At 66.3% G+C, this 57,671-nt stretch carries 42 protein-coding genes, 1 tRNA gene and 1 pseudogene (1 of these 44 running past the window's edge); 20 read left to right on the forward strand and 24 right to left on the reverse strand.

Annotated elements, in window-relative coordinates; all coding sequences use genetic code 11:
* The 9 genes from ACK6AU_RS12595 to ACK6AU_RS12635 all read right to left on the reverse strand — a co-directional run.
* A partial coding sequence (locus tag ACK6AU_RS12595; protein WP_409299502.1) for an AAA family ATPase occupies positions 1-2,034 on the reverse strand: 2,034 nt, incomplete at its 3' end.
* Positions 2,031-3,275: an exonuclease SbcCD subunit D C-terminal domain-containing protein gene (locus ACK6AU_RS12600; protein ID WP_409299503.1), complete on the reverse strand. Its 1,245-nt coding sequence runs from the start codon at positions 3,273-3,275 to the stop codon at positions 2,031-2,033. The genes ACK6AU_RS12600 and ACK6AU_RS12595, both read right to left, overlap by 4 nt.
* Before the next feature lie 87 nt (positions 3,276-3,362).
* A complete protein-coding gene (locus ACK6AU_RS12605) occupies positions 3,363-4,997 on the reverse strand; it encodes a BatD family protein (protein WP_409299504.1) in 1,635 nt (544 codons plus the stop codon).
* Positions 4,994-6,736, reverse strand: a complete 1,743-nt coding sequence (locus ACK6AU_RS12610; RefSeq protein WP_409299505.1) for a VWA domain-containing protein — start codon at positions 6,734-6,736, stop codon at positions 4,994-4,996. The genes ACK6AU_RS12605 and ACK6AU_RS12610 overlap by 4 nt, the downstream gene beginning before the upstream one ends.
* Positions 6,733-7,809 carry a vWA domain-containing protein gene (locus ACK6AU_RS12615; protein WP_409299506.1) on the reverse strand — a complete coding sequence of 359 codons (1,077 nt, stop codon included), beginning with the start codon at positions 7,807-7,809 and terminating at the stop codon, positions 6,733-6,735. The genes ACK6AU_RS12610 and ACK6AU_RS12615 overlap by 4 nt, the downstream gene beginning before the upstream one ends.
* Positions 7,802-8,296 carry a DUF4381 domain-containing protein gene (locus ACK6AU_RS12620; RefSeq protein WP_409299507.1) on the reverse strand — a complete coding sequence of 165 codons (495 nt, stop codon included), beginning with the start codon at positions 8,294-8,296 and terminating at the stop codon, positions 7,802-7,804. Before ACK6AU_RS12620 ends, ACK6AU_RS12615 begins: the two co-directional genes overlap by 8 nt.
* Entirely contained in the window at positions 8,293-9,234 is a 942-nt protein-coding gene (locus ACK6AU_RS12625; RefSeq protein ID WP_022644091.1) for a DUF58 domain-containing protein, read from the reverse strand. The genes ACK6AU_RS12620 and ACK6AU_RS12625 overlap by 4 nt, the downstream gene beginning before the upstream one ends.
* Before the next feature lie 5 nt (positions 9,235-9,239).
* Positions 9,240-10,199, reverse strand: a complete 960-nt coding sequence (locus ACK6AU_RS12630; protein WP_022644092.1) for a MoxR family ATPase — start codon at positions 10,197-10,199, stop codon at positions 9,240-9,242.
* Positions 10,200-10,498: 299 nt separating this feature from the next.
* On the reverse strand, positions 10,499-10,852 hold the full coding sequence (locus tag ACK6AU_RS12635) for a hypothetical protein (protein WP_185698677.1): 354 nt from the start codon (positions 10,850-10,852) through the stop codon (positions 10,499-10,501).
* A gap of 519 nt (positions 10,853-11,371) precedes the next feature.
* On the opposite strand from ACK6AU_RS12635, the gene ACK6AU_RS12640 reads away from it, so the two are divergent.
* Together ACK6AU_RS12640 and ACK6AU_RS12645 are read left to right on the forward strand one after the other, a co-directional pair.
* Complete coding sequence (locus ACK6AU_RS12640) at positions 11,372-16,231, forward strand: NAD-glutamate dehydrogenase (RefSeq protein ID WP_185698678.1); 4,860 nt, start codon at positions 11,372-11,374, stop codon at positions 16,229-16,231.
* Between the two features lie 187 nt (positions 16,232-16,418).
* A pseudogene (locus tag ACK6AU_RS12645) lies at positions 16,419-16,622 on the forward strand (DUF3363 domain-containing protein); the annotation flags it as partial.
* Here the strand turns inward: ACK6AU_RS12645 and ACK6AU_RS12650 are convergent.
* A complete protein-coding gene (locus ACK6AU_RS12650) occupies positions 16,611-17,510 on the reverse strand; it encodes a LysR family transcriptional regulator (RefSeq protein ID WP_185698679.1) in 900 nt (299 codons plus the stop codon). The pseudogene ACK6AU_RS12645 and the gene ACK6AU_RS12650 overlap by 12 nt on opposite strands.
* Positions 17,511-17,683: 173 nt before the next feature.
* On the opposite strand from ACK6AU_RS12650, the gene ACK6AU_RS12655 reads away from it, so the two are divergent.
* Complete coding sequence (locus tag ACK6AU_RS12655) at positions 17,684-19,216, forward strand: MFS transporter (RefSeq protein WP_409299508.1); 1,533 nt, start codon at positions 17,684-17,686, stop codon at positions 19,214-19,216.
* 20 nt (positions 19,217-19,236) lie between these two features.
* Here ACK6AU_RS12655 and ACK6AU_RS12660 read toward each other — a convergent pair whose 3' ends face one another.
* The 4 genes from ACK6AU_RS12660 to ACK6AU_RS12675 all read right to left on the reverse strand — a co-directional run bounded on the left by ACK6AU_RS12660 (position 19,237) and on the right by ACK6AU_RS12675 (position 22,466).
* Positions 19,237-19,359: a hypothetical protein gene (locus ACK6AU_RS12660; RefSeq protein ID WP_409299525.1), complete on the reverse strand. Its 123-nt coding sequence runs from the start codon at positions 19,357-19,359 to the stop codon at positions 19,237-19,239.
* A 254-nt stretch (positions 19,360-19,613) separates the two neighbouring features.
* Positions 19,614-20,426, reverse strand: coding sequence for a DUF4377 domain-containing protein (locus ACK6AU_RS12665; protein ID WP_409299509.1), 813 nt, complete (start codon positions 20,424-20,426; stop codon positions 19,614-19,616).
* Positions 20,427-20,934: 508 nt separating this feature from the next.
* A complete protein-coding gene (locus ACK6AU_RS12670; RefSeq protein WP_409299510.1) occupies positions 20,935-21,075 on the reverse strand; it encodes a hypothetical protein in 141 nt (46 codons plus the stop codon).
* A 38-nt stretch (positions 21,076-21,113) separates the two neighbouring features.
* Positions 21,114-22,466 carry a glycosyltransferase family 39 protein gene (locus ACK6AU_RS12675; RefSeq protein WP_409299511.1) on the reverse strand — a complete coding sequence of 451 codons (1,353 nt, stop codon included), beginning with the start codon at positions 22,464-22,466 and terminating at the stop codon, positions 21,114-21,116.
* Between the two features lie 199 nt (positions 22,467-22,665).
* Between ACK6AU_RS12675 and ACK6AU_RS12680 the strand changes: the two genes are divergently transcribed.
* Positions 22,666-23,058 (forward strand): hypothetical protein, encoded by a 393-nt coding sequence (locus tag ACK6AU_RS12680; protein ID WP_409299512.1) that lies wholly within the window; start codon positions 22,666-22,668, stop codon positions 23,056-23,058.
* 60 nt (positions 23,059-23,118) lie between these two features.
* Here ACK6AU_RS12680 and ACK6AU_RS12685 read toward each other — a convergent pair whose 3' ends face one another.
* Entirely contained in the window at positions 23,119-23,433 is a 315-nt protein-coding gene (locus ACK6AU_RS12685; protein ID WP_185698686.1) for a hypothetical protein, read from the reverse strand.
* 205 nt (positions 23,434-23,638) lie between these two features.
* On the opposite strand from ACK6AU_RS12685, the gene ACK6AU_RS12690 reads away from it, so the two are divergent.
* Genes ACK6AU_RS12690 through ACK6AU_RS12700 form a run of 3 tightly spaced genes read left to right on the forward strand, consistent with a single transcriptional unit; the run spans position 23,639 to position 25,865 of the window.
* Positions 23,639-24,334 (forward strand): STN domain-containing protein, encoded by a 696-nt coding sequence (locus ACK6AU_RS12690; protein ID WP_409299523.1) that lies wholly within the window; start codon positions 23,639-23,641, stop codon positions 24,332-24,334.
* A complete protein-coding gene (locus ACK6AU_RS12695) occupies positions 24,331-24,876 on the forward strand; it encodes a sigma-70 family RNA polymerase sigma factor (protein ID WP_053129044.1) in 546 nt (181 codons plus the stop codon). The genes ACK6AU_RS12690 and ACK6AU_RS12695 overlap by 4 nt, the downstream gene beginning before the upstream one ends.
* A 38-nt stretch (positions 24,877-24,914) precedes the next feature.
* Entirely contained in the window at positions 24,915-25,865 is a 951-nt protein-coding gene (locus tag ACK6AU_RS12700) for a FecR domain-containing protein (protein WP_185698687.1), read from the forward strand.
* A gap of 204 nt (positions 25,866-26,069) precedes the next feature.
* On the opposite strand, the gene ACK6AU_RS12705 is transcribed toward ACK6AU_RS12700, so the two are convergent.
* Entirely contained in the window at positions 26,070-26,681 is a 612-nt protein-coding gene (locus tag ACK6AU_RS12705) for a type II secretion system protein J (protein ID WP_409299513.1), read from the reverse strand.
* A complete protein-coding gene (gene gspH, locus ACK6AU_RS12710) occupies positions 26,678-27,139 on the reverse strand; it encodes a type II secretion system minor pseudopilin GspH (protein ID WP_185698689.1) in 462 nt (153 codons plus the stop codon). Before gspH ends, ACK6AU_RS12705 begins: the two co-directional genes overlap by 4 nt.
* Before the next feature lie 118 nt (positions 27,140-27,257).
* Here gspH and ACK6AU_RS12715 point away from each other — a divergent pair, with 118 nt between their 5' ends.
* Entirely contained in the window at positions 27,258-27,692 is a 435-nt protein-coding gene (locus tag ACK6AU_RS12715) for a type II secretion system protein N (protein ID WP_185698690.1), read from the forward strand.
* Positions 27,693-27,695: 3 nt separating this feature from the next.
* Here the strand turns inward: ACK6AU_RS12715 and gspI are convergent, their stop codons facing one another.
* Entirely contained in the window at positions 27,696-28,082 is a 387-nt protein-coding gene (gspI, locus tag ACK6AU_RS12720) for a type II secretion system minor pseudopilin GspI (RefSeq protein ID WP_185698691.1), read from the reverse strand.
* 247 nt (positions 28,083-28,329) lie between these two features.
* Between gspI and gspG the strand changes: the two genes are divergently transcribed.
* The 9 genes from gspG to ACK6AU_RS12765 all read left to right on the forward strand — a co-directional run bounded on the left by gspG (position 28,330) and on the right by ACK6AU_RS12765 (position 51,165).
* Positions 28,330-28,806: a type II secretion system major pseudopilin GspG gene (gene gspG, locus ACK6AU_RS12725; protein WP_185698863.1), complete on the forward strand. Its 477-nt coding sequence runs from the start codon at positions 28,330-28,332 to the stop codon at positions 28,804-28,806.
* Between the two features lie 8 nt (positions 28,807-28,814).
* On the forward strand, positions 28,815-29,798 hold the full coding sequence (gspK, locus tag ACK6AU_RS12730) for a type II secretion system minor pseudopilin GspK (RefSeq protein WP_185698692.1): 984 nt from the start codon (positions 28,815-28,817) through the stop codon (positions 29,796-29,798).
* Positions 29,795-31,015: a type II secretion system protein GspL gene (gene gspL / locus ACK6AU_RS12735; protein ID WP_409299514.1), complete on the forward strand. Its 1,221-nt coding sequence runs from the start codon at positions 29,795-29,797 to the stop codon at positions 31,013-31,015. The genes gspK and gspL overlap by 4 nt, the downstream gene beginning before the upstream one ends.
* Complete coding sequence (gene gspM / locus ACK6AU_RS12740) at positions 31,008-31,574, forward strand: type II secretion system protein GspM (protein WP_409299524.1); 567 nt, start codon at positions 31,008-31,010, stop codon at positions 31,572-31,574. The genes gspL and gspM overlap by 8 nt, the downstream gene beginning before the upstream one ends.
* On the forward strand, positions 31,571-33,964 hold the full coding sequence (gene gspD, locus ACK6AU_RS12745; protein ID WP_409299515.1) for a type II secretion system secretin GspD: 2,394 nt from the start codon (positions 31,571-31,573) through the stop codon (positions 33,962-33,964). Before gspM ends, gspD begins: the two co-directional genes overlap by 4 nt.
* 67 nt (positions 33,965-34,031) lie before the next feature.
* Positions 34,032-35,453, forward strand: a complete 1,422-nt coding sequence (gspE, locus tag ACK6AU_RS12750) for a type II secretion system ATPase GspE (protein WP_409299516.1) — start codon at positions 34,032-34,034, stop codon at positions 35,451-35,453.
* On the forward strand, positions 35,453-36,664 hold the full coding sequence (gene gspF, locus ACK6AU_RS12755; RefSeq protein ID WP_185698696.1) for a type II secretion system inner membrane protein GspF: 1,212 nt from the start codon (positions 35,453-35,455) through the stop codon (positions 36,662-36,664). Before gspE ends, gspF begins: the two co-directional genes overlap by 1 nt.
* Before the next feature lie 517 nt (positions 36,665-37,181).
* Complete coding sequence (locus ACK6AU_RS12760) at positions 37,182-38,375, forward strand: substrate-binding domain-containing protein (RefSeq protein ID WP_185698697.1); 1,194 nt, start codon at positions 37,182-37,184, stop codon at positions 38,373-38,375.
* A gap of 265 nt (positions 38,376-38,640) precedes the next feature.
* Positions 38,641-51,165 (forward strand): filamentous haemagglutinin family protein, encoded by a 12,525-nt coding sequence (locus ACK6AU_RS12765; protein WP_409299517.1) that lies wholly within the window; start codon positions 38,641-38,643, stop codon positions 51,163-51,165.
* Positions 51,166-51,226: 61 nt separating this feature from the next.
* Here the strand turns inward: ACK6AU_RS12765 and ACK6AU_RS12770 are convergent, their stop codons facing one another.
* Both ACK6AU_RS12770 and ACK6AU_RS12775 read right to left on the reverse strand, forming a co-directional pair.
* Complete coding sequence (locus ACK6AU_RS12770) at positions 51,227-52,123, reverse strand: alpha/beta fold hydrolase (RefSeq protein WP_409299518.1); 897 nt, start codon at positions 52,121-52,123, stop codon at positions 51,227-51,229.
* 43 nt (positions 52,124-52,166) lie between these two features.
* Positions 52,167-52,964 (reverse strand): crotonase/enoyl-CoA hydratase family protein, encoded by a 798-nt coding sequence (locus ACK6AU_RS12775; protein WP_185698700.1) that lies wholly within the window; start codon positions 52,962-52,964, stop codon positions 52,167-52,169.
* Positions 52,965-53,132: 168 nt separating this feature from the next.
* Between ACK6AU_RS12775 and ACK6AU_RS12780 the strand changes: the two genes are divergently transcribed.
* A complete protein-coding gene (locus ACK6AU_RS12780; protein ID WP_409299519.1) occupies positions 53,133-53,699 on the forward strand; it encodes a TetR/AcrR family transcriptional regulator in 567 nt (188 codons plus the stop codon).
* Between the two features lie 44 nt (positions 53,700-53,743).
* On the opposite strand, the gene ACK6AU_RS12785 is transcribed toward ACK6AU_RS12780, so the two are convergent.
* Positions 53,744-54,199 carry a hypothetical protein gene (locus ACK6AU_RS12785; protein WP_022644122.1) on the reverse strand — a complete coding sequence of 152 codons (456 nt, stop codon included), beginning with the start codon at positions 54,197-54,199 and terminating at the stop codon, positions 53,744-53,746.
* Positions 54,200-54,345: 146 nt separating this feature from the next.
* On the opposite strand from ACK6AU_RS12785, the gene ACK6AU_RS12790 reads away from it, so the two are divergent.
* Entirely contained in the window at positions 54,346-54,645 is a 300-nt protein-coding gene (locus ACK6AU_RS12790; protein ID WP_409299520.1) for a MafI family immunity protein, read from the forward strand.
* Positions 54,646-54,655: 10 nt separating this feature from the next.
* Here the strand turns inward: ACK6AU_RS12790 and ACK6AU_RS12795 are convergent, their stop codons facing one another.
* The gene (locus ACK6AU_RS12795) at positions 54,656-55,861 is read right to left on the reverse strand and encodes an MFS transporter (protein WP_409299521.1); all 1,206 of its coding nucleotides are present in this window, start codon (positions 55,859-55,861) and stop codon (positions 54,656-54,658) included.
* Positions 55,862-55,981: 120 nt separating this feature from the next.
* On the opposite strand from ACK6AU_RS12795, the gene ACK6AU_RS12800 reads away from it, so the two are divergent.
* Entirely contained in the window at positions 55,982-56,890 is a 909-nt protein-coding gene (locus ACK6AU_RS12800; protein WP_185698703.1) for a LysR family transcriptional regulator, read from the forward strand.
* Between the two features lie 17 nt (positions 56,891-56,907).
* On the opposite strand, the gene ACK6AU_RS12805 is transcribed toward ACK6AU_RS12800, so the two are convergent.
* Positions 56,908-56,982, reverse strand: a tRNA-Gln gene (locus ACK6AU_RS12805).
* 169 nt (positions 56,983-57,151) lie between these two features.
* On the reverse strand, positions 57,152-57,671 hold part of the coding region annotated (locus ACK6AU_RS12810) for a hypothetical protein (protein WP_409299522.1) (this coding region is incomplete at its 5' end). 95 nt of the annotated region lie beyond the right edge of the window; 520 of 615 annotated nt are visible.

Raw genomic sequence — 57,671 nt, forward strand, 5'->3', positions numbered from 1 at the left:
GGCCTGTTGTTGGGTGGCCAGTTGTTCCTGTTGCTGTAGCAGGTCTTTCTGCTGGGCGATCAGGCCCTGAACCTGGGCGCGCAGTTCCGCCAGTTGCTCCCTGAGCCCATCCACGGCCTTGCGGGCGGCGGCCTCTTCGTTTTGGTCATGGCGCCCAAGGCTCTGCAACAGGGCCTCGGGTTGGTGATACGGGTGCTCGACGCTGCCGCACACTGGGCATGGCTGATCGTCCTGCAGCTGCGCGCGCAACTCTTCCACGCTGGCGCTGCGGGCCAGGCGCTGGCGCTCCAGCAGGGCCTGGGTCACGCTCAGGGTCTGCTCGGCTACCGCCAGGTCGGCCTTGGCCTGGATACCGGCCTTGGTCAGCGCGTCGCGCTCGATGGCCGCCGTTTGTTGCTTGTCCTGCAGGGCCTGGGTGCGTTGCTCCAGCTCCTGCTGCTGGGCCCAGAGCCGGGCCAGGTCCTCGAGCGAACGTTGCTGCTTGCGGTTGTCCTGGAGCAGGGTGCCCAGCAGTTGGATCTGTTCGGCCACGGCCTGGGGCTCGGCGCCGGCCTCGCGGTACAGCAGCTCCAGCTGCGCGCGCTGCTCGCCCAGCTGGCGGGCGGCGGTCTCGGCACGCTGTTCCAGGCCTGGCAGCTCCGCCTGGCCCTGGTTCAGGCGATTACCGATCTGCACCAGCTGCTGCAAGCGCCCGCGATGGGCATCCCAGGCCTCGCTCAGCGGCGCGAGGGTGGCGCTGTGCTGCAGTTGCCCGGCGATCCGCTCCAGGCGCTCGGCCACCAGGCGTTGCTGCTCCTGCAAGTGCTGGATGTCCTGCTGGCCCTGGGTGCTGGCCTGCTCGGCGCGCTCCCGGGCCTGGGTGGCCTGGGCCAGCTCCTGCTCCAGGCGTTGCAGGTTGCCTTGTTCGGCAAAGGCTTCGCGCAGCAGCGGCGCCTTGGCGCTGGATTGCTCCTGGGCCTGGGCCAGGCTGGCGCTACTGTCCTGGACCTGCTGCTGTCGTTGTTCTTGTTGCTGCTGCAACTGCGCTTGTTGCGCCTGTTGCTGCTCGATCTGCCGTTGCAGAGGTACGAGGGTCGCGGTCAGTTCGACCTGGCGCAGGAACTGATGGCGCTGCGGCGCCAACTGCTCCAGGCGCTCCAGGCGCAGGCGTTCGGGGGCCAGGACCTGCGCCTCTGCCTCGGCTTCCTGCAACTGCTCGGCGGCGCTGTGCCGGGCCTCCTGCCACTGGCGCAATTCCTTGAGCCAGCCGTGCTGGGCCTCCAGCTGCTTGAGTTGCAGTTGCCGGGCCTTGAGCTGGTCACGGGCGGCGCCCAGTTGCTGGTCCAGTTCGGCACGTTCCTCGGCTGGCAGCGGGGCGACGCCGCTGGCCTGGGCAGTGAGGGCCTTGTGCGCTTCGTCGGCTTCCTTGGCCTTGCTGAAGGCGCGCTTGCCCAGCTGGCTGTAGATCGCCGTGTTGGTGAGCTTTTCCAACAGCTCGCTGCGCTCCTTGTCGTCGGCCTTGAGGAAGGCGCTGAACTCGCTCTGGGCCAGCATCACCGCGCGGGTGAACTGTTCGAAGTTGAGCCCCAGGCGCGCTTCGATCAACTGCTTGTATTCGGCTTTGCTCTGGTTGCTCAGCAGTTGCCCGTCGTCCAGGTCGGTGAGGCTCTGGCGGCTGCCTTGCAGCTTGCCGTTGGCCTTGTCCCGGGCGCGGTTGGTTTCCCAGCGAGCGCGGTAGCGACGGCTGTCGATGCCGACGAAATCCACCTCGGCGTAGCCGCTGCCGGTGCCCCGGCGCAACAGCGTGCGCGGATCGCTGGTGGAAATGTCGCTGTCGACATCCGGGACCTTGTTTTCCTTGGCGATGTTGTTCAGCCGCGGCACGGCGCCGAACAGCGCCAGGCACAAGGCGTCGAGCAGGGTGCTCTTGCCGGCGCCGGTGGGGCCGGTGATGGCGAACAGGCCGGCGCTGGCCAGGGGTTCGGCGCTGAAGTCGATCTCGAACGGGCCGGCCAGGGAGGCCAGGTTCTTCAGGCGGATGGCCAGGATCTTCATGGCTGCTCACCTTCGTGCTGGACGTCCTGCAACAGCAGGGCGAAATCCTTGAGGGTCTGTTCGTCCGCCTCGCTGGCGTAGGCATCGCGCCAGGCCCGGCGGAACAGTTCTTCGGGGCTCAGTTGATCCAGTTCGATCAGCCCGGGCATGCCGTCCTCGCTGTCGCCACTGGCGCTACCGGCGTATTCGGCGGCGATCCGCACCAGGCGCACGGCCTTGCCTTGCAGGGCGTTCTCCACCTGTTGGCGCAGGTCCGGCTGCGGTTCGTCCAGGCGTATGCGCACTTCCAGCCAGGGCTGGCGCTGTTCCTCGGCCAGCAGGTCGATGTCTGGCAGGGCGCCGAGCTGGGCCAGGATCTCGCCCAGCGGTGCCGGGCCCAGGCGTTGCAGGTTGACGGCCCGGGGGATCAGCCGCGGTTCGACGCTGAGCAACTGCTCACCGTCCAGGCGAATGTCGAGGATCTGGTGCTTGTAGTCGATCTCGGAGAACGACAGCGGGATCGGCGAGCCGCTGTAGCGGATGCGTTCCTCGCCATTGACCTTCTGCGGCTTGTGCAGGTGCCCCAGGGCCACGTAGCTGATCTGCGGGCCGAACAGGCTGGCCGGCAGGGCCTCGGCGTTGCCGATCACCAGGCTGCGCTCGGAGTCCTCGGAGACCGCGCCGCCGGCCATGTGCGCGTGGCTCACGGCAATCAGGGCCTGGCCCGGTTGGCGGCGTTCCTCGGCGGCGGCAATCAACCACTCATGGACCTGGGCGATGCCCTGGAGGTAGTCCTCGCCCAGATGGCGGCCGGTGACTTCCGCCGGCCGCAGGAAGGGCAGGGCCAGGCACCAGGCCGCGACCTTGCCGCAGGCATCGGTCAGCGGCAACAGCAGGCGCCCGGCATCCAGCTGGCCGTCATCGAGCCACAGCACCCGGCCCAGGGCATGGGCGCGCAGGCGGCGCATCAATGGCGCAGGCAGTTCGATGCGCGAGCCGGAGTCGTGGTTGCCGGCGATCATCACGATGCTCAGGCCCGGTTGCTGCTCGTGGGCGCTGACGATGAAGTCGTACAGCCGCTCCTGGGCTTTGACCGGTGGGTTGACGGTGTCGAAGATATCGCCGGCGATCAGCAGCGCGTCCGGCTGCTCGTGCTTGAGCTGGCGCAACAGCCACTCGAGGAAGCAGGCGTGTTCGAAGTCGCGCTCCTGGCCATGGAGGTTCTGGCCCAGGTGCCAGTCGGAGGTGTGAAACAGACGCAAGGCAAACTCCAGGAAAAGCAGCTACCAGCTGCAAGTGGCAAGCTGCAGGCTCAAGCGGTTCTTGTCGCTTGGGCCATGCAGCTGCATTTATTTGGGATAGAGCGGCGGCAGGCTGATGGTATCGGCCTGGGGCGCCTGGACCCGCTCGGCGGTGGGAATGGCACGGATCGCCCGCCACAGTTCCTCGCCTTGCCAGTACTGGCCGCTCTCGCTGTAGAGGGCGCCGTTGAGGCCGTCCAGGGCATCGGACAGCGGGACGAAGCGTGCCGCCATCTCGGCCAGGGTCTCGGGCTGCTGGCGGGCCCAGGCGTCCAGGGCCTGGCGGGTGGCCTGGGGATCGTTGGCCTGGCAGGCGCGCTTGAGGTCGTCCAGCAGCGAACGCGGGCTGGGGCCGCTCTGCACCACCCGGGCCACCGCCGGCTGGGAGCGGGCACGCCACCACAAGCCGAAGCCCAAGAGGGTGGTGCAGGCCAGCAGCAGGGTGCTCAGTTGCCACAACCACAGGCTGTCGCTGGCCGGGCCGGCCTGGGCGGTACTGGCCGGGGCGTCCACCACCAGGTTCGGGTTGTCCGCCACCTGCAGGGTGCGGGCCGGCAGGCGGCTGGTTTCCAGGCGATCGGCCTGGGTGTTCCACCAGGTGACTTCCAGGGCTGGTAGCTCGACGTTGCCGGTGCGGGTCGGCACCAGGGCCTGGCGCTCTTCGCGGATGCCCAGCACGCCTTGCTCGACCTGCTGGTTGTTCAACTGCGGTTGGTCCGGATAGCTGCGCAGGCCGTTGATCTCGGCCACGGGCAGAGGCGGCAGCTGGGCGCTGGACAGGCCTTCGGCGCGCAGGGTCAGGCTGCGGGTCAGGGAGTCGCCGACCTGGGGATGTTCGGGCTCGGGGCTCCAGCTCTCGCCCAGGCTCAGGCTGCGCGCCGGCAGCCAGGGGACGTCGGCGGGGTAGGCCGCCGGCTTGGCCATCACGGGCAGGTCCATCTCGGCCGAGCTGACGTGGATCAGCTTGCCGGGCCGGGCAGCCGGGGGCGTGGTGTCCTGGCCGGTACCGGGGTTGGCCAGGGTGGCGCTGAAGGTCAGCGCGGGGATCTGCAGGACGCCGCTGTGCTGGGGATAGATCGCATAGCGCATCTCGATCACGCCGTGGCGCACGCCATTGATCAGCTTCTCGTAGGTGCGCGCTTCGCCCAGTTGTTCGACCCGGGCATCGCCGAGTTGCAATGGACTGAGGCTGCTGTCGTCGAACAGCGGCACCGAGTGATAGACGTGCAGGGTCAGCAGGGCCTGGGCCTGGACATAGACCTTGGGCTGGTCCAGCTCGGCGTCGATGAACACCGGCTCCAGGTGCGCCTGCTGGTCCTGCTCGGGGCTGGCATTGACCTGCAGGCTCAGGGCCTGGCTGTGCAGTTCGCCCAGTTGCAGCGGCTCGATGGCCAGGGTGCCGGTGTGGCGCGGCAGCAGGGTGACGATCCAGCGGGTGCTGGCGTGACTGTCGCCCAGGCTGTTGAGCTGGTTGACCTGGCGCGTGCCGCGGACTTCGAACTGCGCTTGCAGGGGCGCGAGGTCCGGCTTGCCGAATTGGGTGACGTCGGTGGATTCAAGGGTCAGCTCGACGGTCTCCCCGGCGTTCACCTGGCTACGGTCCAGGCTGGCGAGCAGCCCGGCAGCCTGGGACTGCGCGGTCCAGCAGGCGAGGGCAAGCAGAAGGGCGGTGCAGCGAGTCATCGAGTTTTTCCCTGATCCTGATGGGTTTGCTGTTCGTACCAGAATTTACGCCTGAGCAGTTCTCCCGGGTCGTCCGGGATCTTGCGCAACCATTGCTCCAGTGCCTGTTGGTGTTCAGCGTCCAGGCTGTCGTCCACCGGGCGCAAGGGAGTGGTGGTGTGGGCATCGTCCAGCTCGCTGCCGGGTACTTCGCTGTGGCCGGGCACTTGCGGGTCGGCCTGGGTCGCGTCTCCGGGACCTGGTGGGTTGCTGGCGGACGCCGGTGGCGTCTCGCTACCCGGTACTGGCGTGCTGGCGGTGCTGCCGGATTCGGGCCGGGCATTGTCCTCGGCCTCCGGGCTCTGCGGTTTCACCTCTGGCAGGGGCTCCGCTGCCCGCTGCTGTTGCAGCAGTTGCCGGACCAGGGCCAGGTTCTGCTGTGCCGGTAGCAGCTCGGGCTGCAGTTCCAGCGCTTGCTCATAGGCGTCGATGGCGGCTTCCAGCTCGCCGCCATGGGCCAGGGCGTTGCCACGATTGTAATGGGCGCGGGCGTCGTTGCCTTCGGCGAAGCGCTCGGCGGCGGCAGTGTAGTTGCCGGCCTCGTACAAGGCCACGCCCTGCCATTGGCGGTCCTGGAAGTGCCGCGCGGCCTCGGCCGGGCGCTGTTGCTGCAGCAGGCGCTCGCCTTGCTGGTCCGGACGCAGCCACAGGTCGTTGAAGTCCAGGGCGTAGCTGGGTTGGGGCAGGCCCAGGCACAACAGCGGCAGGCAGAACAACCAACCCCGGCGCCCGGCGCAGGCGGCCAGCAGCAACAGTGGCAACAGCAGCCAATAGCCCTGGTCGGCCCAGGTGTCCAGGCGCAGGGTCTGGCCGTCGTCGCGCACGCCCCGGGGACCGCCCAGCAAGCCCAGGCCGCGCAGGTCGTTGTCGTCCAGGCGGGCCTGGCGATAGCGCCCGCCGACTTCGCCGATGAATTGCTTGAGCCCGGGGCTGTCCAGGCGCGAGACCAGGATCGCGCCCTGGTCGTCCTTGAGGTAGCTGCCATCGTCCAGCGGCACCGGAGCCCCGTCGCGGCTGCCAATACCCAGCATCAGCAACTGCGGGCCATCGCCGTCCAGGGCCTGGCGAATGCCCTGGCGCTCCTGTTCGCTGAGGGACGAGGCCAGCAGCAGCACCCGCCCCTGGCCGAGGGCGCCCTGGTCCAGCAGCTTGAGGGCCTTGCGCAGGGCCAGGTCGGCGCGCTGGCCGGCCTCGGGCATGATCGACGGCTTGAGGGCATCGAGCAGGTTGCGGCTGGTGGCCAGGTCATCGGACAACGGCACCAGGGTGTGGGCGCTGCCGGCATAGACCACGATAGCGGTCTGGGCGTCGCTGCGCAGGGCCAACAGGTCCAGCAGCTTGTGCCGGGCCTGGTCCAGGCGGTTGGACGGTACGTCGCCGGCGAGCATCTGTGGCGTCAGTTCCAGCAGCACCACCAGCGGGTCGGCGGGTTTCTGGCTGGTTTGCTCGACCCGCTGCCAGCTGGGCCCCAGCAGCGCGAGTACCGCCAGCAGCCAGGCCAGGCCCAGGGCGATCCAGGGCAGCTTGCTCTCGCGGCCGTTGCCGCCGCTGAGCAGGGCGGCATGGAAGGCCGGTGGCAGGATCATCTGCCAGCGGCCGGCGCGTTTTTGCCGGTGCCAGAGCTTCCACAGCAGCAGGGCCAGCAGTGGCAATACCAGCAACCACCAGGGCCGGAACCAATGGGGCCAGAGTCCGATCATCGACGCCTCCGCAGACGCAGGCGCTTGAGGCGTTGCCGCCAGTGAGGCAAGGGTTGCAGGAAATGCTCCTGGGTAAGCAAGCGTTGCAGGGGGTTGTGCGGCCAGCGTTCGCGCAGCACCAGCAATACGCTGAGCAGCAGGGCCGCGGCCAGGGGCCAGTGGTACAGGGCCTGGGCCGGACGGGCCTGGGTCGGTTGCTGGGCCACCGGCTCCAGCTGGTCGAGGGTGTCCTTGATGGCCGCCAGCTCCTGGCCGTCGCGGGCGCGGAAGTAGCGCCCGCCGGTGACCTCGGCCAGCTCCTTGAGCGCCGGCTCGTCCAGGTCCAGGCTCGGGTTGATGCCGAGGATGCCCAGGGTGGCGCTCTGGTCCGGGTCGGCGCCGATGCCGATCGGGTAGATCTTCACGCCTTCCTCGGCGGCCAGGCGCGCCGCGGTGATGGGGGCGATCTGGCCGCCATTGTTGGCGCCATCGGTGACCAGGATCAGCACCCGGCTCTGGGCCGGGCGCTGGCGCAGGCGTTTGAGGGCCAGGCCAATGGCGTCGCCGATGGCGGTGTTCTTGCCGGCGATGCCGATCTTCGCCTCATCCAGCCAGACCCGCACGGTGTGCCGGTCGAAGGTCAGGGGCGCCTGCAGGTAGGCCTTGCTGCCGAACAGGATCAGGCCCACCCGGTCGCCCTCGCGGTGTTCGAGAAAATCGCCCAGGAGGTGCTTGACCAGGCCCAGGCGGCTGACGTCCTCGTCCTGCCACTGCATGTCGGGGAAGTCCATGGAGCCGGAGACGTCCACCGCCACCAGCAGGTCGCGACCGCTGGCCGCCACCGGCAGCGGTTCGCCCAGCCATTGCGGACGTGCCGCCGCCAGCAGGAGCAGGACCCACAGCAGGATGAAGCGCGCCTGCTGGCGCCAGGCCGGCAGGTTGGCCCGGGCGCGGCGCCGGGCCAGGCCCTCCAGGTCGCCGAGGAAGCTGACCTTGAGCGCCGGCTCGCCGCTGTCGGCCACCGGCAGCACCAGGCGCAGCAGCCAGGGCAGCGGCAACAGGGCGAAGATCCACGGCCAGGCGAACTCAAACATGCTTGCGAATCCAGGTGTCCACCGCCTGGGTCAGGCCGGCGATGGCTTTGTCGTCGAGCTTGCACTCGGGCTTGTAGGCGCCTTCGACCAGCACCATCCAGCGGGTCAGGCCGGCGGCCGGGCAGCGGTTGTCGAGGAACGCCAGCCACTTGCGGCCATTGAGGGTATGGCTCTGGCTGTTGGGGTAGTGGTTGCGGCACAGGCGCTTGAGCAGCCCGTTGAGCGCTTGCAGCCAGGCCCCGGCCGGGGCGCCGTCGTAGGGTTTGGGCAGCAGCGCCAGTTCCGCCAGGGCGGCCAGGCGCACCGGGTCCAGGGGCTGTTCGGCGCGGCTCGGGGCCTTCTTGCGTGGCCACAGGTGGCGCCAGTGCCAGAGGGCGAAGGCCAGGGCCGGCAGCAGCACGGCCAGCAGCCACCAGCCCGGCGCCGGTGGCCACAGCCCCACCGATGGCGGCAGCAGCAGGGGTTGCAGTTGTTCCAGGCTGCTCATCGGCCGGCTCCCGGACGCTGCGGGTTGAGGTACTCGCGCAGTTGCTCGACCATCTCGCTCTGGGTACTCAGGGGCATCAGCAGGACCCGCAGCTTCTGCGCCAGGCGCTCCCAGCGGGCGATGCGCGCCTCGCTCTGGGCGCGGTAGGCCTGGCGCAGCTCATAGCTCAGGGTATCGAGTTCCAGCTGCGCGCCGCGCTCGGCGAAACGCATCAGGCCGGCGGCGGGCAGGGCGTGGTCCAGGGGGTCGGACAGCGGCATCAGCAGCAGGTCGCAATGACGCGACAGCAGGCTCAGTTGTTGCTCGGCGGCATCGCTCAGCGCTCGTTCGTCGCAGATCACGATCACCAGGCTGCCAGGGCGCAGCACTTCGCGGCCGCGCAGCAGGGCGGTGCCCAGGGCGTCGCGCTGGGGCTGGGCATCGGCGTGCAGCGACTGGTTGACCCGCACCAGGCGGTTGAGCAGTTGCAGCAGGCTCTGCTTGCTGCGCCGGGGCTTGATCTCGTAGTGCTCGTCGTCGCCAAAGACCAGGCCACCGACCCGGTCGTTGTGGCCCAGGGCGGCCCAGCCGATCAGGCTCGCGGCCTGGGCGGCGAGTACCGACTTGAACATCAGCCCGGAGCCGAAGAACAGCTGGCGGCTCTGCTCGACCATGATGAAGATCGGTCGCTCGCGCTCTTCATGGAACAACTTGGTGTGGGGTTCCTGGGTCCGTGCGGTGACGCGCCAGTCGATGGTGCGCACGTCGTCGCCGGCCTGGTAGACCCGTACCTGGTCGAAGTCCACCCCGCGCCCGCGCAGCTTGGAATGATGCAGCCCCACCAGTGGGCTGCGCTGGCTGGGGGTGGAGAACAGCTGCACCTCGCGCACGCGGTGGCGCATCTCGATCAATTCACCGAGGGTGATGCGGATGCCGGGTTCGGCGCTGGCGTGGGTCATGGAGGTCAGGCGACGGCAACGACGTCGAGGATGCGCTGTACCACACGGTCCTGGTCGATGCCGGCCGCTTCTGCTTCGAAGGACAGGATGATGCGATGGCGCAACACGTCGAACAGCACCGCCTGGATGTCCTCGGGGCTGACGAAGTCGCGCCCGGCCAGCCAGGCGTGGGCCCGCGCGCAGCGGTCCAGGGCGATGGAGCCGCGGGGGCTGGCGCCGTAGGCGATCCACTCGGCCAGCTCCGGGTCGAACTTGCCCGGGGTGCGGGTGGCCATCACCAGTTGCACCAGGTATTCCTCTACCGCGTCGGCCATGTACAGGCCGAGGATTTCCTTGCGGGCGGCGAAGATCGCCTGCTGGCTGACCCGGCGCTCGGGCAGGGTCTCGCCGTTCAAGGCCTCGCCCCGGGCCTGCTGGAGGATCCGGCGCTCTACCGCAGCATCCGGGAAGCCGATCTTGACGTGCATCAGGAAGCGGTCGAGCTGGGCTTCGGGCAGCGGGTAGGTGCCTTCCTGCTCGATGGGGTTCTGGGTCGCCATCACCAGGAACAGTGGCGACAGTTCATAGGTGCTGCGCCCGACGCTGACCTGGCGCTCGGCCATGGCCTCCAGCAGCGCCGACTGGACCTTGGCCGGGGCGCGGTTGATTTCGTCCGCCAGCACCAGGTTGTGGAAGATCGGGCCTTGCTGGAACACGAAGCTGCCGGTTTCCGGGCGATAGATCTCGGTGCCGGTGATGTCGGCGGGCAGCAGGTCGGGGGTGAACTGGATCCGATGGAACTGTGCTTCGACGCCGTCGGCCAACTCCTTGATGGCCTTGGTCTTGGCCAGACCCGGAGCACCCTCGACCAGCATGTGGCCATCGGCGAGCAGGGCGATGAGCAAGCGCTCGATGAGTTTGTCCTGGCCAAGGATCTGCGTTGAAAGAAAGGTTCGCAGCGCCAATAGCGCTTCACGATGTTCCATCGGTGACTGTTCCTGGAGAGGGTGCGCCTGGACGTGGTGATAACGCCCGGGCTGGGGGCGATACTTTAATCCATAGCGGGCCCCGCCGACTAACGGGGAAAGAGCGATTTCGAAAAAATCCCGGCTTTTTCCCAAGGCGGCTGGCACGACGGGAGCCTGGTGCCCGCCAGGCGGGCATGCGCGGCCTGCGGCAGCGGCTACACGAAGCCCGGGCTACCTGAAACTGGGACGTGGGCCTGTAGCCGCTGTCGAGCTTGCGAGGCCGCGCCCGGGCGCGCAGCGGCCGTTGTCCGGGGGTATCAGAGCTGGCTGATGTAGGTGCCGGTGCCCTTGAGGATGTTCTTGAGGGTCAACTCCACTTCGGCCAGGTCGGCGGCGCTGGTGGCGTGGTGGATGTGCAGGTGGTCCGAGCCGTTGAGGGCATCGGTGTCGGTCGCGGCGATCTCGATCAGCAGGGTGGTGGGGCTGAGGGTCACCTTGATCCCGTCCAGGGTCGAGGGTTCGCCGTCGAGGGTGATTTCCAGCTCGTCCTCGTCCGGATAGCGGCTCATCAGGAACATCTCGCCCTGGGTGCTGTGGCAGCAGAGCATGGCCATGTTGTCTTCTTCGTCATCGCAGGGGTTGGCGATCAGGTGGGCGGTGGTCATCTGCATGGAGGCATTCCTGGGGCAGGGCAAAAGAGGCAATTCTGCCAGCGCCGGGGAATTTCTGCTGATTTGTCTGATGGTGGACAGGTTGTGAACGCAATCGGTGTCTCGGTCATTTTTGGTGCGTAAGTCCCGTGAAAGCGGGGAAAATCCAAGGTTTTTCTCCCATGGCTGCTAGTGTTGTTCTGGGCGGGAACGACCCGTTGCGTGCCGTTGACCGAATATGTCGCAGCATCGCAAGCAGCTGTCGCATCGCACTCGTTAAGCTGCGCAGCGGACAATTTGTTCTCAAGTGCGATAGGTTGCGTCTGTTTTGTGATGATCACCGGCCAGGGCATGGCCCCGTTCGCCTTGGCCGATGCGCATCCCGGGAAGGAGTGAATGTGACCTGCGCGTCTCGTCCAGCTTCATTCACCTGGCATCCTGCGACCTCTGCCCGAGATTCAGGAGCAAGATGCCCCGGCGCCCCTCAAGGGGCCATACGCGACGCTACCATCAATAACAAGCCCAAGCGGAGTACCACAGATGGCGTTCTTCACCGCAGCCAGCAAGGCCGACTTCCAGCATCAACTGCAAGCGGCACTGGCGCAGCACATCAGTGAACAGGCACTGCCACAAGTGGCGCTGTTCGCTGAACAATTCTTCGGCATCATTTCCCTGGACGAACTCACCCAGCGTCGCATGTCCGACCTGGCGGGCTGCACCCTTTCTGCCTGGCGCCTGCTTGAGCGCTTCGATCACGCGCAACCGCAAGTGCGCGTCTACAACCCCGATTACGAACGTCATGGCTGGCAGTCGACCCACACCGCGGTGGAAGTCCTGCACCATGACCTGCCTTTCCTGGTGGACTCGGTCCGCACCGAGCTCAACCGTCGCGGCTACAGCATCCACACCCTGCAGACCGCGGTGCTCAGCGTGCGTCGCGGCAGCAAGGGCGAGCTGCTGGAAATCCTGCCCAAGGGCACCCAGGGCGAAGGCGTGCAGAAAGAGTCGCTGATGTACCTGGAGATCGACCGCTGCGCCAACGCCGCCGAACTGAGCGTGCTGGGCAAGGAGCTGGAGCAGGTGCTGGGCGAGGTGCGTGTCGCCGTGGCCGACTTCGAGCCGATGAAGGCCAAGGTCCAGGAGCTGATCCAGAGCATCGACAACAGCCAGTTCGCCATCGCCGCCGACGAGAAGTCCGAGATCAAGAGCTTCCTCGAGTGGCTGGTGGACAACCACTTCACCTTCCTGGGCTACGAGGAATTCGTGGTCGGCACCGACCAGGATGGCGGGCATATCGAATATGACCCGAACTCCTTCCTGGGCCTGGCCAAGCTGCTGCGCGCCGGCCTCACCGGGGACGACCTGCACATCGAAGACTACGCCGTGAACTACCTGCGCGAACCGACGCCGCTGTCGTTCGCCAAGGCTTCGCTGCCCAGCCGCGTGCATCGCCCGGCCTACCCGGACTTCGTATCGATCCGCCAGATCGATGCCGACGGCAAGGTGATCAAGGAATGCCGCTTCATGGGCCTCTACACCTCCTCGGTATATGGCGAGAGCGTGCGGGTGATCCCGTACATCCGTCGCAAGGTCGAGGTCATCGAGCAGCGCTCCGGCTTCCAGCCCAAGGCCCACCTGGGCAAGGAACTGGCCCAGGTCCTGGAAGTGCTGCCCCGTGACGATCTGTTCCAGACGCCGGTGGACGAGCTGTTCAGCACCGTGATGTCCATCGTGCAGATCCAGGAACGCAACAAGATCCGGGTATTCCTGCGCAAGGACCCGTACGGCCGTTTCTGCTACTGCCTGGCCTACGTGCCGCGCGACATCTATTCCACCGAAGTGCGGCAGAAGATCCAGCAGGTCCTGATGGAGCGCCTGCAGGCCACCGACTGCGAGTTCTGGACCTTCTTCTCCGAGTCGGTCCTTGCCCGTGTGCAACTGATCCTGCGGGTCGACCCGAAACAGCGCATCGACATCGATCCGCTGCTGCTGGAGCGCGAAGTGGTGCAGGCCTGCCGCAGCTGGCAGGACGACTACGCCAGCCTGGTGGTCGAGAGCTTCGGCGAAGCCCACGGCACCAACGTCCTGGCCGACTTCCCGAAAGGTTTCCCGGCCGGCTACCGCGAGCGTTTCGCCGCCCACTCGGCGGTGGTGGACATGCAGCACCTGCTGAGCCTGAGCGAAAGCAACCCGCTGGTGATGAGCTTCTACCAGCCCCTGGGCCAGGTGACCGGCCAGCGCGAGCTGCACTGCAAGCTGTACCACGCCGATACCCCGCTGGCGCTGTCCGACGTGCTGCCGATCCTGGAAAACCTCGGCCTGCGGGTCCTGGGTGAGTTCCCGTATCGCCTGCGCCACAACAATGGCCGCGAGTTCTGGATCCACGACTTCGCCTTCACCGCCGCCGAAGGCCTGGACCTGGACATCCAGCAGCTCAACGACACGCTGCAGGACGCCTTCGTCCACATCGTCAGCGGCGATGCCGAGAACGATGCCTTCAACCGCCTGGTGCTGACCGCCGGCCTGCCATGGCGCGATGTGGCGCTGCTGCGTGCCTATGCCCGCTACCTGAAGCAGATCCGCCTCGGTTTCGACCTGGGCTACATCGCCAGCACCCTGAACAACCACACCGACATCGCTCGCGAGCTGACCCGGTTGTTCAAGACCCGCTTCTACCTGGCGCGCAAGCTGACCCAGGAAGACCTGGACGACAAGCAGCAGCGCCTGGAGCAGGCGATCCTCACCGCCCTGGACGACGTCCAGGTGCTCAACGAGGACCGCATCCTGCGACGCTACCTGGACCTGATCAAGGCCACCCTGCGCACCAACTTCTACCAGCCCGATGCCAACGGCCAGAACAAGTCGTACTTCAGCTTCAAGTTCAATCCCAAGCTGATCCCCGAGCTGCCCAAGCCGGTGCCGAAGTTCGAGATCTTCGTCTACTCGCCACGGGTCGAGGGCGTGCACCTGCGCTTCGGCAACGTCGCCCGCGGCGGCCTGCGCTGGTCGGATCGCGAGGAAGACTTCCGTACCGAAGTCCTGGGCCTGGTAAAAGCCCAGCAAGTGAAGAACTCGGTGATCGTGCCGGTGGGCGCCAAGGGCGGCTTCCTGCCGCGTCGCCTGCCGCTGGGCGGCAGCCGTGACGAGATCGCCGCCGAAGGCGTAGCGTGCTACCGCATCTTCATCTCCGGCCTGCTGGACATCACCGACAACCTCAAGGACGGTGGCGTGGTGCCGCCGGCCAACGTGGTGCGCCACGACGACGATGACCCGTACCTGGTGGTGGCGGCCGACAAGGGCACCGCGACCTTCTCCGACATCGCCAACGGCATTGCCATCGACTACGGCTTCTGGCTCGGCGACGCCTTCGCCTCCGGCGGCTCGGCCGGCTACGACCACAAGAAGATGGGCATCACCGCCCGTGGCGCCTGGGTCGGCGTGCAGCGTCATTTCCGCGAGCGTGGCATCAACGTCCAGCAAGACCCGATCACCGTGGTGGGCGTGGGCGACATGGCCGGCGACGTGTTCGGCAACGGCCTGCTGATGTCCGACAAGCTGCAACTGGTGGCGGCGTTCAACCACCTGCACATCTTCGTCGACCCGAATCCGGATCCGGCCACCAGCTTCGTCGAGCGCAAGCGCCTGTTCGACCTGCCGCGCTCGGCCTGGAGCGACTACGACACCAGCATCATGTCCGAGGGTGGCGGTATCTTCTCCCGTAGCGCGAAGAGCATCGCCATTTCGCCGCAGATGAAGGAACGCTTCGACATCCAGGCCGACAAGCTGACCCCGACCGAGCTGCTCAACGCCTTGCTCAAGGCGCCGGTGGACCTGTTGTGGAACGGCGGCATCGGTACCTACGTCAAGGCCAGCAGCGAAAGCCACGCCGATGTCGGCGACAAGGCCAACGACGCCCTGCGGGTCAACGGCAACGAACTGCGCTGCAAGGTGGTGGGCGAGGGCGGCAACCTGGGCATGACCCAGCTGGGTCGCGTCGAGTTCGGCCTCAACGGCGGCGGCTCCAACACCGACTTCATCGACAACGCCGGTGGCGTGGACTGCTCCGACCACGAAGTGAACATCAAGATCCTGCTCAACGAAGTGGTGCAGGCCGGCGACATGACCGACAAGCAGCGCAACCAGCTGCTGGCAAGCATGACCGACGAAGTGGCGGGCCTGGTCCTGGGCAACAACTACAAGCAGACCCAGGCCCTGTCCCTGGCTGCGCGTCGCGCCTACGAGCGGATCGCCGAGTACAAGCGCCTGATGGGCGACCTGGAAGGCCGTGGCAAGCTGGACCGGGCCATCGAGTTCCTGCCCAGCGAAGAGCAGCTCAATGAGCGCGTCGCCGCTGGCAAGGGCCTGACCCGTCCGGAGCTGTCGGTGCTGATCTCCTACAGCAAGATCGACCTCAAGGAGCAGCTGCTGGGCTCCCTGGTGCCGGACGACGACTACCTGACCCGCGACATGGAAACCGCGTTCCCGCCGACCCTGGTCAGCAAGTTCGCCGAAGCCATGCGTCGTCACCGCCTGAAGCGCGAGATCGTCAGCACCCAGATCGCCAACGACCTGGTCAACCACATGGGCATCACCTTCGTGCAGCGCTTGAAGGAGTCCACCGGCATGAGCCCGGCCAACGTGGCCGGTGCCTATGTGATCGTGCGCGACATCTTCCACCTGCCGCACTGGTTCCGCCAGATCGAGGCCCTGGACCACCAGGTCTCGGCACAGGTGCAGCTGGAGCTGATGGACGAGCTGATGCGCCTGGGTCGTCGGGCCACCCGCTGGTTCCTGCGCAGCCGTCGCAACGAGCAGGATGCCGCCCGTGACGTGGCGCATTTCGGTCCGCACCTGGCGGCCCTGGGCCTGAAGCTCGACGAGCTGCTCGAAGGTCCGACCCGTGAAGGCTGGCAGTCGCGCTACACCGCCTACGTCGAGGCTGGCGTACCGGAGTTGCTGGCACGCATGGTGGCCGGTACGACCCACCTGTACACCCTGCTGCCGATCATCGAGGCCGCGGATGTCACCGGGCACGACGCCGCCGATGTGGCCAAGGCCTACTTCGCCGTGGGCAGCGCCCTGGACCTGCCGTGGTACCTGCAGCAGATCAGCGATCTGCCGGTGGCCAACAACTGGCAGGCCCAGGCACGCGAAGCCTTCCGCGACGACGTGGACTGGCAGCAGCGGGCGATCACCATCTCGGTCCTGCAAATGGCCGATGGCCCGCAAGACATGGAAGCCCGCGTGGCCCTGTGGCTTGAGCAGAACCTGAGCATGGTTGAGCGCTGGCGCGCAATGATGGTGGAAATCCGTGCCGCCAGCGGCACCGACTACGCCATGTACGCAGTGGCCAACCGGGAACTGCTGGACCTGGCCATGAGCGGCCAGTCGGGCCTGTAAGCCACCGACCCCGCTGCAACGCAAAAGCCCCGTATCGCAAGATACGGGGCTTTTTTCATGGTGCTGTCCCGTCCTGAATAAGGTTTACATCTTCTGACCTTTCCTCAGGAGGAACCAATGGATTCGGGAAAAAGGCGCACTCAGCGCAGGCTGTCATCGACCCTTGCATCGCTCCACTGGTCGTTGACAGCGCGTGGCCGGTACCTACCGGCGCTGCATCATGCTCGCCAGCGGGCGCTTGGCCATGCTTGATGACGGCATGGGGTTTTCGTTGCTGCCAAGGAAGCCTGTGATCGAGCAGCGCCTAGGCCAACAGCTTGCCGCCGGGGTACACGGCACAGGTGTGTCGTGGAGATTGGCTGGCAACGCGGACTTCCAATCATCTGAATGATCCCGCCGGGAACAGATGTTCAGCCATGAAATCAACGAACGCCCGCACCCTGGGCAACAGTTGCCGATTGGAGGGCCACAATACCCAGAAGGTACTGGACGAACCGGCCCAGTCGTCCAATACCGTCACCAGTTCTCCACGATCGAGGGCCGCCTTGACCGCGAAGTCCGGCAGATAGGCGATACCGTGGCCCTGGATGGCCATATGCCGCAGCGTCTCCAGATGGTTGCTCGTCATGCTTGCCGCCGGGCGCAGGTCGACGTCTTCGTCGCCGCGCCGCAAACGCCATTTCTCCAGCAGGCCGGTGCTTGGGACGCGATGCAGCAGACAAGCGTGTCGGGCGATGTCCGCGGGCTGTTCGGGTCTGTCGTGCTGCTCGAAATAGCCGGGTGCGCCCACGCAGACAAAGCGGCTGATGCCCAAGCGTTTGCTCATCAGTCGGGAGTCGCTCAACTCTCCAGTGCGCACCACCGCATCGAACCCTTCGTCCACGACATCCACCAAGCGGTCGCTGAAATCCAGGTCGAGTTCGATTTGCGGATAATGGCTGGCAAAAGCCGACAACACCGGCCACATCAACCCGCTGACCAGAGGCAGGCTTACCCGCAGTCGGCCTTGCGGGGTCGCCGTCGTGCTGGCCAACTCATGCTCGGCCGCGGCGATTTCGGCGAGGATGCGCCGACAGCGTTCCAGGAACAGCGCGCCTTCCGCTGTGAGACTCACGCTGCGAGTACTGCGCTGAAACAGGCGCACGCCCAGCTTCTGCTCCAGCCGGGCCACGGCCTTGCTAACCGCCGACGCGGAAATACCCAACTGCCGTCCCGCTGTCGCGAAGCTGCGCAATTCGGCTACCTGCACAAAGATCGTCATGCCGCTGTGGCTATCCATTTCACGCTCCGATTGATGACTAGATAGTCATGTTAATCGTGATCTTTTCCCTATTTTTCCATATCTAGTTCCTTTCTATCATCAATTGTTCACCAAGGTGGTCGCGACATTGCCGCGGCAACCGTGAGTCCGAGGGCGCCATGCATGGCCTCGCTATCTTCGAGGGATACCCGATGAGTACCACCACCGTGTCCGAGTCGGACGCGAAATTCTGCCAAGCTCCGTTGATCGTCACCGGTTGCCTGACCGCCGCCGTCATTCCATTGAGCATCGCCGGCCCCGCGGTGGTCGTTCCCTCGATCAACCAGGCACTGGGTGGCAGCGCGGTCGAGCTGACCTGGATCATCAACGCCTACATCCTGGCCTACGGCAGTGCGACACTGGCCGCCGGCAGCCTGGCCGACACCTATGGGCGCAAGCGGGTCTGGCTGTCCGGCATGCTGTTGTTCGCCTTGGTAACAGCGGCCATTCCCTTCATGCCGTCGGTGTTCTGGATCGACATCCTGCGGCTCATTCAGGGCCTGGGCGCGGCAGCCGCTTTTGCGGGCGCGATGGCTGCACTGACACAAGAGTTCGATGGACACGCCCGCACGCGCGCATTCAGCCTGATCGGTACGACTTTCGGCGCTGGAGCGGCATTCGGCCCCTTCATGGCTGGACTGCTGATCGACACCCTGGGGTGGCAATGGGTGTTCTTTCTGCCGGCGCTGGTCGCCTTGCTGGCATCGGCACTCGTTGCACCATTGGCCCGCGAGACACGCGACCCCGACGCCACGGGACTGGACTGGCCTGGCGCCATCAGCTTTACCACCGGTCTGGCCGTGCTGACCTACGGCATCATTCTTGCGCCCGAGCGAGGCTGGAGCCATGCCTGGGTACTGGCTTGCCTGACGAGCGCGCTCATGTTGCTGGCCGCCTTTGTCGTCATCGAACGCCGGCAGGCCAGGCCCATGCTGGACCTGTCGCTGTTCGCCAATGCCCGGTTCGTCGGAGTGCAGGTGTTGGCGATTGCGCCGGCCTATGCGTACATCGTGTTACTGGTCATGCTGCCAGCCCGATTCATCGGGGTCGAAGGATACAGCGCACTGGCAGCCGGGCAGATGATGATCGCGCTGTCCGCGCCGCTACTGGTGGTGCCCTTCATTGCCGGCGTGCTGGCGCGCTGGATCAACGTCGGCGTGCTGTCTGGCATTGGCCTGGCCATTGCGGCAGCCGGACTGGCCTGGTTGGGCTTGACGCTATCGGGCGGTGCGCAAAGCGCGCGCTTGCTGGCGATGCTGGTGATCGGCATTGGCATCGGCCTGCCCTGGGGGTTGATGGATGGCTTGGCCATGAGTGTTGTTCCCAAGGAGCGGGCGGGCATGGCTGCGGGAATCTTCAATGCGGTGCGCCTGGCCGGTGACGGGATGGCCATTGCCGCCGTGGGCGCCATGATGGCCGCCAACATTCTCTCTGGGCTGGTGGTTTGCGTGCCGAATGGCGCATCAGGGCGAATGACGAATGCAGATTTGGTCGAAGCATCCAACCGGTTGGCAATGAGTGACCTACACAATGCCCTGGCACATTGGCCAACGGCTGGACGGTCGCTGCTGTTGCAGGCATATGAAGGCGCATTCCGTTTTCAGCTTCTTGTCTTGGCGGGGGCTGCGGCAGCGACGGCGATCCTGGTGCTCGTGCTGTTGGGAAGGGTAAGACGGCATAACTGATCGCGATGGCGTTCAGACATTCACGGCGCTTCCAGGCCGTCGCTGAAGATCCACACTTCGCCTGCGCCGCCGGACGGCTGCACATCGAACAATCGCGAGTCATGAAGAAACGGGAAGAAGCACTGGGCGTGGTGCCGCAGCACGCGCAAACCTATGGCGAGGCCGTGGATGCGGTGACACTGGTCCCGTCTGTGCGGGAGGCGTTTATGGCTGGGGATCGGGGGTAGGAAGGGCCGCTCCGTTGCCAAGAGCAGCCAGCAGAAGCAGAGCTGGCGACATACAGTCGCCTGAAGGCGAAAGCGCGGCCCTTGGGCTGCGCTTTGGCTTTTTGTCGGGTGAAGGACAACTACGATGGCAAAATAAGGATCGCCAGGTATTGGCTGGGCGAGAGCAGTGCTTACTTGCTCTTGCCCGAGGCGTCCTGCTCGACCACCAGGTCCAGTACATAGACGTGTGACGAGGCATCGGCCGGCGGGTTCTTCCACTCGTACTGCTTGACCCGCAGCACGGTACGCACGCCGTCATGGTGTTCGTAGCCCTGGATCGAGTCGTACATTGGCTCCCAAGTGCCCTGGGTCGGCAGTTGCAGGCCGGCGTCGTCATAGCGCCGCTCGCGCACTTGCAGGCATTGGTAGTTGGGGATCAGTGGGTGGCTGCACTTGACGGTCTTGGCGGCCACTTCCAGGAACATGATCTGACCCTGGCTGCCGTAGCGGGTCTCCGGGGTTTCTTCGCCCTGGAACTTGAGCACCGAGCCATCCTGGGTAGTCAGTTGCAGCATCGGCTCGGGGGTATCACCAGTGACGGTGGTGCGCAGGTCACCCTTGAACAGACGGTCGACCTGGCTGTCCAGCTCCATCAGGCTCTTGTCGCAGGCCATCTTGGTCGAAGCCAGTTGCTGCACCTTCAGTACGCCGTTCTGGTAGGTGTAGCCACCGAACTGGCCGTTGCAGCCACCGCTGATGTTCAGGCTCTGGTGGCCGAAGGTCAGGCGCAGCTTGCCCTGGGTGCCCTTGGCCATGGCCGGGATGGGTTTGCCCGAGGCATCGGTGGCCGATACCAGGTTCCAGTAATAGGCCGGGAGCGCCGGTTGGGCAGCGGTGGACGAGGCGGCGGGCATGGAAGGCGATCCTTCATGGGAGGTGGAAGCCGGCGTGCAGGCCTGGAGCAGGGCGGCGCAGATGGCAACGAGGAGAATATTCTGTTTCATGGTTCGCTCTTTCAGCCTTGATTGAGTGGGTGCGGCATTCTGCGCAGGGAGGATGCACGCGCCGGTAAACAGAGGTTCGAGGTCGCTCGAAGAGGGGTAGCGCGCTGCGCAACCCGCCGGGCCCGAAAGTCGGATCGGGCGGTCTCGATCGTTACCGATAGCGATGGGACAACATGATGGCCATTGGGTTTCACCTGGGTGTTTATCCGGTAGTGTTACCAAATCTTGCAACCTGCTGCGTGTCGCCGCTGCCGCAAGCTGCGTAGGCGCGCAGCGGCGCTTGCAAAATCCATGTTCCAGGGGGCGTCAGCACCTCATCCTGGGTGTCCATCAGCCTGAACACCAGCAGCTTGGCCGGTTGGATCTGCTTGGCGCTGGCCCACCGGATGCTGCGAGCCGACGGGCTCGACTCCGGCCTGTCAGGTGAGGCACGGTGGCCTGGCCCGCGCGTGCTCCAATAGGGCCTCGTGGCGCAGGCCAGGTCTTGGGCACGCTGCTTGCGTTCGGCCTAGACCGGGCGCGGACTGGCGCAAGTGCCCCGGTCGACCTTGCCCACCAGGCCGTTTTCAGGGGCCGGCAGGGCGTAGGCATCGGCTACCGTCTTGCGCGAAATGCCCAATGACGCGGCCAAGTAAGTCCGTGCGGCCATTGGTGTAGTTGCCTGGCTGCAGGCCAGCCGGGACAAGTTCACCAGAACCAGTAGGGCAGGAACTTGGGTGTCGGTTCTATGGCCAGTTCCTGGTGGAACGTGATGGGGTTGAAAAAGAACGCATCCAGGGCAAGGAACGCCGCAACACCATAGGCCAGGACGATCAATTGGCGATGGGGATGTACATAGTAGTTGCGGTCGATGAAGTAACGAACCACGGTGAGTGCGATAAAGCTAGCGAACACGCCGAGATAGTTCGGTTGCAATGGCTTGGCCGCGTAAAAATTGTATATCCAGACCGCCACGGCCAGCCCGATACCAATGGCAGGTAACTTCAGGCACAACCCCAGTAGCCAATTCCTGGCGCGGATGAACATATCGTTCTTGTCGACGAAGATATAGGCGGCCAGCAAGGCGATGGCGGGGGTGATGGAAACGATATAGCGAGCCTTCTTCGAGTTGGGGATGGTGAAGAACAGGATCAACGCCACGAACCATAGCGTCAGATAAAGCAGCAGCTCGCTATCGGCCTGGCGCTGGGCGCCGAAGAACGACTTGTACTTCCTGGCGATGACATTCAGGGCGAAGAACACGGTGATGCCATAGGTGATCAGGCCGCCGGTGAAGTAGAAGTAGTAACGGGGCTTGTGATCGCTGGCGACCCGGTCCAGGCCCTGCATCATCAGCACTTCGTGCATGAAGGTCGGGCCGCCCTGCACATGGGCGGCCCAGGCCAGCAAGGCTACGCCGACGACAAGCAGCAGTCCCGAGACCAGGCCGAACAGCACCAGCGTGCGCCATTGCCGGCTCAGCAGGTAATAGCCGCCGACCACGATCGCCGGGCCGATCAGGCCGATGGGGCCGCGGAACATGAAGCCCAGGGCCAGTCCGACGAATACCAGGGCCAGGCGCCAGGGCTGGCGCTTCAACTGGCCGGAGTAGGCCAGGTAGAAGCACGCCACGCTGAACAGGGCGGGATAGACATCCAGGGCCAGCGAGTTGACCGCATCCAGGAACCCCCAGGTCAGCAGTGAAAAGAGCGCGGCGTACAACCCCCACTGCTTGTCGTGCAGCGCTCCCAACTTGTAGATGAAGACCAGGATCAGTGCCGCGCTGATGCAATAAGGCAGGCCCATCGAAAGTATCGACAAACGACCGAAAGGCAGAGAGGACAAGTAGATGAGGAAAGTATTGGCGATGGTGTAGTCAGGATAGGGCTGTAAATCATCGGCAATGGGAAACAGCGTCATGCCGTGCTGGAGCATATAGTCGGCAAAGTCGACGAAGCGCGTGGTGTAGTTGAGAATCCCCGGCTTGTATTGCAAACCCATGAACAGCGCAAGCGCTACTAGAAAGATACTCAGGCAAGGTCTTTGGGTGACCTGTCTCATCAAGTTGTTCATGCGCTCGTTAGTTCCAAGGGTACGAGAATATACGGTGGCCAGCGGTTCGACACCATAGAGCAACATGACTGTCTGCTTGCTGAACTAGTGCCGAAGATGGTCGCGCAATCTAGTCGACAACAAGTTACAGGCGGGTATAAGTATCCGGCTTGCCAATGGCCTGCTTTTTGGCGGTACAGGTGGTCCCATGAAGTTGCTTCATATCGACGCCAGCGCCCAGGGCGAGCGTTCCGATTCCCGTGCCCTGGGCCGTTATTTCATCGAGCAGTTGCAGGAGCAGGGGCTGGACCTGGAAACCGGCTGCCTGGACCTGGCCCGGGAGTTCCGGCGGCCGCACCGAGTTGACGTACCCGGATACCCCGTCCTCGGCCAGGTGAACCGGCAGAAAGCGCGGTTTCTCACCAGCCGTGGCGCCGACCCGCGCCCGAGCAGCCTCATGGCCTGGATGGATGCGCTGAACCCGGCACGGCGGGCCGCCTTTGCCTTCATCGGCGTGCAGGACCCGCTGTGCCTCGATGCCCAGCCGTTGCAGTTCGCCCACCCCGAGGCCCGAAGCGAAGCCCTGGCGCGGGCCCGGTAAGAACTGTGGCAAGTGGCCGGGCACGGGGCGCCGGGGCTATCGGCGCTAGCCTCGGGTCGTTCAAGGACGCTGTTGCGGGGTGACCGAGTTGCCGAAGGTGTTGCCCATGCGCACGCCGGTGGCGGCCGGGGTCGACAGGCCGAGCTGGTTCGGCGGGCGTTTCTCCACGGGCTTGCGCATCGCCTCGGCATTGGCCCGGGCAGCCTTGGTCGCTTGTGGATCGTTGCCCATCTGCCGGCTCAGGCAGTTGTAGTCGGGGGCCTTGTAGCCGCCGACGCTGACCTCCACGCACCCCTCGCGCGCTTCCTCGGCCTGGGCCGCCCACGGCAGGACGCTGAGCAGCAGACCTGCGGCATATAGACTGAATCGTTTCATCAAGGCCTCCTGGCTGGCCCGGGAAAGCGGGCTTCGATAGCGGCCGAGTGTAGTGCAAAGACCGTGCTGAAAAAGTGATGGTTTTTTTGCCGTGGCCGTAACACCAGATTCATAAATTGGCCTCAGGATGACGCTTTTCAGGGATTGGAAGGCCGTGCAGCGACGCAGAGCGCAGGTCGGGCGATGGACTTCATTGCACGGGGGCTTGGCGACCTGTGTGCTGGGGTTCGCGCTGTGGCTGCAAGCGTCCGAAGCCGGGGCCCAGGACAGTCCGCAAGGGCCGCCCCGGGTCGATTCCCAGGCCCTGCTGGCGCTGAATATTCCGGCCCAGGACCTGGCCCAGGCCCTGGAGTCGTTCAGTCGTGCCACGGGGATGGCGGTGCTGGTGGACCGGGAGTTGGCTCGAGGCCGGCGTTCGGTGGGGGTCAAGGGACACTACAACGCTCGCGAGGGGCTCGGGCGTTTGCTGGCTGGCAGTGGCCTCATGGCTCGTTACGCCCGCAGCGACGCCTTCACCTTGCAAGTGCCGCCGGCCAGCCAGCCGGCTGCGCAACCCGCTGCGGGGGGCGGGCGCGGGACACGCCTCAACAGCAGCTATGCCACGGCCTTGCAGCGGGCGGTGGAGCGCAGCTTGTGCACCTCGGCGCTGACCCGGCCGGGAAGCTTCAGGGCCCTGCTGCAACTGTGGGTGGGGGCCGACGGCAGGGTGCAGCACAGTCGCCTGGTCACTAGCACCGGCGACTGGCAACGGGACGAGGCGTTGGTGCAGCGCCTGGCGCAGGTTCGCGTCGAGCGCCAGGCACCCAGCTCGCTGAGCCAGCCGCTGACCTTACTCTTGATACCGGACACGACAGGGAAACGCATGGATTGCAAGGAATGGGAAGGAGCTTCCGGGGTATGAAGAACACCGGGCACAGTGCGATGGTCAGGCTGTTCCTGACGTCCTACGAGGACTTCCGGGTGCGCTTGCGCAGGCGCCTGGGGTCGGAGGACCTGGCCAACGATGTCCTGCATGAAACCTACCTGCGGGTCGACCGCATGGAGGAGCCGCCGAACCTTGCCCAACCCAATGCCTACCTGTATCGCATGGCCCTGAACATCGCCGCCGACCGGCGTCAGTCCGACGCTCGCCTGCTCACCGGCGAGGAGGTCGAGGAACTGCTGCAGGTCGCCGACGAGGCCCTGGACCCCTCCCGGGTGGTGGGTGGCCAGAAGGAAATCCAGATCCTGCTCAAGGCCCTTTACGAGCTGCCGGCACGCCGCCGGCGAATCTTCATCGCTGCGCGCCTGGAAGAGGCGCCGCACCTGGAAATCTCCCAGCGCTTCGGCATTTCCACACGGATGGTGGAAAAGGAACTCAAGGCCGCCCTGGGCCATTGCGCCCTGCGTCTTGAAAGAAAAGTCATTCAGCGGTTCGGTCCCGGGGCCGGAAAACCGTCCTAGACAAAGAGTCCCTGATCAATCCGTGAGTATCTGCGCGCTTGAACATCTTTAGCATTTCTTCTCCCCGGGCCTCGGCGGACCAGCAACTGCTGAGCGAAGCCCGGGACTGGCTGGTCCTCCTGACGTCGGGCCGGGCCACCGCGGCCGACGCCCGGGCGCTGCGCCAGTGGTGCGCGCGCAGCCCAGGGCACGCGGCGGCCTTCGAGCAGGCCAAGGCCCTGTGGCATGGCTTGCAGCCGGCGGCCCAGCGCCTGGAACAGCAGGCACGCTTCCGGACTTTTGGGCGCCGGGCCTTTCTCGGCGGCGCGCTGGCGGCCTCGGCGGCACTGTTCATGGTGCGCCTTACGGTGCCCGGCGGCTTCGCCGGGCTCACGGCGGACTTTTCCACCGAGGTCGGCGAGCAGCGGCGGGTCGACCTGGCCGATGGAGTGAGCCTGGAGCTCAACACCCAGACCCGTATCAGTCGCCGTGAACGGGGAGTGGGAGAGCAGGGCATCGAGTTGCTGGAGGGCGAGGTCGAGGTGTTCAGCCAGGGCGTGCAGGCGCTCAAGGTCCAGGCCGGGGAAGGTTGGCTGAGCGCGCGCCAGGCGCGTTTCAACCTGCGCAATACCGAGCGCCAGGTGTGCGTGACCTGTATCGAGGGCAGCCTGCAGGTGGAGGTGGCCGGGCGCAGCATTGGCCTGGACAGCGGCCGCCAGCTGACCTACGACGAGCGTGGCGTGGGCCAGCCAGTGGCGGTGGACCCCCATGCGGTGATCGCCTGGCGCGAGCAGGTGCTGGTGTTCGACGACGCTACGCTGGATACCGTGGTCCGCGAGATCAACCGCTACCGTCCCGGGATGCTGGTATTGCTCAATGCCGAGCTCGGCAAACGCAAGGTCCAGGCGCGTTTCTATCTCGATCAACTGGCCGGCGTGGCCCTGTTGATTCGCGACGCCTATGGCGCCAAGTGCACCGAGTTGCCTGGCGGCGTGGTCCTGCTCAGCTGATACCGTCTCCGCGCTCGGCCTGATCCGCCGCCGATGTCCGCTACGCGGCCATGCGCAGCCTGCGACAGCGGCTACTCCAAGCCGTGTACCGTTCGGCCTGTAGCCGCTGTCGAGCCTGCGAGGCTGCGCCCGGTTGCGCAGCGACCGTAGATCCCGACGGACCTGACCCGCCGCCGGTGTCCGCCAAGTGCTCCAGGACCGGGCTCAATCCAGCGGGCCCAATACCTGGCGGTAGCGTTCTTCGCCTTGGGGCGTCTGGCGCACCAGGCGGATCTCCAGGCCGGCGGGGTTGTCCTGGCGGTTGCCGCTGAGCTGGCGCCAGCCCTTGTCCGGGTTCCACACGCGCCCCTGCAGATCGCTGCCCCGCTCCAGCACCGCCACGCCGTCGCGCGGCGCCGGCAACGGGTAGCGATCGCGAGCCTCGGCCACCGCGCGGTACAGGGTGTCGCCCTTGAGCCACCAGCGCACCCGCTGCAGGCCTTCGCCGGAGGTGGCGGCGCTGCGGATCACCTCCAGGCGAAACCCCTTGCTGTCGGAGCTGCGCACGCTCAGGGGCGCCGGGGTCTCGGGTTCGGCATTCTCGCTTTCGCCAAGCTGTGGTTCGCGCAGCTCGATGGTGGCCCGTTGGGCCACGTCGCGGTCCAGCTGGTTGAGCGCCCGCAACAACGCTTCGGTCTGCTCGGTGCCGGCCTTGAGGTGGGCGTCGGCCCGGCTCACGCTGTCCAGGCCGCGCCAGGCGATGAGGCTGACCACCGCCATGAGCATGATCGCCACCATTACCTCGATCAGGGTGAAACCTTCCTGGCGACGGTTCATGGCTGTTCCACCACGCGCAATTGGCCGGCCGGCGTGCGCTCCACCCACAGGCTATGCTGACCGTCGGATAGCACGATCCGAACCGGCGGGTTGATCCATTCGGCATTGAGCACCAGGCGCTGGCGCGGTTCGATGCGCACGTCCATGGCGGGGCTATCCCAACGGCGCGGGCGCAGTTGGCGGTCATGGCGAAAGTCGTCGACGCCGCTGCCGCCATCGGCCGGGCGGTCGAAGGCGAATCCCTTGGCATTGGCCCGCCAGGTGATGGGCCGGCCATCGGTGCGGGCTTCGGCCTGGGCCACTTGCAGCAGTTGCGCCAGGCGCTCGGCGTCCTTGCGCAGTTGCTGCAGCGGGTCGGGCTTGATGCTCAGGCCCACGGCGGCGCTGGCGATGCCGATGATCACCAGCACCACCATCAGTTCGATCAGGGTGAACCCCTGTTGCTTGCCGCTCTGCATCACGTTGCACTCCTTGGCGATGGGTCCAGACTGCCCGAGGCAGATGATCGTCCAGTGAAATAAAACCGTGAGAATTGAGCTGTAGGCTGCGGGGACGGACAAACAGGAGGTCCTGCCCATGCTACGCGCGCTGCTCAACCCTTCTTCAGCTCCCCGGCTATTGCAGTACACGGCCCTGGTGGCGGCGCTGGCCGGTGTCGTCACCTGGTCGTCGCTGCTGCTGACCCCGGCCGAATCCCAGACCCCGATGGCTGCGCCCCAGGTGCTCGCCGCACGGGCCGACAGTCCGGCCCTGCAGTGGTTCGCCAACCGGCCGGCGCAGGTGGATATCAAGGTCTGCGGGGTCATGGCCGGGGCCCGCGGGGCGGTGGCCATCCTCAGCCTCAACGACGGGCCGGCGCGCAGCTTCCTCGCCGGTGAACGGCTGACCCAGGGCGTGCGCCTGGCTGCCATCGAGGCCGATGGCGTGCTCATCGAGCGCGGCGGCGAGCAGTCGCGGGTCAAGGTCAGCAAGCTGCCGGACTCGCCGGCCCTGCCACGGTTGACCCGCTGAGCTTCACTGGCGCGGCGCCTGTGGCCGGCCGACCAGGCTCTCCAGCCGTGCCAGGGGCGGCGCTTCGCGGCTGCGGTCGCGTACCTGCACGCTGACCCGCAGCAGGCCCGGCGCAATGCCGGGCACGATCGCCTGCTCGCAGCGCAGCTTGAGCCGGCCCTGGTCGCATTCGAAATTCTTCAGGCCCGGATGCGGGTTGCCCTCCAGGCGCAGTTCGGCCAGGCGGCTCTGGGCCGCCAGCAGGGCCAGGGACTTGTCGCGCAACAACCCGTTGCCCTGGGTCATGAGGCCCGCCACGCGCACTGCCGCCGACATCGCCACGGCGATGATGGCCAGGGCCACCAGGACCTCGATCAGGGTGAATCCAGCTTGTTTGGACACCGCTCGCATGGGCTGCTCGAAACCGGGAAACAGCCTCGCAGACTAGCCCGCGGGCTTGACGGAATGGCGACCGAAACTCCCGAGGTTTTTCAATACCACTGACATATCTTCTTGCAACACTGCGCGACGAATCGAACTCAAGCCAAGGAATGTCGAGATGGATATCGCGCATGAAACGTCCCCACCCCAAGCCTGCGGAGCGTTGTCGGCAGGCCGGGAGATCGCCTCGCCAGGCCAGGAGCAGGAAGCTTGTGGCGTGGCAGCCCAGGTTAGCGGCCAGGACGCCGGGGGCGCTTGGACACGGCGGCGGACCCGGGGCGGCCGCGCCCAGCGCGGTTTCACCCTGATCGAGATCATGGTGGTGGTAGTGATCCTCGGGATCCTGGCCGTCATGGTGGTGCCCAAGGTCCTGGATCGTCCGGACCAGGCACGTGCCACCGCGGCCAAGCAGGACATCGCCGGGCTGATGCAGGCGCTCAAGCTGTATCGCCTCGACCATGGCAGCTATCCGAGCATGAACCAGGGCCTGAAGGTCCTGGTGGAACGCCCGGCCAATGCCAAGGACAGCAACTGGCGTTCCTACCTGGAGCGCTTGCCCAACGATCCCTGGGGGCATCCTTATCATTACCTCAACCCGGGGGCCAACGGCGAGGTGGACGTATTCTCCCTCGGCGCCGACGGCCAGCCCGATGGCGAAGGCGTGAATGCCGACATCGGCTCCTGGCAGTTGTAAGGCCGGCCATGAACAGCCGTTCGCCCAGTGTGGCAAAGCAGCGTGGCATGGCCATCATCAGCGCCTTGCTGATCGCCGCGGTGGTGGCGGTGATCGCCGCGGCGATGCTCACCCGCCAGACGTCCTTCATGCGCACGGTGGAGGCCGAGCAGGGGCGGGTGGTGGGCAGCGCGGTGTTGCAGGGTGGGCTGGAGTACAGCCGGCAACTGCTCTGGGATGCGCGCCAGCGCGATGTCCTGACGCGCCTCGACCAGCCCTGGGCGCGGCCCATCGGCGACCAGGCGCTGGGCGGGTTCAACGACTCCTTCCAGGGGCGCCTGCAAGACCAGCAAGGCAAGTTCAACCTGCGCAACCTGGTGTTCCAGGGGCAGGTGGATGCGGTGCAGTTGCAGGGGTTCGAACAGCTGTGCCAGCTGATCGGCATCGATTCGGCCCTGGGCCGGCGCATCAGCCAGCGGGTGATCGCTTCCTACCCCCAGCGCCTGGACAGCCCGGACAGTGCGGCCAAGGTCCGTGGCGCCTTCGACAGTGGTCGCCTGACCTCGCCCGGCGCCGAGGCACGGGTGCTGCCGGCCCGCCAGCCGATGCTGCGCAGCGTGGAAGAGCTGCGGGGGCTGCCGGGCATGAGCGAAGTCTTGCTGCTGCGCCTGGCGCAGCACGTCAGCATCTTGCCGGGCAATACCTGGGTCAACGGCAATACCGCCACCGCCGAGGTGTTGGCCGCGGTGGTGCCGGGCCTGGCGCTGTCGCGGGCCAGGGCCCTGGTGGTCGAGCGCGACGCCGGGCACTGGTTCATCAACCGGGGTGATTTCGTCAACCGCCTGCGCATGCCGGACGTGGCGGTGGAGCAAGTGCGGGTCGGCATCACCAGCGAATGGTTCCTGCTCCAGGGCCAGGCGCGCCGCGACCAGCGCCGGGTCAGCCTGCAAGCCCTGCTGCACCGTCCCGAGGACCGCATGCCCCAGGTGATCTGGTCGCGGGTGGGTGCATGAGCCGCTTGCGTATTGTCTTGCCCAGCCTGGCTGAGCTGGGCCAGGCCGGTTATCCCGTGCAGCACCCAGTGGATTTTGCCCGCCTGGATCGCCATGACCGGGTCGCTGCCAGCGGACGTTGCTCCCTGGAGCAACTGGGAGCCATGGGCAAAGGCGCCAAGCCACTGCCGGTGGAGTGTTTCCTGCACCCCCAGGACAGCCTGTTGACCAGCATCGAGTTGCCGCCACTGCCGCCGGCACGAATCAAGGCGGCGGTGGCTTGTGCCGCCCAGGCGCTGATCCTCGGTCCCGTCGAGCTCATGCATATAGCCCACGGCCCGCGCGAGGCCGATGGCCAAGTGGTATTGGGCTGGCTGGCGCTGGAGCAATTGCAGGCCCTGGGACGCTGGCTGGAACAGGCCGGCCTGAGGCTGCAGGGCTTGTATCCAGCCCCCTACGCCCTGGCGGTACCGGCGCCCGGACAACTGAACCTGTGTGCCGTGGATGGCTGGCTGGTCCTGCGCCATGACCTGGTGCTGGGCGGCGTTCAACCGCTGCTGCCGCAGGACGCGGAGGGCGCCTTGCCGGCCAGCCTGGAGCAACGGCGCGGTACGGCGGGCGAATTGGCCTGGATCGGTGACCCAGCGCCGGCGGGGATTGCCCGGCAGCCGGCCGAGCAACGCTGGAACGGCGCCGTCCCGGCCTGGAGCCTGCATGCCGGGGCGTTGCCCGGGCGTGTCGCGGCCAAGGGCTGGGGCCGGGCCCTGGGCTGCTGCGCCTTGGCGGTGGCGGTCTGGGTGCTGGGCCTGAACCTGTACGCCGCGCGTGAAGCCGACCAGGGGCAACGGCTCAAGGCCCAGATGATCCAAAGGGTGCGCCAGGCGTTCCCCGAATTGCCGGTGGTGCTCAATCCATTGCAACAGGCCCGCCAGCAACTGGAGGCCCGGCAGAGTGGCACGGCGGGGGAGCCGGCCCAAGGGTTTGCCAACCTGTTGCAACAGGCCGCCGGCGCCATGCCGTTCATGGTCGGCAGCGTCCAGAGCCTGACCTATGCCCAGGAGCGCCTGCAGCTGGAACTGTTGCCCGATGCACCGCGAGTCACCGATGACAGCTGGCAGGGCGCACTGACCCAGGCCGGCTACAGCGTCCAGCGCGAGGCCAATGGCCGGACCCTGGCTCCTGCTGGCGCGCGTTCGGCCGACGCCATGCAAACCCCGGAGGGCGACGATGATGAATAAAGCCCTGCTGGCGCCGTACCGGGCTCGCTGGAGCGCGCTGCGCACCCGCGCCCGGGCCTATTGGAGCAGCCTGGCCCTGCGCGAGAAGCGCTTGCTGGCCGGCACCACGGTCGGCCTGCTGGCCTTGCTGAGCTGGTCGCTGCTGATCCAGCCGGCCCTGCGCAAGATCGACTACTGGCAAGTCGAGACGCCCAAGCTGCGGTCCCAGGCCGAGGCCCTGGAAGTGCTGTTGCACGAAGTGGCGGCGGGCCCGGGCCAGGTGGCTGGGGCCGATCTGGAACAGGCCTTGCGCCAGACCCTGGACGGGGCTGGCCTCAAGGATCACTACCAATTGCAGCAGAGCGATGAAGCCGGCCTCGAGAGCTGGCGGTTGACCTTCGAGCAGGCCCCGGCGGATGCCGTGGTCGGCTGGTTGCTGGGCTCGCCCCGGCAGCTTTCGCTACAGGTGGTGGAGGCTCGCCTGCAACGCGCGGGCACGGCCGCCGCCGATGACTCGGCAGGCACACTGTCCGGGACCGTTCGCATGGATCAGGCGCAGGGCGCTAAGGAAGCTTCATGAAGTGGTCAGGTTCCAAATACGTGCGCCAGTGTCGCAAGGCCGCACCTTTCCTGCTGCTGGCGCTAGGGGCCTGCAGCACCACCCAGTCCACCCCGCCACAGCCGATGCTGGTGGACAGCGAACTGGGCCAGCCCCTGGCCGATACCCGGCGCGGCGGCGATGCCCTGGCCGACCGCCAGCGCCCGCAGGCGCAACAGGCCCAGCGGCCCAAGGTGCTGCATCCGGTGACCAACAGTCGCGCCCAGGCCACGCCGCGCAGCACCGGCGTGCCGCGCAACCCGCTGGGTGACCAGCCGGTGCAGCTGAACTTCGTCGAGGCCGACATCCAGGCGGTGGTGCGGGCCTTGTCCCGCTCCACCGGCCAGCAGTTCCTGGTCGATCCACGGGTCAAGGGCAACCTGACCCTGGTCAGCGAGGGCCAGGTGCCGGCGCACCAGGCCTACGACATGCTGCTGGCGGCGCTGCGCATGCAGGGCTTCAGCGTGGTGGACGTCGGCGGCGTGGCCCAGGTGGTGCCCGAGGCCGATGCCAAGCTGCTGGGCGGGCCGATCTACAGTGCCGACAAGCCGGCCGGCAACGGCATGCTGACCCGCACCTTCCGCCTGCAATACGAAAACGCGGTGAACCTGATTCCGGTACTGCGGCCGATCGTTTCGCCCAACAATCCGATCAACGCCTACCCGGGCAACAACACCATCGTGGTCACCGACTACGCCGAGAACCTGCAGCGGGTGGCGCAGATCATCAATGGCATCGACACCCCGAGCGCCATCGACACCGACGTGGTGGCGGTGCAGAACGGCATCGCCGTGGACATCGCCACCATGGTTTCCGAGCTGCTGGAAAACCAGGGCAGCGACCAGACCCAGAAGATCAGCGTGATCGGCGATCCGCGTTCCAACTCCATCATCATCCGCGCCGGCAGCCCCGAGCGCACCGAGCTGGCGCGTAACTTGATCTACAAGCTGGACAACGCCCAGAGCAACCCGAGCAACCTGCATGTGGTCTACCTGCGCAACGCCCAGGCCGGCAAGCTGGCCCAGGCCCTGCGTGGCCTGCTCACCGGGGAAAGCGACAGCGGCGGCAACGATGGCGCCCGGGCCATGCTCAGCGGCATGGGCGGCGGCACCAGCAGTGGCCAGGGCGGCAGCCAGGCCGGCAGCAGCACCAGCACCGCCGGCAATAGCAGCCTGGGCAACGGCAGCGGCGGCACCACCAAGGGTTACGGTCAGGGCGGCAGCAGTAGCAGCGGCCTGGGCAGCAATGGCCAGCAGGGCGAGCAGAACACCGCCTTCAGTGCCGGTGGCGTGACCATCCAGGCCGACGCCACCACCAACACCTTGCTGATCTCCGCACCTGATCCTCTTTATCGCAACCTGCGGGAAGTCATCGACCAACTGGACCAGCGCCGCGCCCAGGTGGTGATCGAGAGCTTGATCGTGGAGGTCAACGAAGACGATGCCAACGAATTCGGCGTGCAATGGCAAGCCGGCAACATGGCGGGACGGGGTGGTTTTGGCGGCGTCAACCTTGGCGGTAGCGGACTGGTGGGCAACCCGGGCAGCAAGACCAGCATCGACGTGCTGCCCAAGGGCCTGAATGTCGGTGTGGTCAACGGCACCGTGGACATCCCGGGGATCGGCAAGGTGCTGGACCTCAAGGTCCTGGCCCGGGCGCTCAAGAGCAAGGGCGGCTCCAACGTGCTGTCGACGCCGAACCTTCTGACCCTGGACAACGAGGCCGCGAGCATTTTCGTCGGCCAGACCATTCCCTTCGTCACCGGCAGCTATGTCACCGGCGGCGGTGGCAACAGCAACAACCCGTTCCAGACGGTGCAGCGCGAGGAAGTGGGGCTCAAGCTCAACGTGCGGCCGCAGATATCCGAGGGTGGCACGGTCAAGCTGGACATCTACCAGGAGGTCAGCAGCATCGATGCGCGGGCCTCGGTGGAAGCCGGCACCGTGACCCAGAAGCGCGCGATCGACACCAGCATCCTGCTCGACGACGGGCAGATCATGGTGCTCGGCGGCCTGCTGCAGGATGGCTATAGCCAGAGCAACGATGCGGTGCCGTGGCTGTCGAGCATCCCGGGGCTGGGAGCGCTGTTTCGCAACGAGAAGCGCAGCGTCAACAAGACCAACCTGATGGTGTTCCTGCGGCCCTACATCATTCGCGACAGCGGCGCGGGGCGCAGCATTACCCTCAACCGCTACGACTTCATGCGCCGGGCCCAGGGCCAGTTGCAGCCCGAGCACAGCTGGGCAATGCCGGACATGCCGCTGCCGCAACTGCCGCCGGCGGCCAAGGCGATTCCCGGGGCGCAACCGGTGTCGTTGCAGGACGCGCCCCAGGGCATCCGGGCCACCATCCGCGCGGTGCCTGTGCAATGAGCGGGGCGACAGGTTCGAGTCATGGCCTGCTTCGTGTAGGAATTCTTGGACGGATGGAGGTTTGGCGATGAGCGCCCAGCTCCCTTACGCCTGGGCCAAATCCCAGCGCCTCCTGCTGCGCCACGACGAGGAGGGCGCGGTGCTGCTGGTGTGCGCCTCGACCCCTGGCTGGTCCATCGCCGAGGCCCGACGCCAGTTCGGCCCGGCGCGCCTGGAACAGGTGCGCGACGACGAACTCGACGGCCTGCTGGCCACCGCCTATGCCGATACCGGCAGCGCCGCGGCAGTGGTGGGCGCGGCGGAGAACGAGGTGGACCTGGACCGGCTGATGCAGGACATGCCGGAGATCACCGACCTGCTGGATACCCAGGACGGCGCGCCGGTGATCCGCATGATCAACGCCTTGCTCACCCAGGCGGCACGGGACGAGGCCAGCGATATCCATATCGAACCCTACGAGACCCACTCGGTGGTGCGTTATCGAGTCGACGGCACCCTGCGTGACGTGGTTTCGCCGCGCAAGGCACTGCATGGCGCCCTGGTGTCGCGGATCAAGATCATGGCCCAGTTGGATATCGCCGAAAAACGCCTGCCCCAGGACGGTCGGATCGCCTTGCGCGTTGCCGGGCGGCCCATCGATATCCGCGTCTCCACGGTGCCCACCGGCCATGGCGAGCGGGTGGTGATGCGCTTGCTGGACAAGCAAGCCGGGCGCCTGCAACTGGAGACCCTGGGCATGGACCCGGCGCTGCTGGCCCGGCTCGACGGCCTGATCCGCCAGCCCCATGGCATCGTCCTGGTCACCGGCCCCACCGGCAGCGGCAAGACCACCAGCCTCTACGCGGCCCTGGCCCGGCTGGATGCCAGTACCAGCAACATCCTCACCGTGGAGGACCCGGTGGAGTACGACCTGCCGGGTATTAGCCAGATCCAGGTCAACGCCAAGATCGACATGACCTTCGCCCTGGCCCTGCGCGCCATCCTGCGCCAGGACCCGGACATCATCATGATCGGCGAGATCCGTGACCTGGAGACCGCGCAGATCGCGGTCCAGGCGTCTCTCACCGGGCACCTGGTGCTGGCTACCCTGCACACCAACGATGCGGTGTCGGCGGTCAACCGCCTGATCGATATGGGCGTGGAGCCGTTCCTCCTGGCCTCGTCGATGCTCGGCGTGCTGGCCCAGCGCCTGGTGCGGCGCCTGTGCAACCAGTGCAAGCAGCCCGACCCGGCCAACCCCGGCACCTGGCGTCCGGTGGGCTGCCCGGCCTGCAACCAGATCGGCTACAGCGGGCGTACCGGGATCCACGAGCTGTTCTGCATCGATGACGAGATCCGCAGCCTGATCCACCAGGGCGCCGATGAGCAGGCGTTGCGCGCTTCGGCCCGGCGCGCCGGGATGTTCAGCATGCGCGAGGACGGCGAGCGCTGGGTGCGCAGCGGTGCCACTGCGCCGGAAGAGATCCTTCGTGTGACACGGGACGCCTGATGAATCGCTATCGCTACGAAGCTGCCGACAGCCTCGGCAAGATCGAGTCCGGGCACCTGGAGGCCGACAGCCAGGGTGCGGCCTTCGCCACGTTGCGCAGCCGGGGCCTGACGGCCTTGCAGGTGCAACGGGACGGCAACCAGGGCGCGGCCGGGGCAGGGGGCATGTTCAGCCCGAAGCTCTCGGACAACGACCTGGCCTGGGCGACCCGCCAATTGGCCAGCTTGCTGGGGGCCAGCCTGCCCCTGGAGGCGGCCCTGAGTGCCACGGTAGAGCAGGCCGAGCGCAAGCACATCGCCCAGACCCTGAGCGCGGTGCGGGCCGATGTGCGCAGCGGCATGCGCCTGGCCGAGGCACTGGCGGCCCGGCCTCGGGACTTTCCGGAAATCTACCGGGCGCTGATCGCCGCCGGCGAGGAGTCCGGCGACCTGGCCCAGGTCATGGAGCGGCTGGCGGACTACATCGAGGAGCGCAATGGCCTGCGGGGCAAGATCCTCACGGCCTTCATCTATCCCGGGGTGGTGGGCCTGGTGTCCATCGGCATCGTGATTTTTCTCTTGAGCTACGTGGTGCCCCAGGTGGTCAGTGCTTTTTCCCAGGCCCGCCAGGACTTGCCGGGGCTGACCCTGGCGATGCTCGCCGCCAGCGATTTCATCCGCGCCTGGGGCGGCCTGTGCTTCGCCGTCCTGGTGGCCGGGTTCTGGGGCTGGCGGATCTACCTGCGCAACCCCCAGGCGCGCTTGAGCTGGCATGGCCGGATCCTGCGCCTGCCCCTGGTCGGGCGCTTCGTGCTGGGCCTGAACACCGCGCGTTTCGCCTCGACCCTGGCCATCCTCGGCGGCGCCGGCGTGCCGTTGCTGCGGGCCCTGGAGGCGGCGCGCCAGACCCTGTCCAACGACCGTTTGAGCCAGAGCGTCAGCGAGGCCACGGCCAAGGTCCGCGAGGGCGCCAACCTGGCGGCGGCGCTGCGGGTGGAGAAGGTCTTCCCGCCGCTGCTGATCCATCTGATCGCCAGCGGCGAGAAGACCGGTGCCTTGCCGCCGATGCTCGAACGGGCGGCGCAGACCTTGTCCAGCGACCTGGAGCGCCGGGCCATGGGCATGACCGCGCTGCTGGAGCCGCTGATGATCGTGGTCATGGGCGCGGTGGTGCTGGTGATCGTCATGGCGGTGCTGCTGCCGATCATCGAGATCAACCAGCTGGTGACTTGACCGGGGCGAGGGCGCTCGCACCGTCCGACCGTGGCCGGCAAACCGGTTGTGCTGATCTGCCGGCCATGGATGCCTGCCTGTTCCGAGGCATCAAGTTGCCCGGTACGAGCTTTCGCTCGCACCGCGAGGGCCGGGCCGGCAGATTCTTTTTTCAGGCTGCTCCCCGCGCTCCCGACCCTCTCGGCAGGCATCCTCGGGTTCCTCGTTCTGTCATGTTCCAGCCGCCCTCCCAGAGGCTACGGCGCTTGCCGGAAGATGCCGGCCCAGGCTGTGGAAACCTGGCTGTCACCTTGGGCGAAAGGGCCTTAAAAAAGCGCTGCGAACACCCGAGAATCTTTTGCAGTAACAGTCGGTTTCTCCCGAGCATTTTTCCTTTAACTGTCACCGGAAGCTGCGAACTTCTCTGTCCATGGCCTCACCCAACAAGCCCTCTGGATCAAGGCTTCTGGCCCGAGCGCCATGGCGTCATGCAAGAGCTATTCACCCAACGTACGAACACGACGAAAGGAGATTCTTCATGTTTAAGCGCAATGTTCTCGCGGCATCCCTGACCCTGGCTGCCCTGTGCTCGGCACAGGCCGCAATGGCCGACATCAACGGTGGTGGCGCTACCCTGCCACAACCGCTGTACCAGACCGCTGGCGTTCTGACCGCCGGTTTCGCTCCCTACATCGGCGTAGGCAGCGGCAACGGCAAGGCTGCCTTCCTGAACAACGACTACACCAAGTTCGTGGCCGGCACCACCGGCAAGAACGTGCACTGGGCCGGTAGCGATTCCAAACTCAGCGCCACTGAGCTGAGCAACTACGCCGCTGCCCACAACGCCGCCTGGGGTCCACTGATCCAGGTGCCTTCGGTGGCCACTTCGGTAGCCATTCCGTTCAACAAGGCTGGCTCCGCTGCCGTTGACCTGAGCGTCAACGAGCTGTGCGGCGTGTTCTCGGGTCGTGTCAACGACTGGAGCCAGATTTCCGGCTCCGGCCGCACTGGCGCCATCACCGTGGTCTACCGCAACGAGAGCAGCGGCACCACCGAGCTGTTCACCCGCTTCCTGAACGCCAAGTGCGCCGAAACCGGCACCTTCGCCGTGACCACCAACTTCGCTTCCAGCTACTCGGGCGGCCTGCCAGCCGGTGCCGTGGCCGCTGTAACCAGCCAAGGCGTGATGGACGCGCTGAACGCTGGCGACGGTCGCGTGACCTACATGAGCCCTGACTACGCCGCGCCAACCCTGGCTGGCCTGGATGACGCCACCAAGGTCGCTCGCGTCGGTAAAGACGTCGCCAAGAACATCGCTGGCGTCTCGCCTGCTCCAGCCAACGTGTCGGCTGCCATCAATGCTGTACCGGTGCCAACCGTTGACCTGAACAAGCCCAACAACTGGGTGCCGGTCTTCGCCGCCAGCGCTAACCCAAGCGATCCAAGCGTCGTGCCTTACCCCTCCACTGGCTACCCGATCCTGGGCTTCACCAACCTGATCTTCAGCCAGTGCTACGCCGATGCCACCCAGACCTCGCAAGTACGCACCTTCTTCGGTCGCCACTACGGCTCCAGCTCGCTGACCAACAACGACAACGCCATCAAGAACAACCGCTTCGTACCGCTGCCAGCTGCCTGGAAAACCGCCATTCGTGACAGCTTCGTCACGGCTTCCAGCGGCCTGAGCATCGGTAATGCCAGCGTCTGCAACGCCATCGGCCGTCCGCTGTAACTGACGCGTCCGATACCCGCAACACCCGGATCAGCAACGGTTTCGACCGTTGCTGATCTTTTCATTCCGGGCCGCCCAGCCCGTTCATCGCAGGGGCGGCACACCGTTCGGCGCCGACCGGCGAGCGTTACACCCAGAACATGAATTTTCCATGACAAGCGTTCGGTCGTGTCCTTCGACAACGGCCTATTCCTAAAGCAGTGACGCACGCCCTGGGCCGTACAGCGTCGCGCACCCTGGGCGTCATAACAAAGGATGAGTAGTAATGGTTCGCTGCAAACCACCGGTTAACCCCCCTGGCCTGGATTCCCAGGCGCCGATCCTGCGGCTCAAGCCCCTGGCCCAGGCCATCGCCCTGTTGTTGATGGCCGGCAGTGCCAATGCCGCCCCGGCGTTCAGTTCCGGCTGGTTCGCCGACAAGGGCGCCTCCCAGGCGGCCACTGCCGCGCGTACCAATGGCCAGGTGCCGGGCATGCCGCCTCCGCTGTCCCAGCAGGTGCGGGTCAACCAGCAATTGCAGCGTTCGCTGGGCAATCTCAACTCCACGGTGGCGGCCATCGCCGCACAACAGGCGGCCCAGGCGGCGGCCCGCCAGGCTGCGTTCGGCAGTGTCAGCAGCGTTCCCGATGGCCTCGGCCAGGGCGGGCTGAAGGTCGACAACAGCCTGACCCAGGGCTGGATCAACGCCAAGGGCCCGGTGCAGAGCCAAGCCGGCGGCAAGACCACGGTGACCATCGAGCAGACCGCCGACAAGGCCATCCTCAACTGGGAAACCTTCAACGTCGGGCGCAACACCACGGTGGATTTCCAGCAGCAGTCCAACTGGGCGCTGATGAACCGGATCAATGATCCCAATGGTCGGCCCAGCGAGATCCAGGGCCAGATCAAGGGCGCCGGCACGGTGATGATCATCAACCGCAACGGCGTGGTGTTCAGCGGCACCAGCCAGGTCAACGTGCGCAACCTGGTGGCGGCCGCAGCCACCATCACCGACGAGCAATTCAGCAAGCGTGGCCTGTATGTCGACGCCAACGGCAGCCAGCCGACCTTCACCGATGCCGCCGGCAAGGTCCTGGTCCAGGCTGGCGCCTCGATCCAGACCCATGCCCCGGCCACCTCCACCGATGCCGGTGGCTACGCCCTGCTGCTGGGCAGCGAGGTGGAGAACGCCGGGACCATCGTCACCGCCAAGGGCCAGACCACCCTGGCCGCCGGGGACAGTTTCTACATTCGCCGCGGAGTCGGGACCGAGGGCAACCAGCGTTCCACCACCCGCGGCAATGAAGTGGCCACCTCGCTCAAGCCGGGCAGCAGTGCCGGCAAGGTCAGCAACAATGGCCTGATCATGGCCTCCACCGGCGACATCACCCTGACCGGCCACCAAGTGCTGCAGAACGGCGTGGCGCTGGCCAGTACCTCGGTGGATACCCGGGGCACCATCCATTTGCTCAACTCCGCCAGCGACGGCAGCGGTAGCGTGACCCTGGGGCAGGGCAGCACTACCGCGATCCTGTTGGACAGCAGCGGCAGCGGCGCCCTGGATAGCCAGCGCAACAGCGGCTTGGGCAACCTCGACGGCACCCCGGCCAACCTGATCACCGGCCAGTTCAACAACCTCAGCAGCGTTGCCGACCGTACCGACCAGTCCCGGGTGGAGATCGTCAGTGGCGGTACCGTGGACTTCCAGAAGGGCTCCATCACCCTGGCCACCGGTGGCCAGGTAGCGGTCAGCGCCGGCCAGCGCAGCCTGGTGCGCGACGGCGCGGTGATCGACGTTGCCGGCGCCGTCGGGGTCAAGGTGGCGATGGAATCCAACAACATCAAGATCAACCTCCAGGGCAACGAGCAACGCGATTCGGCGGGTAATCGTGACGCCGGCAAGTTGATCAACAACGATGTGTGGGTCGACCTGCGCGAGCTGATCTTCGTGCCGGCGGGCACCAACGGTTATGCCAGCGACCGCTGGTACACCGCCGGCGGACTGTTGGAAGTGGGCGGTTACCTGGGCACCCAGCGGCACAACATCGGTGAGTGGATGGCCCAGGGCGGGACCCTGACCTTCACCGGCAAGGATGTGGTGACCCAGTCCGGCGCCCAGTTGAACCTGTCCGGCGGTACCGTGGACGTGCAAGGCGGCTATATCCAGCAGACCTGGCTCAAGGGCGTGGACGGGCGCCTGTACGAACTGTCCCGGGCTCCAGGGGACCTGCTCTATACCGGGATCTACAAAGGCTATGTGGACAGCAGCCCGCGCTGGGGGCGCACCGATTACTACTACAACCCGCTGATCGCCCAGCAGCAGCGCTACGAGGCGGGCTACACGGTGGGCCGTGATGCCGGCAAGCTGGTGATCGGCACCGGCAACGCGGTGCTCGAAGGGCAACTGGTCAGCGATGTGTTCAAGGGCGACCGGCAGGTCCAGGCGCCCAAGCCCAACCTCGATGGCTACCAGCAATCGCACAAGGCGGCAGCCCAGCGCGCCCAGTTGATCATCGGCAACTACACGCCGATCTATAACAAGACCAGCGGTGTCCTGCGCCATGCCTTGAGCCCCACCGTGGACCAGGTGCTGATCGCCGCCAACCAGCAGAAGATCGCCGACGGCCTGGACCTGGACAGCGCCTTGCCCGCCGATCGCCAGGGGCGGCTGGTACTCGACAGCGACCAGCTCAATGGCCTGCAACTGGGGGCGATCAAGGTCGGTGCCCGGCAGCGGATCCAGGTCGATGGCGCGCTGACGGTGGCCGATGGAGGGGACATCACGCTGTTCGGTCCCCAGGTCAAGATCAACGCCAACCTCGCTGCCCACGGCGGCAGTATCAATGCCGGCAACGTGCTGAGCCAGGTGGACGCGAACCGCAATTTCGCGGTGGGCGACGTGATCCTTGCCCCCACTGGCGGCGTCCAGGCCCGGGTCGATGTCACCCGCGGGGTCAAGCTGGATGTGTCGGGGCGTTGGAACAACCTGGCCCTCGATCCGCTGAACAACGGCGGCGTGGCGTTCAGCAACGGCGGCAAGGTGTCGCTGCGCAGCAGTGGCGACCTCAACCTGGCCAAGGGCAGCCTGGTGGATGCCGGCTCCGGCGGCACCATCGGATTCGATGGCAAGCTCAGCGGTGGCAAGGGGGGCGATGTGACCCTGGCGGCCGATGGCAAGCTGGATCTCGACGCAGAGCTGCGCGGCCATGGGCTCAACGGCGGCGGCACCCTGGCCCTGCAGGCGCACAAGGTGCTGATCGGTGCGCGGGATGTGGCGCCGCAGCCCGGCACCCTGCAGTTGGCGGGGGACTTCTTCGACAAGGGCTTCTCAGCCTACGACATCACCGGCAACGAAGGACTGGTGGTCGCCGAGAACGCCAGGGTCGACGTCAAGATGCCGGTCTATCGCCTCGGCTCCCAGGCTGGCAACGCCGGCACCGGCAGCGATCCGGCCAGCATCCTGGAGCCCTGGCTGCCGGATCTGTACCAGCAGGATGCGACCAAAGGCGTGCTGACCCAGCGCCGTGGCGCCGGGCTGGCCCTGACCGCCGGCAACCAGTACTCCAGCGGCGCGCAACTGGCGACCACGGCGCTGAACGTGGGCCAGGGCGCGGTGATCAATGTCGATCCGGGGCAAGCCATCAACTTGCGCAGCGTCGGCCAGTTGACCATGAACGGCACCCTCAATGCCTGGGGCGGCAGCGTCAGCCTCGCTGGCCTCACCGTGGCCAGTTCCGAGGCAGCCAACGCTGCCGGCCACGGACGCTCGATCTGGGTCGGCGAGCAGGCGCTGATCGATGTCGCGGCCCGGGCAGTGAGCGCCGTGGACAATCGTGGGCGCAGCTATGGCCAGGTGCGCAACGGCGGCAACATCAGCATCGGTGGCGAGATCGACCTGGCCACCGGCATCGCCAAGGCCAGTGACCTGTTCGTGGTGGTGCGCGACGGTGCGCGGCTGGATGCATCCGGCACCCAGGCCGCCCTGGACATTCCCGGACAAGGGCGGGTGCAGGTCGCCAGCAATGGCGGCAGCATCGGCTTCGCCTCCAACAACGGCCTGTACCTGGACGGCAGTTTCGTCGCTCGGGCCGGCGGTGCCGGTGCGGCGGGCGGTAGTTTGTCCGTGGCCCTGGAGAGCCCGTACTACGCCAAGAGCGCGGTGACCGACCGGGTGCTCAAGGCCCGCGAACTGGTCGTCAGCCAGACTCACCAGGCCAATGTCCTGCCCGAATCCCCCGACGCTGCGGGCTCAGCCCTTGAGTATGGCCATGGCGGCCTCGGCGTGGACCAAGTGACAGCCGGCGGCTTTGGCAACCTGGCCTTGCTGAGCAACGGCCTGTTGAGCTTCGATGGCGATGTGTCGCTGAACATGGGGCAGAGCCTGCGCCTGTACAGTGGCGCCCTGGGCCTGGCGGAAACCGCCGCGGCCAATACCCGGGTCAACCTGTCGGCGCCTTACCTGTTGCTGGCGGGCATCCTCGCGCCGCCGGAGGCCAAGGACCAGTATGTGCATCCGGTGGTCTCCATCGGCAGGCCGTCGGAGCGCGCCACCCAGGCATTGTTCAACGCCGATGGCCGCCTGATCGATGTGCGCGGCAACGTGATGTTCGGCAGCAAGGGCGACCTGCGCCAGGCCAACGACAGCCTGGTGAATATCGAACGGCGGGGCTTCGATCATGTCCGGCTCGATAGCCAGGGCGATCTGCGCTTCCTCGCCGGCGCTGGCGCCGATGTGATCGCCAAGGGCATCAGCACCCAGCTGCTGACCCAGGGCGACATGACCCTGCGCGCAGCGCAGTTGTATCCGGGGACCGAGGTCGGGGCCCGGGTGATTGCCGGCTACAAGTACGATTACGCAGGCCTCGCATTCGATCCGAGCCGGACCCTGACCATTGCGCGCAATGGCAACGCTGACTCGGCCGTGCCGTACTCGGTCTTCGGCCGCCTGCAGCTGGGTGCCGCCAATATCAAGCAGGGCGGTGTGGTGCGCGCGCCCCTGGGCCTGATCGAGATCGGCAACCTGGGTAGCAGCAAGGTCGAATTGCTGCCCGGCAGCCTGACCTCGGTCAGCGGCAAGGGCCTGGTGTTGCCCTATGGCGGTACCGTCGATGGCCAGGTCTACAAGTACAACGGCAAGACCGTGAACTTCGTGGGCCAGGGTGGTTTGGTCAATGAAAACAGCGAGCTGAGTGTCGGCGTGATCCTGGGCGGCAAGTCGGTGAAGGTACAGCAAGGGGCGACCCTGGACCTGTCCGGCGGCGGCGAGTTGCTGGGCGCGGGTTTCATCTCCGGGCGTGGCGGTTCCACCGATGCCCGCTACAGCCCGCTGGTGCAGATCGGTGCCAATGGCGTCCTGGTCTTGCCGGGCCTGGCGAGCAATCCGATCTACGCCATCGTTCCCGGCGCCCAACCCGGCTACGCGCCGGTGGCGCCGGAGGGCGGCGCGGTAGATCCGCTGATCGGCCAGCAGGTGACCATCGGCGCCGGAGTGCCCGGCTTGGCGGCGGGTACCTATACCCTGATGCCATCCACCTATGCCCTGCTGCCAGGGGCCTTTCGCGTGGAGATCAACGGCCTGGCGGGACTTGGCAGCGAGGGCTCGGCCCAGCTGATGCGCAATGGTTCCTGGAGCACCGCCGGGCGCCTGTCCATCGCCAACACCGGGATCGGCAACAGCGTCGCCAGCCAGTTGATCCTGACCTCGGCCGACACCCTGCGCCGTTATTCGCAGTACAACGAGACCAGCTACGCACAATTCGCCATGGCCGATGCGGCCAAGCTCGGCGTGCCGCGGCCCTTGCTGCCGGTGGACGCCAAGACCCTGAAACTGGCGCTGGAAGCCGGCGCCGGAAGCGACGCGTTCTCTTTCCAGGGCACAGGCCGCTTCGAGGCTGCGACGGGGGGCTTTGGCGGTACCGTTTCGGTATTGAACAGGGGCAGCGGTAGCGGTATCGAAGTGGTGAAGGCCGGGCAATCGGCCACCGACGGCTTTACCGGAGTCACCCTGGATGCCGACAGTCTCAATGCCCTGGGCGCCGGGCGCCTGATGCTCGGCGGCCTGACCCTGGTCAAGTATGGGCAGAGCGGTAACCTCATCACCCTGGCCGAGGGCACCAATACCAGCAATGGCTCGATCATCCTGCGCCAAGGGGCGGCCCTGGCGGCGCCGGAGGTGTTCCTGGTGGCCAACACCGGCGAGATCCTGGTAGAGCAGGGGGCTTCGATCAACACCATCGGTCGTGGCAAGGCCAGTTATGACGCGCGGGACGGTTTCACCTATCAGGTAGGCAATATGCTGGCGGTGTCCAATGGCTTGCTCAATGTGGTGAGCGCGCCTGCGGCCCAGCAGCCCAGTGGCGGTATCCGGGTGGGTAGCTGCGGCACTCGCCTGTGCACCGGACAGACCGCGCTGTACTCCGAGGGCAGCATCGTTGCCCTGACCGACAAGACCTTCGAGCTGGGGGACCAGGTGCGCTATGGCACCCGGCACCTGAACCTGGGCTTGAGCAGCATCAATGTGGGCAGCCCCGAAGCCCTGGCCGCCGCGGCCGCGGGTAATCGCCTGCCGGCCGGCATGACCCTGACCCAGCAAGTGCTGGATCGGCTGTTGCGCGGCGATACCCAGTTCGGCGCCCCGGCCCTGGAAACCCTGCAACTCTCGGCCCGGGACAGCTTCAACTTCTATGGCAGCGCGGGCCTGGATACCTACGATCCGGTGACCGGCAAATCGTTGCTGAGCAACCTCATGCTCTCGACTCCGGCCCTCTACGGTTCCGGTGGCGCCCATGACGTGGCCAGCATCCATACCGCCAACCTGATCTGGCAGGGGGCCACGAGCCCGGCCGGGACAGTGGTGGCCGGCGGTGCCGGCACCGGTAGCGGGCGCCTGGAGATCAATGCCGAGCGCATCGAGTTCGGCTACGGCGCCTTCGCCCAGCCGAGCACCACCAAGACTTTCGATCGCCTGGCCCTGGGGTTCGCCAACGTCAATCTCAACGCCAGCCAGCGCATCACTGCCAACCACAAGGGCAGCCTCGCGGTGTACCAGAGCCAGGGCGGCTACGACCCACTCAAGGGTTTTGCCTACAGCGGTGGCAACTTGACTATCCGCACGCCGTTGATGACCGGCGAAGCCGGTTCGGTGAACCGCATCACGGCTGGTGGCGCCATCGATATCGGCGCCACGGCCGGCAGTCGCGGCCAGGCCAATGGCCAGGGCGCCGAGTTGTCCTTGAGCGGCGACAGCATCCGCCTGGCCAGCGCGGTGGTCCTGCCCAGCGGCAAGGTGTCCCTGGAGGCCCGTGGCGATGTGCAGTTGACCGATGCCGCGCTGATCGATGTGGCCGGGCGCGGCATGGCCTTCAACGACCTGACCCGCTACGGCGTCGGCGGCGAGGTGTTGCTCCAGAGCCGCGCCGGCAATGTACTGCAGGCGGCGGGTTCGAGCATCGACCTGTCGGCGCAGAGCAACCAGGCCGGCAAGTTGCGCGCCGTGGCCCTGGACAGTGGCGCGGGGCTGGTGGACCTGGCGGGCAAGATCCTTGGCGCCAGCAGTGGTTCTTACGATGCCGGCGGCACCCGGGTGCCGTACCTGGGCGGCACGGTGGAAATCCAGGCCCAGCGCCTGGGTGGCAGCGGTACCCTGGACGAGCAGTTCGCCGCTCTCAACCAGCGCCTGAACCAGGGCCAGGTGTATGGCGCACGCAGCTTCCAGCTCAAGCAGGGCGACCTGACCATCGGCGATGGCCTGAAGGCCAACAGCATCAACGTCTCCCTGGATAACGGCCGGTTGCGGGTCAACGGCCTGGTGGACGCCAGTGGCGAGCGGGTCGGCAGCATCAACCTGGCGGCTGGCAATGGCCTGGTCCTGGACTCCGGCGCGGTGCTCGATGCCCATGGCAGCAAGTTGCGGGTGGACAGCTACGGCAAGATCATCGATGCGCCCAACCGCGCCACCGTGGTCCTGGATTCCGGCAAGGGCCAGTTGACCCTGGCCGAGGGCGCGCGCATCGACCTGCGCCATGGCACGGAGGTGGCGGCCGGTGGCGCTGCGGGACAGAACGATGGCCGTAGCCATGGCACCCTGGAGCTCAATGCCCCACGGCTATTCAGGCCCGACGGCAGCAGCGACGATATCGCCATCGATGCCCGGGGCCGCCTGGATATCCAGGGCGCGCGCTCGATCGCGGTCAACGGCATGGTCAGCTATGACGATGCGCCGCAGAAGAACGATGCCGCCAGCGGCCGTCCTTATCAGGAAATCACCCAGGACTACCTGGACCAGAAGCACCAGCTGAGCACCGCCTTCATCAACGCCGCCCTGCAGAACAGCGACCTGATGCAGAACAAGCTGGCCGGGCTGAACAACGCCGGTTATGCCGACGCCTTCCACCTGCGCCCCGGGGTCCAGATCGTCAGCAAGACCCCTGACGGCGACCTGGTGGTGCAGGGCGACCTGGACCTGTCCGGCTACCGCTATGCCAGCGTCAACCCCCACAGCCAGAAGACTTCGGTGTATGGCTCGGGCGAGGTCGGCGCCCTGGTGCTGCGCGCCGGTGGCGAACTGAGTATCTACGGCAGCATCAACGATGGCTTCGCCCCGCCACCGCAGACCGTGGACGACAAGGGCTGGGTGCTGTTGCCGGGCGTGGACTTCACCGGTGGCAACATCATCGTGCCGGGCACCGGGGTGACCCTGGCCGATGGCACCCGCTTCCCCACCGGCGCGACCCTCAACTATGACTTGCCGATCAAGGGCCTGACCCTGGCGGCGGGCACTCGCTTGCCGGTGACCGCGATCCTCGACCAGAGCCTGGTCCTGCCGGCCGGTACCGTGCTGGCGGCGGCCATACGTGATGCCGCCGGCAACCTGCTGTTCGCCGCCGGAACCCTGCTCGGCGAGGCCCAGACCCTGGCCGTTGGCACTCAACTGGAGGCCGGCAGCCTGCTGGCCCAGAACACCCGGGTCAAGGCCATGACCTGGCCCAAGGGCGTGGCCTTGCCCAGCCTGGCTGGCGACCTGGTGCTGCTCGATGGCAACAAGCCATTACCCAAGGGCGCGCTGATTCCAGCAGGCACCAACGTCAAGTTGCCGACGGGCGTCGAGTCGGTGCAATTACGTCCGGAAGTGGCCGGGCGCCAGGGCAAGCTCTGGGCCATCGCGCCGATGCTGGCCGAGGGCTCGCAGTCCTGGTCCCTGCGCCTGGTAGCCGGGGGCGACACCGAGGCCGCCGACAGCCGCATCCTGCAGGCCAATCCGCGCCATGGCGACCTGCATCTGGCCGACAGCCACTACGGCATGTACGCCAACGAGTTGCCGGCCAAGGGGGGGTTTACCTGGACGGCCGCAGTGGTCCAGGCATTGGCCGAAAACGGAGTGTTCGTCAAGGAAGGCGATCCGGTGGACCAGAAGGTGCTTGATGACCTGGACCTGGGCACCATCGCTGAGTTTTGTGGCGCGACTCCGGAATTCTGCGCGATGAAGACCACCTATGTCTGGACCCAGGCCGCCGTGGACGAACTGGCCCTGGCGGGCATCGAGGTCAAGCTGGGAGCGGTGATCGACGAGAAATTCATTCAGGACCTCGGAATGCCTTCGGTGGAGGCCCTGTGTAGCGAAACGCCCACCTTCTGCCTGGCGCAGAGCGCCAAGGAATATGAAGCCAAGCCGTCCAGCACCCGCTTCAGCGTGATCCGTACCGGTACCGGCGACCTGGAACTGCTCAGCGCCGGCAACCTGAGCATGGACTCGCTGTATGGGGTCTATACCGCCGGCACCTCTTCCATCGCGACCCGTGCCGGTGATCCCTACAACCAACCTCGGGGCCTGGGCAGCGGTGGCACGGTACTGAATGATCCGGGCAGCTACTTCGAACAGTTCGTCAACGGCAGTACCACCAGCCTCTACCGAGCCTGGTATCCAGAGGCGGGAGGCAACCTGCGGGTCGATGTCGGCGGCGACTTGACCGGCAATATCACCGGCGTGGCGAGCAACCCATGGCCCAATCCCAAGGACAAGGGCTGGGACTCGGCCGAGGTGGGCAGCTGGCTGTGGCGCCAGGGCAGTGCGAACGTCGATACCGGCGGCTCTGCGCAACCTACGGCCTGGTGGATCAACTTCGGTACCTATACGGCGGGAGCCGCCGACAAGCTGATGGGGTTCACCGGGTTCGGTACCCTGGGCGGCGGCAACCTGCAGATGAATGTCGCTGGCGATGCCGGGATCCTGGCCCCGGCTGCCAGTTCGTCCGCTGGCATGGGACCACGCAGCCAGGGCCTGGTATTGGCGGTAGGCAGCACCGGCAGGGTCACCAGCGATGGCAGCCTGCAACTGACCGGTGGTGGCGACCTGCAGGTACGTATCGCCGGGGCCCTGAACCCGCTTGCCAGCACCAGCAGCGATCACCTGGGCGGCATGCTGGTCAACCTGCGGGGTGATACCGCGCTGCAGAGCGCTTCCCAGGGCAGTATCGACCTGCTGTATGGTGGCGCCGCAAAAGATCACAACCCCAACGAGACTCGGGCCTTCGACCCGTTGCGTGCCACTCGCAGCCTGGCCCAGGGCGGCATGACCCTGGTACCCGGGGACGCCACGTTCCAGTTGCAATCGCGTGGCGACCTGGTGGTACAGAGCGTCGAGGATCCGGGGCGGGTCCGCCAGTTCAATACCGCGCCCTTCAGTCGTGGCGGGCAGCAGGGCACTGGACAGAGCTGGTTCACCTTGTGGACCGACACCACAGGTATCGATCTGTTGGCCCTGGGTGGCAACCTGACGCCGTTTACCAGTGCCCTTAGCATGACCGACCTGGCGGCAGTCTATCCCTCGATTCTGCGGGCCACGGCTGCCAGCGGCAGCCTCTACTATGGCAAGGCCGCCGCGCCAGAGCGTGAGGACGTGAACTACCGCTATCCGCTGCTGTTGGCGCCGGGCGCCAAGGGGCAGCTGCAGTTCCTCGCCCAGGACTCGATCCAGGCCGGTGGTCTGGTCGTCAGCCAGTCTGGCGCCGCCGCCAGTTCGATGGCCACTCCCTGGCGTCCGGCCTTCGTTGGCCGGGTCGGCGATGCCGTAGTGGCCAGCAACCTTTCGGCCAGCGGCAATCCGGCTACGTCCACCTTGCCTTTGTTCGCCTTCGGCTCTGGCAGTGTCGCCGGGCTGGTTGACGGGGCTGCGGACCCGGCACGGTTCTATGCGGTTAATGGCGATCTGGTGGGGGTCAGCAGTGGCCGGATCATCAGCTTTGGCAGCGGGGCGAGCGATCTGCATACCGGGCAGACCTGGTACGAAGGCAGCCGCCCGGTCTGGATGATGGCGGGGCGCGACATCGTGGGTGGCGGGCAGCTCTTTGGTGAGCGTAACCCGGGTGATAGTTCTTCATCGCAAGGCAACCTGCTTATCCATAACAATCCCAGCGATATCTCCATCGTCAGGGCCGGGCGCGACATTCTCTACAGCAGCTTCAACGTCGCCGGCCCCGGTACTCTGGAGCTGACGGCGGGGCGCAACCTCCTGATGGACGACAAGGTCAGCGTCACCAGCCTCGGCGCCGTGGCGCCGGGGGATAGTCGCCCTGGGGCGAGCATCGTGATGCAGGCCGGGGTCGGCGCCAGCGGGCCGGATTACCGGCGCTTCGTCGAGGCTTATCTCAACCCGGACAACCTGGCCGGCAACGGCGAATCCCTGGCGGGCAAGCGGGTGGCCAAGACCTACGAGAACGAGCTGGTGGGCTGGCTGGCCGGGCGCTTCGGTTTTGTTGGCGGTGCCGCCGAGGCCCGGGCCTATTACGCGGCCTTGCCGGCGGAACAGCAGCGGGTATTCGCCCGTGATGTGTATTTTGCCGAACTCAAGGCCGCCGGCCGCGAGTACAACCAGGAGGGTGGGGTGCGCCAGGGCAGCTACGCCCGGGGCCGGGCGGCGATCGCCGCGTTGTTCCCGCAGACCGACGTGGCCGGCAACCCGATCACCTACAAGGGCGATATCACCCTGTTCGGGGGCTCGGGGGTGCGGACCAACTTCGGCGGCGGCATCCAGATGCTGACCCCCGGTGGCAGCCAGACCTTCGGTATCGAAGGCGACGCGCCGCCGGCCTCGGCGGGGATCATCACCCAGGGGGCGGGAGACATCCAGCTGTACTCCCTGGGCAGCATCCTGCTGGGCCAGAGCCGGATCATGACCACCTTCGGCGGGGCCATCATGGGCTGGTCGGCCCAGGGCGACATCAACGCCGGCCGGGGTTCCAAGACCACCGTGGTCTACACCCCGCCCAAGCGGGTCTACGACAACTGGGGCAACGTCAGCCTGGCGCCATCGGTGCCTAGCACCGGTGCGGGGATCGCCACCCTGGCACCCATTCCCGAGGTGCCGTCGGGCGACATCGACCTGATCGCGCCCCTGGGCACCATCGATGCCGGCGAGGCCGGGATCCGGGTCTCGGGCAACGTCAACATCGCCGCCCTGCGGGTCGTCAACGCGGCGAACATCCAGACCCAGGGCAAGTCCTCCGGGGTTCCGGTAGCCGCGGTGGTCAATACCAGCGCCATGACCTCGGCCAGTGCCGCGGGTTCGGCGGCTTCCCAAGCCGCGCAAGATGCGGCGCGCAACCAGCAGGCGGCGTCCAGGCAGGGCCAGGCGTCCATCGTCACCGTGGAGGTACTGGGTTTCGGTTCCGAGCAGGTGCAGCGTCCACACGAGGAAGCCAGCCAGGCCCCGGTCTACAACCCCGACAGCCCGGTGCAGGTACTGGGCGCCGGCCCGCTCAATGAGCAGGCGCGGGCTCGCCTCACCGAAGAGGAGCGCAAGCAACTGACGCTATAAGGTTCTCTCGTGGTAGCAACGCTTTGGGGGCGATCGTCGATCGCCCCTTTTTTTGTCCGGATCAGCTCGGCAGCGGGGTGGGCTGGTCCAGCAGCCAGTCGAGGATGTCGTCCCACAGGGGCTGGGCATCGTCGCGGAAATAGCCCATATGACCATAGGGGCGGGCGCCGGCTGGCGGCTTCAGGTCGAGCCGGGTCATGGGGGCGTTGCAGTAGCCCTTGGCGAAGGCATCCAGCGAGCGCGGCGGGGCCCAGGGATCGTCCACCGAGGTGGCGAACAGGCAGGGCGTGCGTACGCTGGCGTAGAGTTCGGCCAGATGGGCCATCTGCGGGTCGTCGAAGTAGTAGTGCGGGTATTCGCACCAGCGCTTGAGGTCGCGGTAGACCCCCAGCGGCAGGTCCTCGCCCATGCCCAGGAGGCTCCAGGCCATGTAGCCCTTGTACGCCACCAGCGGTGGCAGGACGAGCTTCCATAGCAGGCGCATTTTCAGAGCCTCGCGCCAGTGCATCCAGCCGCTCCAGCCGGCGCCGCTACCCAGGCTGTAGCAGGCACTGACGGCCTGGTGGTTGGGCAGCAGGCCGAAGGCGTGGCCGCCGAAGGAGTGCCCGACCCAGTACAAGGGCAGCGCGTCGTGGCGCAGCAGTTCCACGGCTGCGGCCAGGTCCTGGTAGGCCCAGTCCAGGAAGGACATGGCAAACCCCTTGAGGCTCCCGAAGCGGGATTGGCCGATGCCCCGGTAGTCCAGGGTCAGCACGTTGAAACCGCGGCGCGCGGCATGTTCGGCGAAGCGCCGGTAGAAGCGCTGCTGGACACCGGCGGCGCTGGCCAGGAGCAGGTTGCCCCTGGCAGTGCCGATGGCCGGGTAGCGCAGGGCGCCCAGGCGATAGCCATCGGTGGCCACCAGGGTCAACGGCTCGCTACTGGCGGACGGCTGATCGGTACGGACTGCAATGTTCAACGCAGGCATCCTTGGGCAGGGGTTCGGGAGCGGGCAGGGTGGTTCAACGGCCGAGGAACACGGGCTGGCGTTTTTGTAGCATGGCCATCACTCCCTCGCGAGCATCCTCGCTGCGCACCTGCTGCATGAGCTGCGGGTTGAGCTGGGCCAGGGCCGCCTCTTCTCCCTGCTCCAGGGCGAGGAAGGCCGACTGCAAGGTCGCCCTGACTGCCAACGGCGCCGCCTTGGCGATGCGCTCGGCGTAGTCGATGGCTCGGGCCAGCAGTTGTTCAGGGGCCACTACCTCGACCAGCAGGCCCATGTCCAGGGCCGTGGCCGCGTCGAACTCCTCGCCGGTGAGCATGTAGCGCATGGCCCGGGTCCAGCCGGCCACCCGGGGAAAGCGCAGTGTGGCGCCACCGGCCGGGGAGATGCCGCGCAGCACTTCCAGCTGGGCGAAGCGTGCATTGCTGGCGGCGATGGCGATATCGGCATTGAGCAGCAACTCGATGCCGGCGGTCCAGCAGGCGCCCTGTACCGCAATCACCACCGGTTTGCTGCGCCGTGGCCCGATCACGCCCCAGGGATCGATGCCGTCTTCGGGGTAGGCGATGCCGCCACTGGCCAGCTTCGGCGTCAACTCCATCAGGTCCAGCCCGGCGGTGAAATGCTCGCCGTGGGCGAACAGCACCGCGCAACGCAGTTGTTCATCGCGCTCGTATTCGCCCAGGGCCCGGGACAGGTCCTCGAGCATGGCGCTGTCGAAAGCGTTGCGCTTGGTGGCCCGGTCCAGGCCGATCAACAACACCTGGCCCCGTTGCTCCCGGGTGACCCGGCCCGCTGTGCTAGTGGCTTGGTTCATCTTGGCGTTCTCCTGAAATGCGTTGTTCGTTGAATGAGCGAGCGCCTGGCGAGTTATTGACCAAGCGTTCGGTTATTGAAACTAAACAAACATTTGGTAACCGTCAAATTGAGGCAGGGCCGCTTATACCTTAGAATCACTGGCCGTGATCCCGCCCAGGAATGAGCCATGCGCCCCCCGAAGATTTCCCGCGACGAACTGCTCCAGCGCTGCGCCAGCACCTTCAAGCGCCTGGGGTATCACGGCACGACCATGGATACCCTGGCCGCCGCTTGTGGCCTGACCAAGGCCTCGTTCTATCACCATTACCCGAACAAGGAATCGCTGTTGCGCGATGTGCTGGAACAGACCCATCAGGTCATCGCCGGGAGCTTGTTCGCCGTGGCTTTCGATGAGCAACTCACCCCGAGCCAGCGCTTGGAAAAGATCGGGCGCAAGTCCATGAAGCTGTTCCAGGACGGGGCCATCGGTTGCCTGATGGGGGTGATCGCGGTGGATGCGAGCTATGGCAAGAGCGAGCTGATGCAGCCGATCCGGGCCTTTCTCGATGATTGGGCCAAGGCCTTGGCCCAGCTGTTCGTTGCCCGGTACGAACCGGAGCAGGCGCTGGCCATGGGAAGGCAGCTGGTGGCGGACTACGAAGGGGCGATCTTGCTCGCGCGGATCTATGGTGAGCCGGCCTATATCGAACAGGTGACCCGGCGGGCCCTGGCGAGCCTCGACGAGGGCCTGTAGCCGCGGCGGCTGCGCACGGGCGTACAGCCGCCACAGGCCGGGGATCAGGGAACCGTGGCGATCATGCAGCCCATGTAGCCGGCCTCGTGGTAGATGACCCAGGTCTTGTTGGCCGTGGCAAAGTCCCGCAGACCGTGCTTGGCCACGTCGCTGTAGCCCAGGGCCACTGCCCAGCGGGCTTCCACCGGTTCGGTGTACTTGGTCAGTTTGGTGATGTCCTTGCGAGTTTCGGCCAGCAGCCGGTTACCGGCATTGGTGGCGCTCTCGACCTTCAGCTCGATGGCGTAGTCTTCGACGCCCTGGCGCGCCAGGACATCCAGGCGCAGGTCCTGGTTGGGCTTCGGATAGGGCACTTCCCGGGCAGCGCTCAGGTGGGCCGCGCGCAACAGCATCAGGAATTCCACCTGGAACCACACTTCCCAGGCGGCTCCGGTACTGATGGCCGCTTCGATGCGGGCGTGGTCGTTGAGGATCAACTGGCTCAATTGGGTGTTTTTCATGGGGCATCGCTCTTTGCAGGGGAGATGCACAGAGGAACGGGATGCAGCAGGGGTTGTGAAGGTTTGGCGGCGTGACGGGGGCCGGTTGGCAAATCCCGCGGACGGTACCCGACAAGCGATTTCCAGAAAACGAGGAGTGTATGAGCATGCCTGTATCGATCGATCCTTGGCGAACCGACTTGATCCAGGTACTGGACGAGGCGTCGTTGCTCATGGCCCAGGCCTACCAGCAGTTGGGTGGCCGGGTGCCGCCGGAACATGCATTGGCCCAGGCGGGGCTGGAGCACGGACGGGAGATCGTCCTTGACTACCTGGAACATAACGAGGCCGGCCTGGCTTTCGAGCATCTGCGGTACATGATCGAGGAGCCGCCCCTGGCCTTGTCCGAGGCGGCCCAGTGCGCGTTGCTGCGTATTGCCCGGTACCTGGGCCAGGCACCTGCCTGAGCGCTGCCCTTCAGTCCGCAGGCCTGGCTTGCGCCTGTCCGAGGTTGGCGGCGCCCAGGCAGTAGAACAGCCCGCCGCCGACGACGAACAGGCCCAGCATCCAGAAGATCGCCTGGGGTGGCTGGCTGGCCAGGACCAGGCCGCAGAGCATCGGCCCCAGGGCGCCGCCGAGGTTGGACAGGTTCTGTGCGCCGTAGTACAGCCCGCGCAGGTGCTCGGGGGCGATGCAGTCGATGAACATGTACTCGGCAGGGAAGACGATGATTTCGCCCAAGGTGAACACGGCCATGGCCAGTACCCACAGCGCCAGGCTGCTGGCCATGGCGAAGCCGCCGATGCCCAGCAGGAACAGGCCCAGACCCGTGGCCAGCCACAGGTTCAGGTGCTGGCGCAGGATGCGTCGGCCAATGGCGTACTGCAGGCAGATCACCAGCAGCGCGTTGGTGGCCACCAGGGTGCTGATGGTGGTGTAGGCAACCTCAGCCGAGGTGGTGATCACCAGGTACTGCGACAGGTAGGCCGAGAACTGGCCGAAGACCACGGCGCTGAGCAGGCCGCCCAGGGTGAAGCAGACCAGGCGGTAGTCCGCCAGCAATTGCCTGCCCAGGGCCAGGAACGCCAGGGGGGCCTCGGCGGGTTCAGTGACGAGCGGGACTCGCTCGCCCCGGACGAGGTACAGGCAGAAGAACCCGCCACCCAAGGCTGCGGACAGCACGAAGGGCAGGCTGATATCCAGCTTGGCCAGCCCGGCGCCGAGGAACGGGCCGATCGCGTAACCGATGTTGGTCAGGGTGTACTTGATGGAGAATCCCGTGCTGCGCTGGTTTTCCGGGAGCTGCCGGGCCAGGCCGGCCTTGATGGCGATATCGAACACCGCGTAGGCCAGGTTGATCGCCAGCAGGCACAGGTAGAACGACCAGAGGCTGCGAGCGGCGAAGCTACCGACGAAGCCCAGGGTGAACACCGCGCAGCAGTACAGGACCAACCGATGGTTGGCCATCCTGTCCACCAGGAAACCGCCATAGAGGCTCAACACCGATCCGATGATCAGGCTGCTGCCCAGCACCAGGCCGATTTCGGCGACATCCAGCTGGAAGCTGCCTGCCAGGTAAATCACCAGGTAGGGCAGGGTCACCGCCCGGGCGAGGGTCAGCAGCAGGGTACCGGCCAACAACAGGTTGAGGGCCGCCGGATAGTGTTTCAGGATGCGCAGCATCTGTGCCTCTTGCAGTGATACCGATGGAGGGCTGATCAGCTTACTGGGGAATCTGGTTCTGTTTTATGATGCTTTTTATCGACTGAGGTGAATCAGATTCATTAATAGACAGGATGCCGAATGTTTTCCTCCGAACGCTTGAAGGGTATCGACGTGTTTGTCTGCGTGGCCGACTGCGGCAGCTTCAAGGCGGCCGGCGAACGCTTGAACCTCACGGCGTCGGCCATCAGCAAGGCCGTCGCCCGCTTGGAAGCGCGGCTGCAGGCGCGATTGTTCCGGCGTACCACCCGCAGCCTGGCCCTGACCGATGCCGGCCTGGCGTTCTACCGCACTTGCAGTGGCGTGCTGGCCGAACTGGAAGAGGCCGAGCTCGAGTTGCAGGCGCAACGGCATGAGCTGCGCGGCAAGCTGCGCATCGACCTGCCGGGGGCATTCGGCCGGGCCCGGGTCCTGGGGCCGATTCTCGAATTTGCCCGGGAGCATCCGCAGTTGCAGCCCCATGTGACCTTCTCCGAGCATCTGGCCAATCCCATCGAGGCCGGGGTCGATATCGCCGTGCGCCTGGGTGGCCCCGACCTGTGGCCGGCGGAGCTTGGGCATCGGCACCTGGGAACCGAGCAATACCTGTTCTGTGCCGCCCCGGGTTACCTGGCGCAACGTGGCGAACCAGCGGTCATCGCCGACCTGGAGCGGCACCAGTGCATCGCCTATGGCTGGGCGGATGGGCGCGTGCATCCCTGGAGCTTCGCCACCGGCGAGCCGGGGCAGATCGAGCGCCGGTCGGTTGCCGCCAGTTGCGTGGTGGGTGCGGGGGAGGGCTTGCTGATGGCGGTGCTGGGCGGCTATGGCATCGCCCACCTGCCGTCGTGGCTGGTCAAGCGCCAACTGCAGGATGGCAGCCTGGTGGAAGTCTTGCCGCATTTGGCGACCCGGGGGCAGACGATCAACCTGCTATGGATGAAGAGCCGGCAGGGATTGCCCAAGGTCAACGCGATGCTGGAGTTCCTGGCGCGAAGCCTGGAGGAATGAACAACGAGGAAGAAAAATGGCAGGGGCGGCTGGATTCGAACCAACGCATGGCAGGATCAAAACCTGCTGCCTTACCGCTTGGCGACGCCCCTGTAGCTGTTGCGACGTTACTTGCTTGAAGTGCCGGTCCGGGGAGGACCGCTGCAAGAACGGGCGCAAATCTAACAACTCACCGGCGGTTTGGGAAGCCCCCAGCGCAAAAAAAATCGGTTTGAAAACAGCTGCTTAGTCCAGTACGGGAGTTTTTTCCCCGCTTGACACTCAATCGACGAGGTAGGCGTCCTGGGTGTCCTGCAGCGGCCGGGCGTGTTCCAGGGCCCGGCGAATGGCAATGAGCTCCGCGCCCGCGAGCACTCGCCGGCCAAATTCATAAATATTCCCGCCAGGGCCAAGGTGCACCGATAACAACCCGCTGACCTGGTCACCGATGATCTCCAGGATCATCTCCAGCATGCCTTCGTTGCCATTGGCGGCGCTCAGGCAGGTCAGTCCGCCGACGTCGGCGCGCCCGCAGCCATGGGCTTCATCCCAGCTCAGGCAAGCGCCCTGCGGCCTGCCGATGCGCGGCAGGCTCCAGGCCTGCTGGTCCAGCGGCTGGGCCTTGAGGGCCGCCAGCAGCGGGGTGCGGGCCAGGACCTGCAAGGCAAAGCGCTGCCGGCCCCGATGCAGGTCATGCATCGGCTGGCCGGGTGACTGCCGCGGCCCGCTGACCCTGGCCCGCAGCAAATGGCTGTGGGCCAGTTCCGAAGGTTGTTCGCTCCAGCCGTTGATATCGCTCACG

The sequence above is a fragment of the Pseudomonas sp. KCJK8993 genome (genome assembly GCF_046230915.1).
In the GTDB taxonomy this organism is placed as follows: Bacteria; Pseudomonadota; Gammaproteobacteria; order Pseudomonadales; family Pseudomonadaceae; genus Aquipseudomonas; species Aquipseudomonas piscis.

Bases quoted from the DNA above. Each gene is read 5' to 3' on its own strand.
- ACK6AU_RS12605 (WP_409299504.1), bottom strand. From the start codon at position 4,997: ATGACTCGCTGCACCGCCCTTCTGCTTGCCCTCGCCTGCTGGACCGCG.
- ACK6AU_RS12610 (WP_409299505.1), bottom strand. From the start codon at position 6,736: ATGATCGGACTCTGGCCCCATTGGTTCCGGCCCTGGTGGTTGCTGGTA.
- ACK6AU_RS12615 (WP_409299506.1), bottom strand. From the start codon at position 7,809: ATGTTTGAGTTCGCCTGGCCGTGGATCTTCGCCCTGTTGCCGCTGCCC.
- ACK6AU_RS12620 (WP_409299507.1), bottom strand. From the start codon at position 8,296: ATGAGCAGCCTGGAACAACTGCAACCCCTGCTGCTGCCGCCATCGGTG.
- ACK6AU_RS12625 (WP_022644091.1), bottom strand. From the start codon at position 9,234: ATGACCCACGCCAGCGCCGAACCCGGCATCCGCATCACCCTCGGTGAA.
- ACK6AU_RS12630 (WP_022644092.1), bottom strand. From the start codon at position 10,199: ATGGAACATCGTGAAGCGCTATTGGCGCTGCGAACCTTTCTTTCAACG.
- ACK6AU_RS12635 (WP_185698677.1), bottom strand. From the start codon at position 10,852: ATGCAGATGACCACCGCCCACCTGATCGCCAACCCCTGCGATGACGAA.
- ACK6AU_RS12640 (WP_185698678.1), top strand. From the start codon at position 11,372: ATGGCGTTCTTCACCGCAGCCAGCAAGGCCGACTTCCAGCATCAACTG.
- ACK6AU_RS12650 (WP_185698679.1), bottom strand. From the start codon at position 17,510: ATGGATAGCCACAGCGGCATGACGATCTTTGTGCAGGTAGCCGAATTG.
- ACK6AU_RS12655 (WP_409299508.1), top strand. From the start codon at position 17,684: ATGAGTACCACCACCGTGTCCGAGTCGGACGCGAAATTCTGCCAAGCT.
- ACK6AU_RS12665 (WP_409299509.1), bottom strand. From the start codon at position 20,426: ATGAAACAGAATATTCTCCTCGTTGCCATCTGCGCCGCCCTGCTCCAG.
- ACK6AU_RS12670 (WP_409299510.1), bottom strand. From the start codon at position 21,075: ATGGCCGCACGGACTTACTTGGCCGCGTCATTGGGCATTTCGCGCAAG.
- ACK6AU_RS12675 (WP_409299511.1), bottom strand. From the start codon at position 22,466: ATGAGACAGGTCACCCAAAGACCTTGCCTGAGTATCTTTCTAGTAGCG.
- ACK6AU_RS12680 (WP_409299512.1), top strand. From the start codon at position 22,666: ATGAAGTTGCTTCATATCGACGCCAGCGCCCAGGGCGAGCGTTCCGAT.
- ACK6AU_RS12685 (WP_185698686.1), bottom strand. From the start codon at position 23,433: ATGAAACGATTCAGTCTATATGCCGCAGGTCTGCTGCTCAGCGTCCTG.
- ACK6AU_RS12695 (WP_053129044.1), top strand. From the start codon at position 24,331: ATGAAGAACACCGGGCACAGTGCGATGGTCAGGCTGTTCCTGACGTCC.
- ACK6AU_RS12705 (WP_409299513.1), bottom strand. From the start codon at position 26,681: ATGAACCGTCGCCAGGAAGGTTTCACCCTGATCGAGGTAATGGTGGCG.
- gspH (WP_185698689.1), bottom strand. From the start codon at position 27,139: ATGCAGAGCGGCAAGCAACAGGGGTTCACCCTGATCGAACTGATGGTG.
- ACK6AU_RS12715 (WP_185698690.1), top strand. From the start codon at position 27,258: ATGCTACGCGCGCTGCTCAACCCTTCTTCAGCTCCCCGGCTATTGCAG.
- gspI (WP_185698691.1), bottom strand. From the start codon at position 28,082: ATGCGAGCGGTGTCCAAACAAGCTGGATTCACCCTGATCGAGGTCCTG.
- gspK (WP_185698692.1), top strand. From the start codon at position 28,815: ATGAACAGCCGTTCGCCCAGTGTGGCAAAGCAGCGTGGCATGGCCATC.
- gspL (WP_409299514.1), top strand. From the start codon at position 29,795: ATGAGCCGCTTGCGTATTGTCTTGCCCAGCCTGGCTGAGCTGGGCCAG.
- gspM (WP_409299524.1), top strand. From the start codon at position 31,008: ATGAATAAAGCCCTGCTGGCGCCGTACCGGGCTCGCTGGAGCGCGCTG.
- gspD (WP_409299515.1), top strand. From the start codon at position 31,571: ATGAAGTGGTCAGGTTCCAAATACGTGCGCCAGTGTCGCAAGGCCGCA.
- gspE (WP_409299516.1), top strand. From the start codon at position 34,032: ATGAGCGCCCAGCTCCCTTACGCCTGGGCCAAATCCCAGCGCCTCCTG.
- gspF (WP_185698696.1), top strand. From the start codon at position 35,453: ATGAATCGCTATCGCTACGAAGCTGCCGACAGCCTCGGCAAGATCGAG.
- ACK6AU_RS12760 (WP_185698697.1), top strand. From the start codon at position 37,182: ATGTTTAAGCGCAATGTTCTCGCGGCATCCCTGACCCTGGCTGCCCTG.
- ACK6AU_RS12765 (WP_409299517.1), top strand. From the start codon at position 38,641: ATGGTTCGCTGCAAACCACCGGTTAACCCCCCTGGCCTGGATTCCCAG.
- ACK6AU_RS12775 (WP_185698700.1), bottom strand. From the start codon at position 52,964: ATGAACCAAGCCACTAGCACAGCGGGCCGGGTCACCCGGGAGCAACGG.
- ACK6AU_RS12780 (WP_409299519.1), top strand. From the start codon at position 53,133: ATGCGCCCCCCGAAGATTTCCCGCGACGAACTGCTCCAGCGCTGCGCC.
- ACK6AU_RS12785 (WP_022644122.1), bottom strand. From the start codon at position 54,199: ATGAAAAACACCCAATTGAGCCAGTTGATCCTCAACGACCACGCCCGC.
- ACK6AU_RS12790 (WP_409299520.1), top strand. From the start codon at position 54,346: ATGCCTGTATCGATCGATCCTTGGCGAACCGACTTGATCCAGGTACTG.
- ACK6AU_RS12795 (WP_409299521.1), bottom strand. From the start codon at position 55,861: ATGCTGCGCATCCTGAAACACTATCCGGCGGCCCTCAACCTGTTGTTG.
- ACK6AU_RS12800 (WP_185698703.1), top strand. From the start codon at position 55,982: ATGTTTTCCTCCGAACGCTTGAAGGGTATCGACGTGTTTGTCTGCGTG.